48 protein-coding genes and 4 pseudogenes (2 of these 52 cut by a window edge) are annotated in these 56733 nt (G+C 70.9%); 24 read left to right on the forward strand and 28 right to left on the reverse strand.

All coding sequences use genetic code 11. The features are described 5' to 3' along the window. From ABD073_RS05380 to ABD073_RS05395, 4 genes are all read left to right on the forward strand, one after another. Positions 1 to 463: the 3' end of a LacI family DNA-binding transcriptional regulator gene (locus tag ABD073_RS05380; protein ID WP_343872894.1), read on the forward strand. The gene continues 533 nt to the left of window position 1, outside the view; only the last 463 of its 996 coding nucleotides appear in the window; its start codon lies off the left edge, out of view; it ends in the stop codon at positions 461 to 463. Positions 464 to 503: 40 nt separating this feature from the next. Further along, entirely contained in the window at positions 504 to 2294 is a 1791-nt protein-coding gene (locus ABD073_RS05385) for a metallophosphoesterase (RefSeq protein WP_343872895.1), read from the forward strand. Positions 2295 to 2416: 122 nt separating this feature from the next. After that, positions 2417 to 3316 (forward strand): ribokinase, encoded by a 900-nt coding sequence (locus ABD073_RS05390; RefSeq protein WP_343872896.1) that lies wholly within the window; start codon positions 2417 to 2419, stop codon positions 3314 to 3316. Between the two features lie 56 nt (positions 3317 to 3372). Next, positions 3373 to 3825 (forward strand): SRPBCC family protein, encoded by a 453-nt coding sequence (locus ABD073_RS05395; protein ID WP_343872897.1) that lies wholly within the window; start codon positions 3373 to 3375, stop codon positions 3823 to 3825. Here the strand turns inward: ABD073_RS05395 and ABD073_RS05400 are convergent. From ABD073_RS05400 to yczE, 3 genes are read right to left on the reverse strand one after another with little or no spacing between them, the layout of a single operon-like run. After that, the gene (locus tag ABD073_RS05400) at positions 3818 to 4042 is read right to left on the reverse strand and encodes a hypothetical protein (protein WP_343872898.1); all 225 of its coding nucleotides are present in this window, start codon (positions 4040 to 4042) and stop codon (positions 3818 to 3820) included. The two genes, ABD073_RS05395 and ABD073_RS05400, sit on opposite strands and share 8 nt — an antisense overlap. Further along, positions 4042 to 4449: an HTH domain-containing protein gene (locus ABD073_RS05405; protein WP_343872900.1), complete on the reverse strand. Its 408-nt coding sequence runs from the start codon at positions 4447 to 4449 to the stop codon at positions 4042 to 4044. The genes ABD073_RS05400 and ABD073_RS05405 overlap by 1 nt, the downstream gene beginning before the upstream one ends. A gap of 52 nt (positions 4450 to 4501) precedes the next feature. After that, positions 4502 to 5134, reverse strand: coding sequence for a membrane protein YczE (gene yczE / locus ABD073_RS05410; protein ID WP_343872901.1), 633 nt, complete (start codon positions 5132 to 5134; stop codon positions 4502 to 4504). Positions 5135 to 5206: 72 nt separating this feature from the next. On the opposite strand from yczE, the gene ABD073_RS05415 reads away from it, so the two are divergent. Both ABD073_RS05415 and ABD073_RS05420 read left to right on the forward strand, forming a co-directional pair. Further along, positions 5207 to 6151: an alpha/beta hydrolase gene (locus ABD073_RS05415; protein ID WP_343872903.1), complete on the forward strand. Its 945-nt coding sequence runs from the start codon at positions 5207 to 5209 to the stop codon at positions 6149 to 6151. A gap of 60 nt (positions 6152 to 6211) precedes the next feature. Next, complete coding sequence (locus ABD073_RS05420) at positions 6212 to 7288, forward strand: Gfo/Idh/MocA family protein (protein ID WP_343872904.1); 1077 nt, start codon at positions 6212 to 6214, stop codon at positions 7286 to 7288. Between the two features lie 76 nt (positions 7289 to 7364). Here the strand turns inward: ABD073_RS05420 and ABD073_RS05425 are convergent, their stop codons facing one another. The 3 genes from ABD073_RS05425 to ABD073_RS05435 all read right to left on the reverse strand — a co-directional run bounded on the left by ABD073_RS05425 (position 7365) and on the right by ABD073_RS05435 (position 10993). Beyond that, positions 7365 to 9575 (reverse strand): glycoside hydrolase family 3 C-terminal domain-containing protein, encoded by a 2211-nt coding sequence (locus tag ABD073_RS05425; protein ID WP_343872905.1) that lies wholly within the window; start codon positions 9573 to 9575, stop codon positions 7365 to 7367. A 103-nt stretch (positions 9576 to 9678) separates the two neighbouring features. Then, a complete protein-coding gene (locus tag ABD073_RS05430) occupies positions 9679 to 10422 on the reverse strand; it encodes an alpha/beta fold hydrolase (protein ID WP_343872907.1) in 744 nt (247 codons plus the stop codon). A gap of 10 nt (positions 10423 to 10432) precedes the next feature. After that, on the reverse strand, positions 10433 to 10993 hold the full coding sequence (locus tag ABD073_RS05435; protein WP_343872909.1) for a DUF2231 domain-containing protein: 561 nt from the start codon (positions 10991 to 10993) through the stop codon (positions 10433 to 10435). A 230-nt stretch (positions 10994 to 11223) separates the two neighbouring features. On the opposite strand from ABD073_RS05435, the pseudogene ppk2 reads away from it, so the two are divergent. After that, a pseudogene (gene ppk2, locus ABD073_RS05440) lies at positions 11224 to 11940 on the forward strand (polyphosphate kinase 2); the annotation flags it as partial. A 168-nt stretch (positions 11941 to 12108) separates the two neighbouring features. On the opposite strand, the gene ABD073_RS05445 reads toward ppk2, so the two are convergent. The 3 genes from ABD073_RS05445 to ABD073_RS05455 form a co-directional block, all read right to left on the reverse strand. Next, entirely contained in the window at positions 12109 to 13191 is a 1083-nt protein-coding gene (locus tag ABD073_RS05445) for an AbrB family transcriptional regulator (protein ID WP_343872911.1), read from the reverse strand. A 58-nt stretch (positions 13192 to 13249) separates the two neighbouring features. Then, positions 13250 to 14218 (reverse strand): acyl-CoA thioesterase, encoded by a 969-nt coding sequence (locus tag ABD073_RS05450; RefSeq protein WP_343872913.1) that lies wholly within the window; start codon positions 14216 to 14218, stop codon positions 13250 to 13252. Between the two features lie 335 nt (positions 14219 to 14553). Then, complete coding sequence (locus tag ABD073_RS05455; RefSeq protein WP_343872914.1) at positions 14554 to 14685, reverse strand: hypothetical protein; 132 nt, start codon at positions 14683 to 14685, stop codon at positions 14554 to 14556. Positions 14686 to 14728: 43 nt separating this feature from the next. Here ABD073_RS05455 and ABD073_RS05460 point away from each other — a divergent pair, with 43 nt between their 5' ends. Further along, positions 14729 to 14941, forward strand: coding sequence for an excalibur calcium-binding domain-containing protein (locus tag ABD073_RS05460; protein WP_343872915.1), 213 nt, complete (start codon positions 14729 to 14731; stop codon positions 14939 to 14941). A gap of 1 nt (position 14942) precedes the next feature. Here ABD073_RS05460 and ABD073_RS05465 read toward each other — a convergent pair whose 3' ends face one another. The 4 genes from ABD073_RS05465 to ABD073_RS05480 form a co-directional block, all read right to left on the reverse strand. After that, complete coding sequence (locus ABD073_RS05465) at positions 14943 to 15770, reverse strand: aldo/keto reductase (RefSeq protein ID WP_343872916.1); 828 nt, start codon at positions 15768 to 15770, stop codon at positions 14943 to 14945. Positions 15771 to 15813: 43 nt separating this feature from the next. After that, positions 15814 to 16251: a hypothetical protein gene (locus tag ABD073_RS05470; RefSeq protein ID WP_343872917.1), complete on the reverse strand. Its 438-nt coding sequence runs from the start codon at positions 16249 to 16251 to the stop codon at positions 15814 to 15816. After that, entirely contained in the window at positions 16244 to 17866 is a 1623-nt protein-coding gene (locus ABD073_RS05475; protein ID WP_343872918.1) for an ATP-dependent DNA ligase, read from the reverse strand. The genes ABD073_RS05470 and ABD073_RS05475 overlap by 8 nt, the downstream gene beginning before the upstream one ends. Before the next feature lie 88 nt (positions 17867 to 17954). Continuing rightward, positions 17955 to 20141 carry a sensor histidine kinase gene (locus ABD073_RS05480; RefSeq protein WP_343872919.1) on the reverse strand — a complete coding sequence of 729 codons (2187 nt, stop codon included), beginning with the start codon at positions 20139 to 20141 and terminating at the stop codon, positions 17955 to 17957. Positions 20142 to 20272: 131 nt separating this feature from the next. Here ABD073_RS05480 and ABD073_RS05485 point away from each other — a divergent pair, with 131 nt between their 5' ends. Beyond that, positions 20273 to 21376, forward strand: a complete 1104-nt coding sequence (locus tag ABD073_RS05485; RefSeq protein ID WP_343872920.1) for a hypothetical protein — start codon at positions 20273 to 20275, stop codon at positions 21374 to 21376. Positions 21377 to 21409: 33 nt separating this feature from the next. On the opposite strand, the gene ABD073_RS05490 is transcribed toward ABD073_RS05485, so the two are convergent. From ABD073_RS05490 to ABD073_RS05500, 3 genes are all read right to left on the reverse strand, one after another. Further along, a complete protein-coding gene (locus ABD073_RS05490; RefSeq protein WP_343872921.1) occupies positions 21410 to 22303 on the reverse strand; it encodes a TolB family protein in 894 nt (297 codons plus the stop codon). A gap of 14 nt (positions 22304 to 22317) precedes the next feature. Continuing rightward, positions 22318 to 24585: an ATP-binding protein gene (locus tag ABD073_RS05495; protein WP_343872922.1), complete on the reverse strand. Its 2268-nt coding sequence runs from the start codon at positions 24583 to 24585 to the stop codon at positions 22318 to 22320. Between the two features lie 137 nt (positions 24586 to 24722). Then, positions 24723 to 26192, reverse strand: a complete 1470-nt coding sequence (locus ABD073_RS05500) for an NAD-dependent succinate-semialdehyde dehydrogenase (RefSeq protein WP_343872925.1) — start codon at positions 26190 to 26192, stop codon at positions 24723 to 24725. Between the two features lie 159 nt (positions 26193 to 26351). Here ABD073_RS05500 and ABD073_RS05505 point away from each other — a divergent pair, with 159 nt between their 5' ends. From ABD073_RS05505 to ABD073_RS05530, 6 genes are all read left to right on the forward strand, one after another. After that, positions 26352 to 27881 carry a fumarylacetoacetate hydrolase family protein gene (locus tag ABD073_RS05505; protein WP_343872927.1) on the forward strand — a complete coding sequence of 510 codons (1530 nt, stop codon included), beginning with the start codon at positions 26352 to 26354 and terminating at the stop codon, positions 27879 to 27881. A 37-nt stretch (positions 27882 to 27918) separates the two neighbouring features. Beyond that, complete coding sequence (gene hpaE / locus ABD073_RS05510) at positions 27919 to 29427, forward strand: 5-carboxymethyl-2-hydroxymuconate semialdehyde dehydrogenase (RefSeq protein ID WP_343872929.1); 1509 nt, start codon at positions 27919 to 27921, stop codon at positions 29425 to 29427. A 33-nt stretch (positions 29428 to 29460) separates the two neighbouring features. Then, positions 29461 to 30642 carry a 3,4-dihydroxyphenylacetate 2,3-dioxygenase gene (hpaD, locus tag ABD073_RS05515; protein WP_343872930.1) on the forward strand — a complete coding sequence of 394 codons (1182 nt, stop codon included), beginning with the start codon at positions 29461 to 29463 and terminating at the stop codon, positions 30640 to 30642. Positions 30643 to 30730: 88 nt separating this feature from the next. Continuing rightward, a complete protein-coding gene (locus tag ABD073_RS05520) occupies positions 30731 to 32080 on the forward strand; it encodes an MFS transporter (protein ID WP_343872931.1) in 1350 nt (449 codons plus the stop codon). Positions 32081 to 32749: 669 nt separating this feature from the next. Further along, the gene (locus ABD073_RS05525; protein WP_343872933.1) at positions 32750 to 33457 is read left to right on the forward strand and encodes a GntR family transcriptional regulator; all 708 of its coding nucleotides are present in this window, start codon (positions 32750 to 32752) and stop codon (positions 33455 to 33457) included. Positions 33458 to 33566: 109 nt separating this feature from the next. Further along, positions 33567 to 34292 (forward strand): hypothetical protein, encoded by a 726-nt coding sequence (locus tag ABD073_RS05530; RefSeq protein ID WP_343872934.1) that lies wholly within the window; start codon positions 33567 to 33569, stop codon positions 34290 to 34292. A gap of 445 nt (positions 34293 to 34737) precedes the next feature. On the opposite strand, the gene ABD073_RS05535 is transcribed toward ABD073_RS05530, so the two are convergent. Continuing rightward, positions 34738 to 36621 carry an FAD-binding monooxygenase gene (locus ABD073_RS05535; protein ID WP_343872935.1) on the reverse strand — a complete coding sequence of 628 codons (1884 nt, stop codon included), beginning with the start codon at positions 36619 to 36621 and terminating at the stop codon, positions 34738 to 34740. 139 nt (positions 36622 to 36760) lie between these two features. Between ABD073_RS05535 and ABD073_RS05540 the strand changes: the two genes are divergently transcribed. Together ABD073_RS05540 and ABD073_RS05545 are read left to right on the forward strand one after the other, a co-directional pair. Then, the gene (locus tag ABD073_RS05540; protein ID WP_343872937.1) at positions 36761 to 37471 is read left to right on the forward strand and encodes an IclR family transcriptional regulator; all 711 of its coding nucleotides are present in this window, start codon (positions 36761 to 36763) and stop codon (positions 37469 to 37471) included. 117 nt (positions 37472 to 37588) lie between these two features. Beyond that, complete coding sequence (locus ABD073_RS05545) at positions 37589 to 38845, forward strand: hypothetical protein (protein WP_343872939.1); 1257 nt, start codon at positions 37589 to 37591, stop codon at positions 38843 to 38845. Positions 38846 to 38926: 81 nt separating this feature from the next. On the opposite strand, the gene ABD073_RS05550 is transcribed toward ABD073_RS05545, so the two are convergent. The 3 genes from ABD073_RS05550 to ABD073_RS05560 form a co-directional block, all read right to left on the reverse strand. Further along, a complete protein-coding gene (locus ABD073_RS05550; RefSeq protein WP_343872941.1) occupies positions 38927 to 39826 on the reverse strand; it encodes an SDR family oxidoreductase in 900 nt (299 codons plus the stop codon). A 102-nt stretch (positions 39827 to 39928) separates the two neighbouring features. Continuing rightward, entirely contained in the window at positions 39929 to 40879 is a 951-nt protein-coding gene (locus ABD073_RS05555; RefSeq protein ID WP_343872942.1) for a cation efflux transmembrane domain-containing protein, read from the reverse strand. Next, complete coding sequence (locus ABD073_RS05560; protein ID WP_343872943.1) at positions 40876 to 41355, reverse strand: transporter substrate-binding domain-containing protein; 480 nt, start codon at positions 41353 to 41355, stop codon at positions 40876 to 40878. Before ABD073_RS05560 ends, ABD073_RS05555 begins: the two co-directional genes overlap by 4 nt. 331 nt (positions 41356 to 41686) lie before the next feature. Between ABD073_RS05560 and ABD073_RS05565 the strand changes: the two genes are divergently transcribed. The 4 genes from ABD073_RS05565 to ABD073_RS05580 all read left to right on the forward strand — a co-directional run bounded on the left by ABD073_RS05565 (position 41687) and on the right by ABD073_RS05580 (position 46399). Further along, positions 41687 to 42499, forward strand: a complete 813-nt coding sequence (locus ABD073_RS05565) for an N-formylglutamate amidohydrolase (protein WP_343872944.1) — start codon at positions 41687 to 41689, stop codon at positions 42497 to 42499. Further along, on the forward strand, positions 42499 to 43707 hold the full coding sequence (locus ABD073_RS05570) for a tyrosine/phenylalanine carboxypeptidase domain-containing protein (protein ID WP_343872945.1): 1209 nt from the start codon (positions 42499 to 42501) through the stop codon (positions 43705 to 43707). Before ABD073_RS05565 ends, ABD073_RS05570 begins: the two co-directional genes overlap by 1 nt. 67 nt (positions 43708 to 43774) lie before the next feature. Next, positions 43775 to 44812 carry a glutathione synthetase gene (locus tag ABD073_RS05575; RefSeq protein ID WP_343872946.1) on the forward strand — a complete coding sequence of 346 codons (1038 nt, stop codon included), beginning with the start codon at positions 43775 to 43777 and terminating at the stop codon, positions 44810 to 44812. 186 nt (positions 44813 to 44998) lie between these two features. Further along, positions 44999 to 46399 (forward strand): Nramp family divalent metal transporter, encoded by a 1401-nt coding sequence (locus ABD073_RS05580; RefSeq protein WP_343872947.1) that lies wholly within the window; start codon positions 44999 to 45001, stop codon positions 46397 to 46399. Positions 46400 to 46498: 99 nt separating this feature from the next. On the opposite strand, the gene ABD073_RS05585 is transcribed toward ABD073_RS05580, so the two are convergent. The 7 genes from ABD073_RS05585 to ABD073_RS05615 form a co-directional block, all read right to left on the reverse strand. Then, a complete protein-coding gene (locus tag ABD073_RS05585; protein ID WP_343872948.1) occupies positions 46499 to 48622 on the reverse strand; it encodes a YhgE/Pip family protein in 2124 nt (707 codons plus the stop codon). Next, positions 48622 to 49602 carry an ATP-binding cassette domain-containing protein gene (locus tag ABD073_RS05590; protein WP_343872949.1) on the reverse strand — a complete coding sequence of 327 codons (981 nt, stop codon included), beginning with the start codon at positions 49600 to 49602 and terminating at the stop codon, positions 48622 to 48624. The genes ABD073_RS05585 and ABD073_RS05590 overlap by 1 nt, the downstream gene beginning before the upstream one ends. 225 nt (positions 49603 to 49827) lie before the next feature. Then, a complete protein-coding gene (locus ABD073_RS05595) occupies positions 49828 to 51441 on the reverse strand; it encodes a type 2 periplasmic-binding domain-containing protein (RefSeq protein ID WP_343872950.1) in 1614 nt (537 codons plus the stop codon). A 22-nt stretch (positions 51442 to 51463) separates the two neighbouring features. Further along, entirely contained in the window at positions 51464 to 52444 is a 981-nt protein-coding gene (locus tag ABD073_RS05600) for a carbohydrate ABC transporter permease (RefSeq protein ID WP_343872951.1), read from the reverse strand. Continuing rightward, positions 52441 to 53400, reverse strand: coding sequence for an ABC transporter permease (locus ABD073_RS05605; protein ID WP_343872952.1), 960 nt, complete (start codon positions 53398 to 53400; stop codon positions 52441 to 52443). Before ABD073_RS05605 ends, ABD073_RS05600 begins: the two co-directional genes overlap by 4 nt. A 125-nt stretch (positions 53401 to 53525) precedes the next feature. Beyond that, entirely contained in the window at positions 53526 to 54023 is a 498-nt protein-coding gene (locus ABD073_RS05610) for a DedA family protein (protein WP_343872953.1), read from the reverse strand. Next, positions 54020 to 54268 (reverse strand): RNA-binding protein, encoded by a 249-nt coding sequence (locus ABD073_RS05615; protein WP_343872954.1) that lies wholly within the window; start codon positions 54266 to 54268, stop codon positions 54020 to 54022. Before ABD073_RS05615 ends, ABD073_RS05610 begins: the two co-directional genes overlap by 4 nt. Here ABD073_RS05615 and ABD073_RS05620 point away from each other — a divergent pair. Beyond that, positions 54249 to 54461: pseudogene (locus tag ABD073_RS05620) on the forward strand (excisionase family DNA-binding protein); the annotation flags it as partial. The gene ABD073_RS05615 and the pseudogene ABD073_RS05620 sit on opposite strands and share 20 nt — an antisense overlap. A 172-nt stretch (positions 54462 to 54633) precedes the next feature. Beyond that, a pseudogene (locus ABD073_RS05625) lies at positions 54634 to 54882 on the forward strand (tyrosine-type recombinase/integrase); the annotation flags it as partial. Between the two features lie 12 nt (positions 54883 to 54894). On the opposite strand, the pseudogene ABD073_RS05630 reads toward ABD073_RS05625, so the two are convergent. Further along, positions 54895 to 55164, reverse strand: a pseudogene (locus ABD073_RS05630) (ISL3 family transposase); the annotation flags it as partial. 99 nt (positions 55165 to 55263) lie between these two features. Between ABD073_RS05630 and ABD073_RS05635 the strand changes: the two are divergent. Then, positions 55264 to 56733 carry the 5' portion of an excinuclease ABC subunit UvrA gene (locus ABD073_RS05635; protein ID WP_343872955.1) on the forward strand. Its footprint extends 1197 nt past the window's final position, so the window shows 1470 of its 2667 coding nt (coding positions 1-1470); it begins with the start codon at positions 55264 to 55266; its stop codon lies off the right edge, out of view.

The raw sequence follows: 56733 nt of genomic DNA on the forward strand, positions 1-56733 counted from the left end.
GGTGGCGGTGCTGGTGACCGACGCCGATGTTTCCTACCCCGAGTGGGTACGCGGCACGGCCATCGTCGAGACCCTGCGCGCCCTGGGCGTTGACGTGGACGAACTGGCAGTGCGGCGGCACTTCGAGGGCGCGACGGAGGTGTGTGATCTGGCCCGGCAGCGAAGGGTGAGCGCGGTGGCCTGTCCCTCGGACATGCGAGCCCTGCAGGTGCTGCGCGTGGCGCGGAGCCAAGGCTTGCGGGTGCCCGACGACCTGTCCGTCACCGGTTTCGACGGCATCCTTCCCGGCGCCGACCTGATCGGGCTGGCGACCTACCGCATCCCTGTCGAAGAGGTGGCAAGTGCTGCCATCCGAACGCTGCTCGAGGTGGTGAACGGCGCCGAAGGTGTCCACCAGCTGCAGATGTCTGGACGGTTCGTCGAGGCTCCTTCGCTCGACCGTCCCGTGCCTGCACCGACATGAACCGTTCTCAAACCCACGCCCTCCAGAACCAGGAGCTCCCGTGATCGTCGCTGAGCACCCCCGACCTGACCATCTGCTTGTCCACATCTCCGACACCCACTTCGTACCGCCAGGTGAGTCGCTCTACGGCGTCGCGGACGCTGCCGGGCACCTGCGCTCTTTCATGGAGCGTCTGGCCGGGACCGACCTGCGCCCCGAGGCGCTGGTGTTCACCGGTGACCTCGCCGACCGTGGGGAGGCTGCGGCCTACCGCAGCCTGCAGCAGGTGGTGGAGCCGTACGCGCGGGAGATGGGCGCCCAAGTGGTGTGGGTGATGGGCAATCATGACGACCGCGCCACCATGAAGTCGGTGCTGCTGGGGCGCGAACCCGACCTCGCACCGCACGACGAGGTGGTCTGGATCGGTGGGTTGCGCATCGTGGTGCTCGACAGCACTGTCCCCGGTTCCGCCCACGGCGCGCTACGGACGCACCAGCTGGACTGGCTGGCCGGCGAGCTGGCGCAGCGTGCCCCGGAAGGCACCATCGTGGCGATGCACCACCCGCCCGTTCCCTGTGTGCAGGACCTGGCCGTGACCGTCGAACTGCGTGACCAGCCGAAACTGGCCGAGGTGTTGCACCATGCCCCGCCCGGTGAGGTGCGCGGCATCATCGCGGGCCATTTCCACTACTCCTGCCATGCGACCTTCGCAGGAGTTCCGGTCAGCGTGGCTGCGGCGACCTGTTACACGCAGGACCTGTTCATGCCTGAGCGGGGCACGCGTGGACGCGACGCCGCCCAGGCAGTGAACCTGGTGAGCGTGTACGAGAACACCGTGCTGCACTCGGTCATGCCGATCGACGAGGGCAAGACCTGCGGTCGTCCGGTCAGCGGGGAGGAAACGACGCGGGTCCTCGCGCAGGAGGGGTTCGTGATTCCCGAGCGGCGGGTCGGCCCCTCGTACGCAGCCGCAGTGACCGGGAGAGCCGACGGGCGCCCTTCGGCCCGCCTGCGGCAGCGGCTGGCAGAGCGCGGGATGCTGGTAACAGCCCACCGGGGCACACCGATCGGCAGTGCCGCTCAGAACACTCCGCGGGCTGCGCTCGGCGCCCTGGCTTCTGGGGCAGACATGGTCGAGCTGGACGTTTCGGTGAGCACCGACGGGGTCAGTTACGCCTTCCATGATGGCTTGGAGCAGGCCGCCTTCGGTCGCGCGGAGAACCTCGAAGAGCTGGACTCCCGTGCCATCGCGGAGCTGCGGCACCGCACCAGCCATCCCGAGCGTCCGGCGCCCGTGCCTCGGCTGACCGAGGTGCTGCGCGAGGTGGACGCCGCAGGTGGGCTGGTGAATCTCGACCGCTCGTGGCGGCACTGGCCGCAGGTGTTGGACGAGTGTGCGTTGCTGGGCATGGACGAGGCGATCCTCGTGAAGTTCCCGGCGTCCCAGCCAGAGCGCCTGGAGCAGCTGCGGGGCTCTTCCGCGCGGATGCCGGTGATGGTGATCTGCACGTCTCCCGACGAGCTCGAGTGGACTTGCCGTCAGGCGCAGGAATTCCTGTCGGGCCGCTCTCAGGTGGACGTTTGCGCCGTGGAACTGATCGCGGACTCAGCCGAGAGTCCGATGGCGTCTGCGGAGTCCATCGCCAAGGCCCACGAGCTGGGACTCATGGTGTTCGTGAACTGCGAGGTTCTCGAGGAGGGCCCTCCACTGTTCGCCGGGTGGGACGACGAGATGGCCCATGCTGATCCTGACCAGCCGTGGCGCCGGCTCAGTGAACTGGGTGTGGACATCGTGCAGACCGACTGGCCATGGCTGGCTGATGCGTGGCGTGCGCGGCAGTTGCATCCCTAGGCTCGTGTGAGCCACTGCTCGTCCGTGCCGGAGGCCGTCTCCCCGGCCCGCTCAATCTGGGCGCGGTGGCTTGGCACGCCAGACCTATGGCGCCTGGCGCCCGGCAGTGGTGGGATCGGGGCATGGGAACCGTCGTGGTGGTTGGCTCGATCAATGCAGACCTGGGCATCCAGGTGGACCGCTTCCCCGGGCCGGGGGAGACCCTCAACGCCCGGGGAGGCACCTTCTCGCCCGGTGGCAAGGGGGCGAACCAGGCGCTGGCTGCCGCCCTGCACGGCGCGCAGGTGACGATGCTCGGTGCGGTTGGCGACGATGCCGCGGCTCAGGAGGCGCTGGGCCTGCTCCGCGAGGCCGGGGTGGACCTGGACCAGCTCGCGGTGCAGCAGGGCCCCACCGGTATCGCGGTGGTCTGCGTCGACGCCAGCGGTGAGAACCAGATCCTCGTCGTGCCCGGCGCCAATGCCGCCATGGGCGCGACGGCCGTGGAGGAGCGCGCCGACCTGGTGCGCTCGGCCGACGTGGTGGTGCTGCAAGGCGAGATCCCGCGCGACGGCATCGAGGCCGCCGCCCGCCTGGCCGAGGGCCGCGTGGTGCTCAACCTGGCGCCCGTCGTCGAGGTGGACCCCGAGGTGCTGCGCCTGGCCGACCCGCTGGTGGTCAACGAGCACGAGGCACGGCTGGTGCACGCCCAGCTGCAGAACAGCAAGGACCAGGGGCCGGAGGACGAGCAGGAGCTGGTGCGCGCGCTGTCGGACCAGGGCTGCCGCAGCGTGGTGATGACCCTGGGCGCTCGTGGCGCGCTGGTCTGCCGCGGACAGGAGGTGAGCTCCGTCGAGAGCCGTCGGGTCGAGGTGGTGGACACCACCGGTGCCGGCGACGCCTTCGTGGGGGTGCTGGCGGCCCGGCTCGCCGAGGGCAACGACCTGGTGGAGGCCTCCCGGCAGGCCGCGCTGGTGGCCGCCGACGTGGTGCAGCGCCCCGGCGCGCAGGCCTCCTACCGGCCGGCCTGGCCCTCGGCCTAGGCTGGATGGCAAGACCTCGGCCCAGCCGGGGTCGCACCCCGAGACCAGGAGTTGTGATGCAGACCGTCCGCACCGCCCAGCGCGTCGTGAAGGCCCCCGCGGCCGTCATCTTCGACCTGCTCGCCCACCCCGCCCGCCACCAGGAACTGGACGGCAGCGGCACCGTCGAGGACACCGCCTTCGGCCCGGAGCGCCTCAGTCTGGGCGACGACTTCGGCATGCACATGAACAAGGGCGCCCGCTACACCTCGCGCAGCACCGTGGTGGACTTCGAGGAGGGGCGTCGGATCGCCTGGCGCACCGCCACCAGCCTGGGCGGCCGCTTCCTGTTCGGCGGGCAGATCTGGCGCTACGAGCTCACCGACCGCGGCGACGGCACCACCCTGGTCAAGGAGAGCTTCGACCTGTCCAATGCCCGCCCCGCCACGCTGCTCGACGCCCTCGCCGGCAAGTCCGCGCAGAAGGGCATGATGTCCACCCTGGACAACCTCGCCCAGCGCTTCAGCTGAGGCGCCGCCAGGCCATCACCACGCCGATCGCGGCGTTCACCAGCCCCAGCCCGCCCAGGCCGGGGGAGTCGTCGGCCTGCCCGAAGGCCACCAGCATCAGGCCCACGGCCACCAGGAAGGTGGCGGCGAGCAGCGTGGCCCCGGTCCAGGCCACGGGATGCCGCTCCGAGATTCCGGGCCGCTCCCCGCGCAGGCCGGAGCCGCGACCGGTGAGCATCAGAAGAGCCGGGGGTCGGCCAGCTGGCTGCGCAGCAGGTCTCGGACCTGGCCCAGTGTCTCGGGCAGGTCTGCGTCGATCTCGTCGATCACCAGCAGCAGGGCCATCACCTGCTCGTCGGACAGCGACAGGCTGCTGCGCGCCCGCGTCACGTCCAGCCAGACGCCGCCACCGCTGCCACCGCGACCGCGCAGCGGCAGCCGGGCGCTGCGGATCCGTTCCAGGTCACGCTCCACGGTGCGCTCGCTGACCCCCACCCGCTTGGCGAGCACGTCGACGGCCAGCGGCTTGCCGCGCTGCTGCAGCAGCACGCGCAGCACGTCCTGCTGGCGGGCCAGCTGGCGGGTGGTGGCCCGTTGCTGCTGGCGGGCACCGCGGGTGGGGCGACGACGAGGGGAGCGGCTCACGCTGACAGTCTCCCGCGGTCATGGGCCCGACGGAAGGGTGATCCGGCAGGCGTCACAGTCGCACCATCACGCGCGGCAGGAAGAACTGCACGAGCGGACCGATGGCCAGCGCGTAGGCCACGGTGCCCAGCCCCACCGTGCCGCCCAGCAGCCAGCCGCTGGCCAGCACGGTGATCTCGATGGCGGTGCGCACCAGCCGCAGCGACCAGCCGGTGCGGTTCGCGATGCCGGTCATCAGTCCGTCGCGTGGGCCCGGGCCGAGCTGGCTGCCGATGTACAGGCCGCCCGCCAGACCGTTCAGCACGATCCCGCCCACCAGCAGCACCGTGCGCCAGGCCAGGGACTGCGGGTCATCGAAGATCGCGAGGGTGGCGTCCATGGCGATGCCGATCACGAAGACGTTGAGCACGGTGCCGAGCCCGGGCCACTGGCGCAGCGGGATCCACAGCAGCAGCACCAGCGCGCCCACCACGATGCTCACCACGCCGATGCTCATCGGCAGGTGGTGCCACAGGCCCTGGTGCAGCACGTCCCACGGGTCGAGACCCAGGTGGCTGCGCAGCAGCATGGCCATCGACGCGCCGTAGAGCCACAGCCCCACCAGCAGCTGCACCAACCGGCGCGGCATCCGCCCGGCGCGCAGCTGTTCGACAGGCGTGAGCTGGGCGAGACTGGGTGGAACCATGCGCTCCATCCAACACCAGCAGGGGCTGACCAGCGGCGACGTCCCAGGCGGCGGGCTGCCTAGACTCCAGTCATGGCATCCCTCCACCCGCAGATGCAGGCCCGGATCGATGCGCTGGGCCCCGAGCCCGACGCTCTGTCCGTGCGCATCGCCCTGCGCGAGCCCTACGGACCCGCCGAGCGGTGGGACCTCGAGGTGGACGATCTGACCGCACCCGGTCCGCGGGGCCCGGTGACGGTGCGCCGCTACGCTCCGCGCGGGCTGGGCAGCCTCGCGCCGGGGCTGGTCTGGCTGCACGGCGGCAGCTTCGACCACGGCGACCTGGACATGCCGGAGGGCGATGCGGTGGCTCGCGGTGTGGCGGGGCGCGGCGGTGCCGTGGTGCTCAGCGTGGACTACCGGCTGGCCCCGATGGCCGACGGGTCGGTTGGGCGCGGACGGCCCGAGTGGCGCTTCCCTGCTGGCCTCGACGACGTGGTGGCCGGCTTCACCCGGGCGGCGTCGCGGGCCGAGGAGATGGGCATCGACCCCGCCCGGCTGGCGATCGGCGGCGCCAGCGCCGGTGGCTGCCTGGCGGCCGGTGCCGTGCTGCGCCTGCAGCAGCAGGGGATCCGGCCCTGGCAACTGCTGATGGCCTATCCGGTGCTGCACCCGGTGCTGCCCGAGCCGTCGCCGGAACTGGCCGCGGCGCTGCGACGGATGCCGCCGTCGCTGGGCTTCCCGCCCGAGCTGGTGGCCTCGATGTGCCACAACTACCTCGGCGGGGCCGAACCGGTCCCCGAGGCCTTCCCGGGCCTGGCCCCCGACCTGTCCGGCTTCCCCGAGACCTATCTGGAGAATGCCGAGCTCGACGACCTGCGCAGCAGCGGCGAGCAGTTCGCCCAACAGCTGCGCGCCGCCGGCGTCGACGTCGAGCAGGTGACCTGCCCCGACGTGCCGCACGGCCACCTGAACCGGCTCGGGCTGGATGCGGCGTCGGCCACCATGGACCGGCTGGCAGCCCGACTCTCCCGCTGAGCCGGACCCTGTCGCAGCGTCCGCGCGGCTGGGAGGATGGGCCCGGACGAAGGAGTTCGGATGAGCATGGGAATCGGCGTGATCGGCGCCGGAGACATCAGCAGCGCCTACCTGGAGCACCTGACGCGCTGTCCCGACGTGACGGTGCTGATGGTGGGCAACCGCACCCTCGATAAGGCCCGCGGGGCCGCGGAGAAGTTCGGGGTGCCGCGCTGGGGCAGCGTCGAGGAGGTGCTGGCCGCCGAGGACGTCGAGCTGGTGGTCAACCTCACCATCCCCGCCGTCCACGCGCAGGTGACCCGCGCGGCGCTGGAGGCGGGCAAGCACGTCTGGAGCGAGAAGCCGCTGGCCACCAGCCTGGAGGAGTCCGCCGAGCTGGTGCGGCTGGCCGCCGACCGGGGACTGCGGCTCGGCTGCGCGCCCGACACCATGCTGGGTCCGGTGCTGCAGCAGGGACTGCGGGCCTTCGCCGAGCACGGGGGCAGCCCGCTGCGCGGCCGCGCCGACTTCGGCTACCGGGGCCCCGACGCCTGGCACCCCAACCCCGCCTTCCTGTTCGCCGACGGTGCCGGCCCCGTGCTCGACGTCGGCCCCTACTACGTGACGGCGCTGGTGCTGGCCCTGGGATCGGTCACCCGGGTCCGCGCCCTGGGGCAGACGCCACGCAGCGAGCGCGTCGTCGCGCAGGGACCGAAGGCGGGGGAGCGCTTCCCGGTGCAGGTGCCCACCACCGTCGACGCCCTGCTGGAGCACGAGGGCGGGGCCCAGTCCACCGCCTCGTTCAGCTTCGACCAGCCCTTCGCTCGCACCCAGGTGGAGTTCGCCGGCACCGAGGCCGCGGTGATGGGCATCGACCCCAACCAGGAGGGTGGCAGCTGGCAGCTCGCCCGCCCCGACCAGGAGCCGGAGCAGCACGAGCTCGACGCCGGTGACTTCGGCCGCGGCACCGGCGTGGTGGACATGGTGCGCAGCCTGCGCGACGGGGTGCCCCACCGGATGAGCGGCGAGCTGGCCCATCACGTGCTCGAGGTGATGCTGGCCATCGAGTCGGCCGCCCGCAGCGGTGAGGCGGTGGAGCCGGCCTCTCGCGCGCCCCGCGTCGAGCTGCTCCCCGAGGGCTGGGACCCGACCCGCTGACCCCACCCCACCAGACGACGAACCGGCCCGGCCCGCTGCTGCGGACCGGACCGGTGCTCGTCGCGCCCGGGAGCTGTCAGGCCTGGTTGGCGCGGTCCAGCAGCTGCTGGAAGTCGGCCGCGCTGCGTCCGGCCAGGCCGGCCAGTGCCATCAGGGGGATGTCACCCAGCATGCGCAGGGTGTCGGTGCCCAGCGGTCCGCCGTCCTCCTCCCCGCCGAAGGCCTGCTTCACCAGCGGCCCGCCCTCCTCGGCGAAGGCCGGCACCGCCATCGCCTGGTTCAGCGTGGACATCAGGGTCAGCTCGCGTCGCGGCATGGTGCCCGCCAGCTCGACGGTGGCGTTGCCGCGCAGGTCACGGCTGGAGGCACCCACCTCGAAGCGGTACTCGCCCGGCTCGACGGCCCAGACCTGGTCCAGCACCGACCAGAAGGCCAGCTCGTCCTGGCCCACGGTCACCCGCACCCGCTGCGAGGCGCCGGGCTCCAGCTCCACCACCTCGAAGCCGACCAGCTCGCGCGGCACGCGCACCACCTCGGAGACCAGCTTGGCGGCATAGACCTGCACCACCTCGCGCCCGGCCCGCTCGCCGGTATTGGTGACGCTCACCTCCACGACCACCTGGTCGCCCTCGGCCGTGGCCGCCACCTCGGAGTAGTCGAAGCTGGTGTAGGACAGCCCGTGCCCGAAGGGGAAGGCCACCTCGCGCTGTAGCGCGTCGTAGCCGCGGTAGCCCACGAACAGCCCCTCGCCGTAGCGCACCCCGGTCTCGTCGCCCGGGAAGTTCAGGTAGGCGGGCACATCGGTGATCTGCAGCGGGATGGTCTCGCTCAGGCGGCCCGACGGGTTCACCCGGCCGTAGAGCACGTCGGCCAGTGCCGGCCCACCGGCCTGGCCCAGCAGCCAGCCCTCCACCACGGCGCGCACCCGGTGGGCGAAGGGGATGGCCACCGAGCTGCCATTGCTGAGCACCACGACCACCTGCTGGTTCACCTCCAGCACCCGGTCCAGCAGCTCCAGCTGCTCGGCCGGCAGGTCGATGTCCTGGCGGTCGTAGCCCTCGGACTCGTGCTCCTCGCCGAGGCCCAGGAAGACCAGCACCAGCTCGGCCTCGCGGGCCACCGCCACCGCCTCGGCCACCGGGTCACCCTCCAGCACCTGGCCGGGAGCGGTGGTGAAGCCGGGCGCGAAGGGCACCTCGTGGCCCACGATCTGGTTGATGGCGTCCAGCGCATTGTCCAGCCGCGTCGGGTTCACGCGCGAGGAGCCGGCGCCCTGGTAGCGCGGGGTGCGGGCGAACTCGCCGACCACCGCCACCTTGGTGCTGGGATCCAGGGGCAGCGCGCCGTCATTGCTGAGCAGCACGATCGCCTGCTCCGCCGCGCGACGGGCCAGCTCGTGGTGGCCCTGCTCGTCGAAGCCCTGGGGGGCGTCCGCGACGGTTTCGGCGGCGCGACGCAGCACGCGCTCGATGCGCTGGTAGGCCACGTCGATGGTCTGCTCGTCGATCCGGCCGGCCTCCAGGGCGGTGACCACCTCGGCCTCGTGGCCGGCATGGGCCGGCATCTCCAGGTCGAGCCCGGCCTTGAGCGCCTCGGTGCGGTCCCAGACCGCGCCCCAGTCGCTGACCACCAGGCCCTCGAAGCCCCACTCGCCCCGCAGCACGTCGGTGAGCAGCCAGCGGTTCTCGCTCACCTGCACGCCGTTGAGCTTGTTGTAGGAGCACATCACGGTCCACGGCTGGGCCTGGCGCACCACCTTGGAGAAGCCGCGCAGGTAGATCTCGCGCAGCGGCCGCTCGTCCACCTGGGAGTCACGACGCATCCGGTCGGTCTCCTGGTTGTTGGCGGCGAAGTGCTTCAGCGAGGTGCCGACGCCCTGGCTCTGCACGCCCTCGACGTAGGCGGCGGCCAGCTCGCCGGTGAGGTAGGGGTCCTCGCTGAAGTACTCGAAGTTGCGCCCGCAGCGGGGATCACGCTTGATGTTCGCGCCGGGGCCGAGCAGCACCCCCACCTTCAGCGATCGGGCCTCCTCGCCCAGGGCACGGCCCACCTCGCGGGCCAGCTCGCGGTTCCAGGTGGAGGACAGGCCCACCGCCGGCGGGAAGCAGGTGGCCGGCTCCGACTCGGCCAGGCCGATGTGGTCGGTGCTGCCGGTCTGCAGCCGCACCCCGTGCGGGCCGTCGGTGAGGATGACGCGGGGCAGCCCCGCCTCCGCCACCGCGGTGCTCTGCCAGAAGTCGGAGCCCCCGGTGAGGGCGATCTTGCTGCGGACGGGGATCTGGACCATGACTCTTCCTTGAGGTGGTGGGGCGCCCGACGGGCCGTGCTCCCAGCATGCCGCGCCCGCCCCGGCCAGCGGAACACCGGGGCGGCCATTTCCTACAGGTCGGTCAGGAAATCCACCGCAGGAAGGGGTCCACCAGCCGGTGGTAGGCCTCCTGGTCGTCGCGACGCACGCAGTGGCCCACCCCGTCGAGCAACTCGAGGCGGACCAGCGGGTTCGTGATCCGCTCGGGGGCAGGGACGAGTTCGCTGTCGCGAGGTGCCACCACCAGGGCCGGCACCGTCAGGCCGTCGAGCAGGGCCACCGCGTCCATCGGGCCGAAGCTCGCTCCGCGCAGGAAGTCGCGGTCGCACTGCTGCTTGGCCAGCGCCCAGGGCTCCGACTCGGTCATGGTCCAGCCGGTGTGGGCGGCCTGTGCGGCCCGCCCCTGCGGACTGTCGAAGGCCTCCAGTCCCGCGGTGAAGTCGGGCCGGGCGCGCTCACCGGTGTCGTCGAAGACGGCGGGATCCTCCAGCACCAGGCCGCGCACCAGCTCCGGGCGACGGGCGGTGGCGGCCAGCGCCACCCGGCCACCGAGCGAATGGCCCACCAGCACCGCGGGCTGCGGGCACATCTCCTCCAGCACCTCGAGCAGGTCGTCCACCATGGTGGTCATCCGATCGGCCAGCTGCATCGGGGAGAAGCGCGGCGAGCTGCCGTGACCGCGCTGGTCCACCGCCAGGATGCGGAAGTCCTGCTCCCACCGCCCCACCGTGTCGGGCCAGCAGGATCCGGAGTCGGTGATCCCGTGCAGCAGCACCAAGGTGACTGCCTCGGGCCTGCCGTGGTGGGTGACGTCGAGTTCGGCCATGCGCGCGAGCCTATCCAGCGGCGGTCCGCTCGAAGGCGCGGTCCTTGCTGCCCACCTCACGGGCAACGGACAGGTGACCTCCCAGGTAGCCGCCCGCGCCGACGGCCGACAGCCCCGCGGCGGCCAGTAGCTTCGCGCGGGTGTCCTGGCCGGAGCGACGCGCCGCCCAGGAGGCCACCTGCAGGCCCAGGCCTACGACATTGGTGGCGGCGTGAACCAGCCCCACCCGCTTCTCCCGCGTGCCGGCCTCGGCCAGCTCGGCCAGCCCGGTGAGGGCCGACGGTACCGCCGTGAGCACCCCCAGGGCGGTCAGCAGCTCGGTGGAGCTCCCCTCCTGGTCGGTGCCGGCGGCGTCCAGCACCGAGGCGCTCAGCCAGCTGCCCAGCGGCACCATCACCATCAGCGGGTGCAGCGCGTGGCCAAGCCACCTGCCCTGGAGGGCATCGCGGACCGTCGGGTTCGCGGTCACGGCATCCATCAGGGGCTGGGCGGCGCGGACCCCGGGGTCCAGGGCCTGGGTGTTCTCCAGGCCCAGCATGGCCGAGCTGAGCGGACTGTCGGTGGCAGGCATGGCATCTCCTCGATCGTCGGACCTCCAGCCTCCGTCCCCCCGCAGAGCCCCGGCCACACCCGCAGGTGGGCCATCCTGCCGTGCTCGATGCCGCCAGCATGACCCGATTCCGCCAGGATGGTGCCGTCTCCGGCGGCTGGATCGATCCAACCAGCGAATCGTGGCGGATCCTGCGTGGTTGGCCCGCACAACCCCTCCCGCAGCAGGGCCCTGCGGGCGCAGGATGGACCATGGCGAAGAACAAGCTCGACGACGAGCTCTACGAGGCGGAGCTGAACCGGCTGCAGGCCGAGCTGGTGGAGATGCAGGAGTGGGTGCGCACCACCGGCGCCCGGGTGGTGGTGCTCTTCGAGGGACGCGACGCGGCCGGCAAGGGCGGTGCGATCAAGCGGATCACCGAATACCTCAACCCGCGCGTCTGTCGCGTGGTGGCGCTCCCGGCGCCGACCGAGCGGCAGAAGACCCAGTGGTACTTCCAGCGCTATGTGGAGCACCTGCCCGCGGCCGGCGAGATCCGGCTCTTCGACCGGTCCTGGTACAACCGGGCCGGCGTCGAGAAGGTGATGGGCTACTGCACCCCGGCCGAGCACCAGCGCTTCCTGCGCCAGGCACCGATCTTCGAGCGGATGCTGATGGAGGACGGGATCCTGCTGCGCAAGTACTGGTTCAGCGTCTCCGGCAAGGGGCAGGAGAAGCGCTTCAAGAGCCGGATGACCGACCCGATGCGCCGCTGGAAGCTCTCGCCCACGGACCTGGAGTCGCTGACCCGCTGGGAGGAGTACTCGCGCGCCAAGGACGAGATGTTCGTCCACACCGACCTGCCGGAGTGCCGCTGGAATGTGGTGGAGGCGGAGGACAAGAAGCGCGCCCGGATCAACATGATCAGCCACCTGCTCGACTCGATCCCCTATGAGCACGTGGAGCGACCGGCGATCGAGTTCCCGGACCGGCCCAAGGGTCACGGCTACGAGCGCACCGACCGGTCGCTGCAGAATGCGGTGCCGGACTACGCCTCCTCCCTGGTCAAGGGGTCGGTGCCACCGCGCTACGTCGACCCGGAGGACCAGGACGACCATGCCGGGCCGGGCAAGGGGAAGAAGGCGAAGAAGTAGCGCTCAGTCCACCTCGTCGTCCCAGGCGCCGGGGTGGCCCCGGAACCAAGAGGCGATCAGCGGGGCCGAGGCGAGCACCAGGATCAGGCGGATCACCTGCACCGCCAGCACGAAGGTGACGTCGGCGCCGCTGGAGGCGGCGGTGGCGAGCACCGCGTACAGTCCACCCGGCGTGGTGGCCAGGTAGCAGTCGAGCTGCGGCATGCCGGTCACGGCGGACAGCGCCATGCCCAGCCCGGCACAGCCCACCACCACCAGCAGGACGAAGACGACGGCCAGCGGCAGCAGCCGGCCCACCTGGCGCAGGCTGGCGCGCGTGAAGCGCAACCCCACCTGCAGGCCCACCAGTGCATAGCCCACCGCCACCACCGCGTCCGGCACGCCCGGGTGACCGATCCATCCGGTCAGCGAGATGCCGGCGGCGACGAAGAGCGGGCCGAGCAGGGCACCCGAGGGGAATCGCACCAGCCGCGCCAGCCAGACGCCCACCACGGCGGAGACCAGGGTGAAGAGCAGGCTGGTGGCCAGCGAGGACTCGTCGAGGCTGCTGGCGGGGGCAGCATCGGCGGTGGGGCGGAAGACGGCGGCGGTGACCAGCGGCATGCCCACCAGGATCATCACGACGCGCAGGTACTGCACCACCGAGGTGATCCGGTCGTCGGCGCCGAGTTCGCGGGCGATGGCGGTGATGCCGGAGGCACCGCCGGCGATCATGGCGAAGGTGCCGGTGGCCTGGCCGATCCGTCCGGCGCGGGCGAAGGCCTGGCCCAGCAGCAGGCTGAGCGCCAGGGTGGCGATGTTGACCAGGGCGATGGGGCCGGCGTGGCCGCCGAGGGCGCGCAGGGTGGCGAGGTTGAGCAGGGCGCCCATCGAGATGCCGATCAGCGCCTGGCCGGCCACCGAGCCCCAGCGGGGGAGCTGCACGTCGGGGCCGCGGCCGCTGACCGCGTAGACCATGCCCGCGAACAGGGCGCCGAAGAGCTGCGGCGAGGGCAGGCCCAGCAGGTCGAAACCCCAGCTGGCCAGCAGGGTGAGTGCCACGACGGCGGCCCAGGCGAGGGCGACGGGACGAGGTGGGGTTCTCACCCCGCCACCCTACGGCGTGCCGGGCGGTGCCCTTGGGTCGTGCCGGAGGGGGGTGCGGTCAGGCCGGGTAGCTGGGCACGGTGCGCGGGGCGACGCGAGCCAGGTCGCTGCGGATGTCGATCAGCCGCTTGGCGTGGGCCTGCAGGGCCAGGTCCTCGGGCAGCGTCGGATTCCAGGGCCGCACCCAGTGCTTGCGGGTGCCGGACTCGTCGAGCGCCACCAGCACCATCAGGCAGTGGGTGGTCAGCTCCATCTTGCCCTGCATCGGGTCGCCCGAGCGGACGTGGACGCTGACGTGCATGGAGCTGTGGCCGGTGTGGATCAACCGCGCCTCCACCTCCACCAGGTGCCCGATCTGGATCGGCCGGTAGAAGCGCACGCCGCCGGCGAAGACGGCGATGGCGGGGCCCTGGTGCCAGGTCTCGGCCACCAGGCCGGCGGCCTGGTCGATCCACTCCATGGCGATGCCGCCGTGCACCTTGCCGCCCCAGTTCACGTCGGTGGGCTTGGCCAGGAAACGCAGGGTGTGGCGGTGTGAGGCGGTCTGGTCGGTGTAGATCTGCTCGGCCATGTCCTGCTCGATGGCCTTGCGCCCCTCGATGCGACGGATGGCGGTCTGCTGCTGCTCGCGCTCCCAGTCGTCGGAGGGCTCGAAGGTGGGCACCTCCACCGATGTCCCGTTGCCGTCGGTGGCGACGAAGATCATCAGGCACTGGCAGGTGATGTCCAGCTCGCCGGTGCTCGGGTCGCCCGAGCTGACCGTGCACACGATGTGCATGGAGCTGCGGCCGGTGTGCACCACGTGGGCGTGCACCTCCACCAGCTCGCCCACCAGCACGGGACGCTTGAAGCGCACATTGCCCACATAGGCGGTGACGCAGTAGCGCCCGCTCCAGGCCACCGCCTCCGCGTAGCCGGCCTTGTCGATCCAGGCCAGCACGGTGCCGCCCTCCACGCGCCCCTTCTGGTTGCCCTCCATCGGCGCGGCGAGAAAGCGCAGGGTGGTCTGGCGTTGGCTTCCGGGCATGGCGGTCCTCCGGCGTCGCGAGCGGTCGGCTCAGTGATACCACGCGGGGTCGGTGGCTGTCCCGACGTGAAGCCTGACCGTGGATGAGCGGGCTGGGAGATCACGGATCCCTCCGTTATGCTGCGCATCATATGTCATCCAATGACGGGAGACGAAATGGCCCAGGGACCTGCGCACAAGCCCTCTTCAACGTGGACGCCGCCGCCTGGCTGGGGTGAGCAGCCAGTGCCGGTGCCATCGCCCAGGACCGGCTCCCGGTGGTACACCAGTCGTCCAGCCGTGGGGGCGGCGGGCCTGTTCGCCGGGCTCGCGCTGATGTCTGGCTCCGGCGGGGGTCAGGCCGCCTCGGAGGCAGTTCCCGCGCCCACTGTCACCGCGACGGCGACGGCCACGTCGACCACCACGTCCACGGCCACCACGACGGCAACGGCGACGGTGACCGCGACGCAGACGGCCACCTCGACCATCACGGCTACTGCGCCCGCAGCAACGGTCACCGCCACGCGGACGGTGGCAGCCGCGGCCCCCGCTGCCGCCCCGGAAACATCGCAGCGGAGCACGTCGAAGAGCACGTCTCAGGGACTGGTCGGTTCACGGAGCGGCTCGGGCTACTACAAGAACTGTGCTGCTGCCCGGGCCGCTGGCGTCGCGCCGCTGCACCGAGGCGATCCCGGTTATCGCGCCGGTCTGGACCGCGACGACGACGGTGTGGCCTGCGAGTAGCTCAGAACTCCTCGTAGGTCCTCGGGTCGGCGCCGATGGGGGCCGGCTCGAAGGCGTTGAGCACGGCGGTCTCCTCGTCGGTGAGCTCGAAGGAGAAGATGTCGAGGTTCTGCCGGCGGTGCTCCGGGCTGGAGGCCTTGGGGGCGCTCAGCACGCCCTTCTCCCACAGCCAGCGCAGGCCCACCTGGCCGGGGGAGACGTCGTGCGCCTCGGCGATCGAGACCAGACGCTCGTCGTCCAGCAGCCCGGTGCCGCGGCTGAGCGGGCTCCAGGCCTGCACGGCTACCCCGCGCTCGGCCATCTGGGCGCGCAGCTCGTCCTGGTTCCAGCCGATGTGCAGCTCCACCTGGTTGACCGCGGGCATCTCGCCGCACTCGTCGGCCAGTCGGTCGATGTACTCGGCGGTGAAGTTGGACACGCCCAGGGTGCGGATCAGGCCCTGGTCGCGCAGCTTCATCATCTTCTTGAAGGTCTTCACGTACAGGTCACGCTGCGGCAGCGGCCAATGGATCATGTAGACGTCCAAGTAGTCGAGCCCCAGGTTGGCCAGTGACGACTGCAGCGCCAGCCCGCACATGAAGCTGCCCTGGTCGCCGCCGCGGAGCTTCGAGGTCACCATCAGCTCCTCGCGGGCGATGCCGCTGCACCGGATGCCCTCACCCACTCCCACCTCGTTGTGGTAGCGCTGCGCCGTGTCGATCCAGCGGTAGCCGTCCTGGATCGCGCCGGCCACCGCCTCGGGCGCCTGCTTCTCGTCGAGCGCCCAGGTGCCGAAGGCCACCGCAGGAGCGAACTGGCCGGAGGACAGGGTCACGCCGTTCTCAGTCATGCCCTCCACCCTAGACATCGCGGGTGGCCCGGAACAGGGCCGATCACCGGCGGAGCAGTCCGCCCATCGCCTGCCACTGCTCGGCGTCCAACCAGCTGGGATTGGCGCCGGCGGGCATCCGCAGCACCTCCAGGCGATGCAGCAGCGGATGCGCCCGCAGCTCCTCCCGCGACACCAGGACGTGCTCGGCCACCGGCAGCCGCACCCCGACGGCCAGCTGCCCGGCCTCGTCCAGCCGTGCCGACGAGGTCACCTCGCCGACGCCCCAGATCCCCGGCGACGGGTCTGCTCCGGCGGGCCCCGACAGCCACAGCAGCACCACATCGCCCGGATGCATCAGCCCGGAGCGGTAGCCGGCGGTGACGCAGCGCTCCCGAAAGACCGGCCGGCCCTGCTCCACGGTCTGCGGCAGCCATCCCGGCCCGGGCCTCGCCTTGAGCAGCCAGGCCCCCAGCCGCTCCCGCGTCACCGACTCAGCCATCGGCGCTCCCGGGGTGCTCGTCGGCCGGGGCAGTGGCCTCGAAGAAGGCATCGTTCCCAGCGGCGTCGCGCGCTGCCTCGACGTCCACCCCGCCGGCGCGCCACAGGGAGCGCACCTGCTCGATGCTGGTGGCCTGCTCCGCCGTCTTGTCCGGCCGGTAGCGCACCACCCGCGCGAAGCGCAGCGCCACCCCGCCCGGGTAGCGGGTGGACTGCTGCACCCCGTCGACGGCCACCTCCACCACCACCTCCGGCCGGATGAAGACGGTGCTGCGCGTGCGTCGCACCTCCAGCTGGCCGAAGCGTTCGGTCTGCCAGCGCAACAGCTCGTCGGTGAGGCCCTTGAAGGTCTTGCCCACCATCACCAGGCGGTCACCGTCGCGGGCGGCCAGGTGCAGGTTGGACAGCCACCCGGTACGCCGGCCGTAGCCCCACTCGGCGCCCAGCACCACCAGGTCCAGGGTGTGGCGCGGCTTCACCTTCACCCACTTCGCGGCCCGGCGCCCCGCCTGCCAGGGCCCGTCCAGCGCCTTGACCACCACACCCTCGAAGCCGTCGGCGACCGCCCGCTCGAAGGCGGCCTGCGCCTGGTCGACGTCCTCGGCCAGCACGTGGTCCACCACCATCGAGGCCGGCAGCAGCTCCACCAACCGGGCCCGCCGCTGATGCAGCGGCCGGTCCATCCAGTCCTCGCCGTCCAGGTGCAGCAGGTCGAAGCAGAACAGCTGCAGCTCCACCGCCGGGTCCAGCTCCTCGGCCGGCGTCGACGCGGCCACCGCCGCGATCTGCTGGAAGGGGGCTGGCCGCCCGTCGGGGCCCAGGCCCAGCAGCTCGGCGTCCAGCACCAGCTGCTCGGCGGGCAGCGCCAGCACCTGGCGCACCACGCCCGGCAGCCGAGCGCTGATCTCGTCGAGGCTGCGGGTGAACAGCCAGACCCGGTCGCCCTCGCGGTGCACCTGCAACCGGATGCCGTCCAGCTTGTGGTCCACGACGGCCGGCAGGCCGGTGGTCGCCACCGCGGTGGCCACGTCGGGAGCCGGGGAGGCGAGCATGGGCTGCACGCCGATCCCCAGCCCCAGCCGCACCGCCTCCAGACCGTCCCGGCCCGCCGTCCCGGCCAGCTGCACCGCGGCCGGGGTGGAACCCAGCAGCATGGCGGAGCGACGCAGCGCCGCGGCGGGCACCCCGAAGGCCTCGGCCGCGCCGTCGGCCACCAGCGACTCCAGGGCACCCTGGCGCAGGTCACCGGTCACCAGCCGCGTGATGAAGTCGCGCTCGGGCGGTGTCGCGGCACGCCACAGGGTGCGCAGCAGCTCGGCCCGGACCGCCGTGGACCCGGCGCCGGAGGTGGTGGCCAGGGCCTCGAAGGCCTCGTCCACCTGCGCGATCGTGGCCCCGGGGCCGGCGGGCTCGTCGCCCGCCGCCCGCAGCGTGCTCCACCCGACGCCGAGCCGTCGCTGCCGTACCCCACCCGACAACCAGGCCGCCACCAGCGCCAGCTCGTCGGGCTCGGTGCCGCGCAGCAGGTCGGCGATCAGGGCACGCTTGGCGGTGCGCGAGCTGGTGGACGCGAGGTCCCGCGAGGTCTGGGCCACCGGGGCGAAGCTGCCTGTCATGCAGCGATTGTGGCAGCCTCCGGGGCGCCGCCGGCCACCCCCTCAGGGTGGGTCCGCGCGGACGGAGAGGGCAGCGCTGCCGTGCCGCTCAGGCGACGGGCAGGCGCAGCCGGGCGAAGGCCTCGTCCACCTCGGCCGTGCCGCCCAGCTCGGTCAGGGAGCCCTGCCAGGCCGAGCCCTGCCGCGGCGTGGGCTGCAGCACCACGGCAGCCATCCGGTTGCCGCTGGTGGTCAGCGTCACCGGTTGGCCCGGACGCTCCGGGCTGCCCAGCACCGCGAGCAGGCGTCGGGCCTGGGCCAGTGAGGCGGCCGGGTCGTCGGCGCTGAGCGTGCTGGTGAGCTGCCAGCCGTTGCGACGGGCAGCCCCCAGCGCCGCCACCAGGTCTGCATGGTGCGGGCCCAGCATCAGCTCGTCGCGCAGCGCCACCTCCAGCTGCTGCGCCCGCTCGCGCACCCCCGGATCGCCGGGCTGCAGGGCACCACGGGCGATGTCGTGCACCAGCGGCAGCGCCTCGTTGGTGACGCGTCGCGACCAGAACTGGTCCAGCTGGCTGGTCAGTTCCAGGCGGGCCACGGCGGCGCCCAGCTCGGCGCTCTGCTCCGCGGCCACGGCCTCCTGCGCGGCCAGTCGACGCATCGCCACCAGGGCCAGCAGCGTCACCAGCGACTCGCCGGCGCCGGCGGTCACCACGCTGCTGAGCCGCACCAGCTCCTCGGCACCGAAGCGATGCACCACGCCCGTCACCTGCACCGCCAGCCAGGCGGCCACCACCAGCGCCCCGGTCCGGCTGCGGGCCGACTGGATCAGCAGGTGGACCAGGGCCGACGACCCCCAGGCCATCCACAGCAGGTAGTCATGGGTGACCACCTCGGGCACGGCCAGCAGGTTGACCAGCCAGCCCGCCAGCGCGGCGAACCAGAGCACCACCAGGGAGAGGTGTCCCAGTGGGTGTCGCGCCAGCCGCACGGCGAAGAAGCAGCCCACCGCCAGCACCGCCAGGGCGGTGGCCATGGTGGCCACGGGATGGGCCAGCCGGGGACCCATCAAGAAGGTCATCACGATGCCGGTGAGCAGGCCCGGCCAGGCGGTGCGGGTGAAGACCCGGCGCACCAGCCGGTCGGGAGCCGCGGTCCAGTCCTCCACCGGCTTCTCGGCAGCCGCCGGCCAGCCCAGCGTCACCCTGGTTCCCCGGCCGGGCTGCGACCAGGTTTCGGCCTGCCCGCCGATGTCCTGCATCCGCTCGACGATGGAGCGGCCCATGCCCAGGCGGCCGGCGGGGAGTCGCGCGGGATCGAAGCCCGCACCGTCGTCCGCGACCTCCACGGCCAGCGTGCCCGCATGGTGGGCCAGGCGCACCGTGCAGCTGCTGGCGCCGGCATGGCGCACCACATTGGCCAGCGCCTCGTGCACGGCGGCCGCGATGCCCTCCGCCACGGCCCGCGGCACGGGTTCGCTGCGGCCCTCCAGCCGGGCGCCGGCCTGGGCCAGCGCCGGGTCGTCGCGCAGCAGGTCCTCCACCCGGCAGACCTCCACGGCGGAGCCGCTGCGGGTCACGGCCCCGTAGGCATTGCGGCAGGTGTCCACGGCCAGCTCGCGCGACTGGCTGCGGGCGAGCGCGTGCAGGGCGTGCAGCACATGGTCGTGCAGCATCCTGGCGGCCTCGCGACGGGCGTGCGCCTCGGCCTCGCGACGTGCCTGGCGCAGGGCTCCCTCGGCGCGACGGCGTCGGGCGGCGTCGCGGGCGGCGGCCATCATGATCACGGCGTCGCCGAAGAGCAGCACCTCGGCCAGCGGCTGCGCGATCCACACCAGGTCGCTGATCTGCACCGCATCGGGCGCCCAGCTGCCCCCGGTGACCACCGCGGCCACCAGCGCCAGCACACACACCACGGTGAAGCCGACATAGCCGGCCGCGCCCCGACGCGGCAGGCTGCGCAGGGCCGCCACCAGCAGCGGCAGCGCCCAGTAGCCCGGCACCAGGGTGTCCGGCGGCACCAGGCCGCCACGCTCCAGCAACCAGATGCCCGCCACCAGCAGGGCCAGCAGCAGCCAAGGCAGCGCGGCCAGGCGGCGTCGCAGGGCCAGGCCCAGCAGCGCCAGCACCTGGCTGAGCAGCACCAGCAGCAGGCCCGGCTGGCTGGCGGCCGGCCTCCCGGCCAGCGCCTGCACCAGCGGCCAGGTCTCGGTGATGCTGACCACCACCAGGGTGGACAGGCCGAGCACGCGCAGCGTCAGGTCGACGCCGCGAGCGGGCGAGGACGTGGTGCTGGTCATGGGAGCTGCTCTCTGTGGTGGGCCGCCTACCAGTCAAACATCCCAGAAGCAGGGTCAGTGACACAGCAGCCCAGCCACCCAGCAGGTCCACAGCTGACGGCCCGCTGGCCGCGCGCCCTACCATCGGCACCATGGATCCTGACCTGCGCCAGCTGCTCGACGACGCCACCGCCTGGGCCGAGGCGAAGGGACGCCTGCTGGACGCCGACCTGTTGCAGCAGGCGCTCGACCTGCGCCTGGTCCACGACGGCTTCGGCGACGCGGTCTGGCCGGCCGGTTCGGCGGCCCACCTGATGCGGGTGCGCTACCCCTCGCACGGTCCCGTGGACGGCCCCGAGCCGGCGGTGCTGGTGGCCACCCTGGACAGCTACTGGCGCTTCCTGCGCAGCACCGGCCGGATGAGCAGCGCCTCCGCCACCCCGGCCGACCTGCTCGACGAGGCACGTCGTTCCCGCGGCGCCATGGCCCGTGCCTGCGCGGACGAGGGCAACCGCCAGCGTCGCGCCGTGCTGGCCTCCCATCGGCAGGAGGAGGCCGGCCCGGTGCAGCCGCCGGAGGCGGCCGAGGTGGCGCCGCTGGTACGCGAGAGCCGGCTGTGGCGGCGCGTGGAGCTGCTGCTGGCCTGGCTCGGCGAGGGGATCGAGGTGGACCAGGAGGGGGCGCTGCCGCCCGACGAGGCGCGACGTGCCTGGGAGGCCCTGGGTGAATCGCTGGCCGGGCCGGGCGAGGAAGGTGTCGACCCGGCCGCCTGGCAGCAGGACTGGGCGGGGCTGGCCGACTGTCGTCCGCTGCACCGGTTGTGGTGGGTGGCCGTGGGCGCCGGGCTGGTGGAGCTCACCGACGCTCGCGCCCTCGTCGTGGCGCAGGAAGCCGCCGACGACGAGGCCTGGCTGGAAGTCGGCGACCGGCTGGTCTGGGCGCTGGCGCAGTGGGCCGACTGGGAGGCGCTGGTGGAGCCGGCGCAGACCGCCCTGCTGCTGCTCACCGGTCCACAGGCCCAGCCCCGCGACCTGGCCGAGCTGGCGGAGTTCTGGATCGCCACCGCCTCCGACCATGTGCTCGCCCTGCCCGAGGACCAGCGCGCCGGTGCCATGCGGGAGCTGGCCGGCCAGATGGAGGACGCCCTGGCCGTCTTCGACGACGCCGGGCTGTGGACGCGAGAGGGTGAGCAGCTCACCGGCACCGCGCTGGGCTGGCAGGCTGCGCTGGTGCTGGACCGCTTCCTGGACCGCTGAGGCGCGCGAGCGGGGCCGTGCTCGTCGGGCCCTTCAGTCGAAGGGGTAGGAGACCCAGGCCAGCCGACGCGAGTCCGGCGACCAGGAGTTCACGTTCAGCGTGCCCTGCCCGCCGGGCAGCTCGGCCAGGCAGCGGGCCCCGCGCCAGTCGTCGTCCTCCACCAGCATCAGCCGCACCACCAGGTCGGCCGGGTGGCCCTGGGTGCCGGGCGGGAAGCTGACATGGCTCCAGCGACTCCCGTCGGGCGAGCAGTGCGGGAACCAGTTGACCCGCTCGTCGAAGGTGAGCTGCTCCAGCTCGCTGCCGTCCGGGCGCACCCGGGCGATCTGGGCCTGGCCGGGAGAGAAGCGTTCGGTGTTGAAGTGGATCCACTGCCCGTCGGGGGTGAACTCCGGGCCGTCGTCGGGTCCCCAGCCGGGCAGCAGCTCCCGGTCATCGCTGCCGTCGCTGGCCACCAGGTGGATGTTCGCGCCCACCCCGAAACCCACCTGCGGGTCCAGGTTCACATAGGCCAGCGTGGCGCCGTCGGGGCTGATGCCGTGCAGGAAGTGCAGCAGCGGCTGGCCGTGCTCGCCCAGTCGTTCCCGGGTGGTTCGGGTGGCCCGGCCGCCGGCCAAGGGTGCGCGGTGGAGCTGCCCGTCGTTGCCGGAGACGTGCACGTGCACCCCGTCGGGGTCGAGCACGTGGTCATTGTTCAGCTCCGGCAGGCCCTGGTGGTGGATCACCCGCGGGGGCGCGGAGCCGTCGCTGGGCATCTGCCACAGCACTCCGTCGCCGTTGAGGACCAACCGGTCCTCGACGGTCCAGTTCGGCGCCTCGAGCAGCACCTCGGTGGTCTCGTGGACGATGCGGTCCTGCCCGGTCACGACATCGGTGACGTGCACCAGGCAGCGCTGGCCCGGGGCCAGGGTGCGCGCAAGGGTCATGGCTCCTCCTGGGGTCATTGTGCTGCCGTGCCCGCCGTGGCGGAAGGCCCGGTGCCGGCCCGCTGGCCCGGCACGGTGATCCGCACGAAGTCCGGGTCGACGGTGAGCCGGCCGCCCAGGGCGGCGATCCGCGGTGCCCAGGCCGTGGTCTGCTGCTCGCTGCACTCCAGGGTGACGGCCAGGGCCTGTCCGCCGCTGGAACTGAGGGTGAGGGGCTGTCCGGGGAAGGCGGCGGGCCCCAGTTCGCCCAGCAGCAAGCGGGCGTGTTCCAGCGCCGCCTCGGTGTCCTCCGGGGTCAGCGTCGAGACCAGCCGCCAGCCGTCGGCGCGGGCGCCGGCCAGGGCCCCGAGCAGGCCGGTCCGGCTGTGGCCCAGCACCAGTTCGTCGCGCAGCGCCACCTCCATCGCGCGGGCGGTACGCCGCACCTCGTCGTCGCTGACGTCCACCAGCCCCCGGGAGACGTCCAGCAGCAAGGGCAGCGCCTCGCCAGTGACCCGCGCCGACCAGTGCTCCTCGAGGTGCTCCGCGGCCTGCCGCCGGGCGGTGGCGGCCCGCACCTGCTCGGCCAGCTCGGCGTCGGCGGCGTCATGGTTGAGGATGCGCCGGGCCACCACCATGGCCAGCAGCGTGATGGCGACCTCGCCGGACCCGATGGTGACCAGCGAGGTCATCCGCCACAGGCCGGGATCGACGCCGTAGCGCAGCAGCAGTCCGACCACCTGCGTGGCGAACCAGCTCACCACCACGGCGACGCCGGCCCGGGTGCGGCCGGCGAGCACCACCAGGTGCGCGATGGCCGAGGTGCTCCAGGCCAACCACAGCGCATAGCTGGACTCGGGGCGCTGCGGCACCATCCACAGGTTCAGGGCCCAGACCAGCCCGGCGAAGGTCATCAGCGCGACGGCTCGGGCATGCCCCAGGTTGCGACGGGAGGCGGCCGAGGCGGCCAGGCAGCCCACCAGACAGGTGAGCAGGCCCAGTGCCACCGCCAGCCGCGGGTGCGGCAGGGTGGGGCCCATCAGGACCGTGAGCAGGAGCCCGTTCGCGAGCCCGGGCCAGGCGGTGCGGGTGAGCAGGCGACGGGCCAGACCCTCGGTGCTGTTGCCCCAGCCGCCGTCGTCGGCGCTGCCCTGGCGGGGCCAGCGCAGGCTGATCCGGGTGCCGTCCCCGGGCGTGGAGGTGACGGTGGCCTGGCCCCCGATGTCCTCCATCCGCTGCACCATCGAGCGCCGGATGCCGAGACGGGAGATCGGGACCCGGTGGGGGTCGAAGCCGCGGCCGTCGTCGCTGATGTCCACCTGGACGCCCTGCTCCAGCCGGGCCACGTGCACCAGGCAGGTGCGGGCGCGGGCGTGCCGGGTGACATTGCCCACCGCCTCCCGGGTGGCGGCGGCCAGGGCCGCGGCCACCACGGCCGGCACCGGGTGGCTGGCGCCCATGACCTGTGCCCCGGCGGCGGCCAGGGTGGGATCCTCGGCGAGCAGGTCCTCGACGGTGACCGAGCTGGAGGCCGGATGGGCGCGGGTGAGCGCCTCGTGGGCGACGCGGCACTCCTCCGCCACGTCGGCGATGCCCACCGTGGCGCGGTCCTGGGCGATGGCATTGAGCGCGTGCAGCACGTGGTCGTGCAGCAGCCGGGCAGCCTCCCGTCGGCTCTCCGCCCCCGCCTGCTCACGTCGCTGGCTGGCCAGGGCCAGCAGCCGGCGTTCGGCGCTGCGTCGACGGGCGCGGGAGATCATCAGCAGTGCGTCACCGAAGAGCAGCACCTCGACCAGCGGGAGGCAGACGAACAGGTTGTCGGCCAGGGTCCACGGGGTGGGCGTCCAGTCCGCCTGGACCATGCCCAGGGCGTCGACGGCGAGCATCGCCACCGTGCCGAGTGCGGCGAACAGGTGGTAGGCCCGTCGGCGCTGGCTGGCCAGCGAGAGCACCACCAGCGGCAGCGCCCAGTAGCCGGGGGCCCACAGGTCCGAGGGCTGCAGCTCGTAGCGGTGCTGCACGACGGGCAGCAGGGTCACGGTGAGACCGGCCAGCATCAACCAGGGCTGCCGGGGTCGGCGGTGACGAGGCCAGAGCAGCAGGGCCAGGCAGGTTGCCTGGTTCACCAGCAGGCCGATCCCGCCCGCCAGGGCGAGCGGGCCGAAGGTGCCCAGCTGCAGCACCATCGGGATGGTGGTGGTGGCGGCCGTGACGAGCAGCGTCAGGACGCCGACCAGCCGCAGGGCGGCGTCGGTGGGGTCGTGCTGCGGCACGGGGGTGCCGCTCGGTGCTGCGTGGGACACGGACCTCCTGAGCTCGGGGTGGCTCCAGTGTGGCAGCCAACCGAAACCCGCACAGGTGGCTCCGGCAGCAACGACGACGCGGTGTGGTGGGCGTACACCCCCACCACACCGCGTCACGGTCGTCAGCGGCCTCCCGCTCAGCCGCGGTAGGGGTCCGGCAGAGCCAGGTAGACCGTCTCCAGGTACTCCTCCAGACCCTCGTGGGAGCCCTCGCGCCCCAGGCCGGACTGCTTGACGCCGCCGAAGGGGGCGGCCGCATTGCTCAGCAGGCCCTGGTTGACGCCGATCATGCCCACCTCGAGCTGCTCGCCGACGCGCAGGATGCGGTCCATGTCGCGGGTGAAGACATAGCCGGCCAGGCCCACGGAGCAGGCATTGGCGCGCTCGATGGCCTCCTGCTCGCTGGTGAAGGTGGTGATCGGGGCCACCGGGCCGAAGATCTCCTCGTCCAGCAGGGCCGAGTTGGCCTTCACGTCGGCCAGCACGGTGGGCTGGTAGAACCAACCCTCGCCGTCCACCTTCTCGCCGCCGGTGAGCACCCTGGCGCCCTCGGCCACCGCGTCGCTCACCAGCTGGGCGACCCCCTCGCGGGCCTGCTCGGAGACCAGCGGGCCGATGTCGGTGCCCTCGGCCAGACCGTCGCCGACGGTCAGCGAGCCGAACTTCTCGGCCAGACGTCGGCCGAACTCCTCGGCGACATCGGCGTGCACGAACATCCGGTTGGCGGCGGTGCAGGCCTCGCCCATGTTGCGCAGCTTGGCCAGGTAGGCGCCCTGCACGGCCTCGTCGAGGTCGGCATCCTCGAAGACCAGCAGCGGGGCATTGCCGCCCAGCTCCATGGAGGTGCGCAGCACGTTCTCGCTGGCCTGCTTGAGCAGCGCCTTGCCCACGCCGGTGGAGCCGGTGAAGGAGAGCTTGCGCAGCCTGGGGTCGGCGATGATCGCGTCGGTGGTGTCGTGCTGGGTGGAGGTGATCACGTTGACCACACCGTCGGGCAGGCCGCACTCCTGCAGCACCTTGGCGAAGAGCAGGCTGGTCAGCGGGGTGAGCGCGGCCGGGCGCAGCACCACGGTGCAGCCGGCGGCCAGCGCGGGGGCCACCTTGCGGGTGGCCATCGCCAGCGGGAAGTTCCACGGCGTGATGAACAGGCAGGGGCCCACCGGGCGCCTGGTCACCAGCTGGCGGGCATTGCCCTCGGGGGAGGGGCGGTAGCGGCCGGCGATGCGCACCGTCTCCTCGCTGAACCAGCGCAGGAACTCGGCGCCGTAGGTGACCTCGCCGCGGGCCTCGGCCAGTGGCTTGCCCATCTCGAGGGTCATCAGGGTGGCGAACTCCTCGGCCCGCTCGGTGACGGCCTCGAAGGCGCGGCGCAGCAGCTCGGCGCGCTCCCGGGCGGGGGTGCGGGCCCAGGACTTCTGCGCGGCGGCGGCCGCGTCGAGGGCGGCGACGGCGTCGTCCACGCCGGCATCGGCGATCTCGACGAGCAGCTCGCCGGTGGCGGGGTTCTCGACCGGCAGCTTCCCGCGCGAGCCGTCGCGCCAGGTGCCGCCGATGAAGAGCTGGCGAGGCGTGGCCTCGGGAAGCTGGTGGGAGAGGGATTGCGTCATTGGTGTGCCTCTCGTGCGTTGTGGACCAAAGCGATCTGCGATGACCTCTTGCGGGTGATATACGAGATCGTATACGATCCGGTCAGAACCGACAACGACCACTGCGATCCATTCTGGTCCGCAGGGCGAGGGGCAAGGAAGCCCACGAAGGAGCAGCACGTGACCGCTGACGCCGCACGCCAGCTCATCGAGCAGGCCACCGGGACGGCCCCCGGCAAGATCATCGCCGTCCACCTCAACTACCCCTCGCGCTGCGCCGAGCGCGGCCGCACCCCCGCCGAGGCCTCCTACTTCCTCAAGCCCACCAGCTCGCTGGCCGGCTCGGGCGAGGTGGAGCGCCCGCAGGGCTTCGAGCTCCTGGCCTACGAGGGCGAGGTGGCCCTGGTGATCGGGCGCACCGCCCGTCGCGTGGCCCCGGAGCAGGCCTGGCAGCACGTCGCCTTCGTCACCGCCTCCAATGACCTGGGCCTGCAGGACCTGCGCGCCGCAGACAAGGGCAGCAATGTCCGCTCCAAGGGCGCCGACGGCTGCACCGCCCTGGGCCCGGAGCTCATCGACGCCACTCGCGTGCGCCCTGATGGCCTGCGGGTGCGCACCTGGCTGGACGGCGAGCTGGTGCAGGACGACACCACCGACACCCTGCTCTTCGGCTTCGACCACCTGATCGCCGACCTGACCCGCACCATCACCCTGGAGCCCGGCGACGTGATCCTCACCGGCACCCCCGCCGGCGCCTCGGTGGCGCTGCCGGGCCAGCGCATCGAGGTGGAGGTGAGCAGCGTCGACGACGAGCAGCTGACCAGCGGCCGGCTGGCCACCACCGTCGTCGAGGCCCCCGCCGTGGGGGAGTGGGGATCGCGCCCCGCCGCCACCGCGGCCGCCACCGCCGATGCCTGGGGCAGCCGGGAGGTTCGCTCCGGCACCGTCGCCGAGGACGAGGAGCCCGGCTTCGTGCTCACCGACGAGCTGCGTGAGCGGCTGGGCCAGGTGGCCGTGGCCACCATCAGCTCCCAGCTGCGCAAGCGCGGCTACGACACCGCCTTCGACGGGGTGCACCTGATCGATCCCGGCAAGAAGTTCGTGGGCACCGCCCGCACCCTGCGCTACGTGCCGCGCCGCCCGGACATCACCAAGCGGATCGGCGCCGGCTACAACGCCCAGAAGCGCGCCATCGACTCGGTCAACCCCGGCGAGGTGCTGGTGATGGAGGCCCGCGGCTTCACCCATGCCGGCACCATCGGCGACATCCTGGCCACCCGCGCCAAGGTGCGCGGCTGCGTCGGTGTCATCACCGACGGCGCCGTCCGCGACCACGAGGCCGTCAAGGCCACCGGGCTGCCGGTGCTGGCCCAGGCCGCCCATCCCGCCGTCCTCGGCCGGGTGCACGTGCCCTATGACATCGACGTCACCATCTCCTGCGGCGGCACCACCGTCGAGGTGGGCGACGTGATCGTCGCCGACGACGACGGCGCCCTGCTGATCCCGCCCTTCCTCGTCGAGGAGGTGCTGGCCGCCAGCGAGCAGCAGGAGCTGGAGGAGGTCTACGTCCTCGAGCGGGTCCAGGCCGGCGAGTCCGTCGACGGGCTCTACCCGCTCGGCCCCCGCACCCGTCCCGGCTACGAGCAGTGGCTGGCCGAACATCCCGAGCACGAGGCCCACCCGGGCCACCCGAAGCACCACCAGAACTGACCACCGCACCAGATCGCAGCAGACCCAGGAGACCATCGTGAGCGAGCGCCACATCCCCGCCAACCTGCCCGAGAAGATCCAGCACTACATCGACGGCGAGCACGTCGACTCGATCGAGGGCGAGACCTTCGACGTCCTCGACCCCGTCACCAACGAGAACTACATCAAGGCCGCGGCCGGCCAGGCCGCCGACATCGACCGCGCCGTCAAGGCCGCCCGCAAGGCCTTCGACGAGGGCCCCTGGCCCCGGATGACCAACCGCGAGCGCAACCGGGTGCTCAACAAGATCGCCGACGCCGTCGAGGAGCAGGAGCAGCGCCTGGCGGAGCTGGAGACCTATGACACCGGCCTGCCGATCACCCAGGCCAAGGGCCAGGCCCGTCGTGCCGCCGAGAACTTCCGCTTCTTCGCGGACCTGATCGTGGCCCAGAGCGACGACACCTACAAGGTGCCCGGCGCCCAGATGAACTACGTCAACCGCAAGCCGGTGGGCGTCGCAGGCCTGATCACCCCGTGGAACACCCCCTTCATGCTGGAGAGCTGGAAGCTCGCCCCGGCGCTGGCCTCGGGCTGCACCGTCGTGCTCAAGCCCGCCGAGTTCACCCCGCTCTCGGCCAGCCTGTGGGCCACCATCTTCGAGGAGGCCGGCCTGCCGCAGGGCGTCTTCAACCTGGTGGGCGGCCTGGGTGAGGCGGCCGGCGACGCGCTGGTCAAGCACCCCGACGTGAACTTGATCTCCTTCACCGGCGAGACCACCACCGGCCAGACCATCTTCCGCAACTGCGCCGAGCACCTGAAGGGCATGAGCATGGAGCTGGGCGGCAAGAGCCCGGCCGTCGTCTTCGCCGATGCCGACATCGAGAAGGCCCTGGACTCCACCCTGTTCGGCGTCTTCAGCCTGAACGGCGAGCGCTGCACCGCCGGCTCGCGCATCCTCGTCGAGCGCAGCATCTACGACGACTTCGTGCGCCGCTACGCCGAGCGCGCCGACAACATCGTGGTGGGCGACCCGCAGGACCCGAAGACCGAGGTGGGCGCCCTGGTGCACCCCGAGCACTTCAAGAAGGTCATGCACTACGTCGAGGCGGGCAAGAAGGAGGCCCGCCTGGTGGCCGGCGGCCACCAGCCCGAGGGCCTGGAGCAGGGCAACTACCTGCGTCCCACCGTCTTCGCCGACGTGACGCCGGAGGCCAGCATCTTCACCGACGAGATCTTCGGCCCGGTGGTGGGCATCACCCCCTTCGACACCGAGGAGGAGGCCATCGCGCTGGCCAACAACACCCGCTACGGCCTGGCCGCCTATGTCTGGACCAATGACCTGACCCGCGGCCACCGCGTCAGCCAGGCCATCGAGGCCGGCATGGTCTGGATGAACTCGCACAACGTTCGTGACCTGCGCAGCCCCTTCGGCGGCGTCAAGGCCTCCGGCCTGGGCCACGAGGGCGGCTACCGCTCGCTCGACTTCTACTCCGAGCAGCAGGCCGTCCACGTCACCCTCGGTGACGTCCACACCGCTCGATTCGGCCTGCCCACCGAGGGCTGCTGACCACCACCCGTACTTTCTCGAGGAGGAGAAGACATGAACGACATGAAGATCGTGGAGCGGGCCGACTACAACCCGGCCCTCGCCAGCTACAACTCCGAGCGCCCCGTCCCGGCCCCGAAGAACCCGGTCAAGCGCCCCGACCTGCCGGTGCCGAACATCCTGCGCTGCGCCTACATGGAGATCGTGGTCACCGACCTGGCCAAGTCGCGCGAGTTCTACGTCGACGTGCTGGGCCTGGTGGTGACCGAGGAGGACGAGAACACCGTCTACCTGCGCACCCTGGAGGAGTTCATCCACCACAACCTGGTGCTGCGCCAGGGCCCGGTAGCCGCGGTGGCCGCCTTCAGCTTCCGCGTGAACAGCCCGGAGGACGTGGACCTGGCCGAGGCCTACTACCAGGCCATCGGCTGCCGCACCGAGCGACGCAAGGACGGCTTCTGCAAGGGCATCGGCGACTCGGTGCGCGTCGAGGACCCGCTGGGCTTCCCCTACGAGTTCTTCTACGAGGTGGAGCACGTCGAGCGCCTGGCCTGGCACTACGAGCTCTACGGCGCCGGCGCGCTGGTGCGCCTGGACCACTTCAACCAGGTCACCCCCGACGTGCCACGCGGCGTCGACTACATGAAGAACCTGGGCTTCAAGGTCACCGAGGACATCCAGGACGACGAGGGCACCACCTACGCCGCCTGGGTGGCCCGCAAGGCCACCGTGCACGACACCGCGATGACCGGTGGCGACGGTCCGCGGATGCACCACATCGCCTTCGCCACCCATGAGAAGCACAACATCCTCTACATCTGCGACAAGATGGGCGCCCTGCGCATCAGCGACCAGATCGAGCGCGGCCCCGGCCGCCACGGCGTCTCCAACGCCTTCTACCTGTACCTGCGCGATCCCGACGGCCACCGCGTCGAGATCTACACCCAGGACTACTACACCGGTGACCCGGACAACCCGACGGTCACCTGGGACGTGCACGACAACCAGCGCCGTGACTGGTGGGGCACCCCCGTGGTCCCGAGCTGGTACACCGAGGCCTCGCTGGTGCTCGACCTGGACGGCAACCCCGTGCCGGTGGTGGCCCGCGAGGACAAGTCCGAGATGGCCGTGACCATCGGCGCCGACGGCTTCTCCTACACCCGCAAGAGCGAGTCGGAGGACTCCGAGGGCCAGGCCGACGAGGGCAAGGGCTTCAAGCTGGGCCACCAGCTCTGAGCTCCCCGCGCCGTCACCCTCCGGCGTACCCGGGCGGGCGCCCACGCTAGGCGCCCGCCCTCCCCAGAACCTGACGAGAGAGACGACGATGTCCACTTCCGCACAGACCCAGCACGACGACTTCCTCGTGCTGGACGAGCACCGGCCGCAGGACCGCCGGGTCGCGCTCGCCACCCTGGTCGGCACCTCCATCGAGTGGTACGACTACTTCATCTACGCCAACGCCGCGGCGCTGGTCTTCGCCCCCTACTTCTTCAGCGCCGTGCCCGAGAGCATGGCCCTGATCCTGTCCTTCGCCACCGTCGGCGTCAGCTTCCTGTTCCGCCCGCTCGGTGCGGCGGTGGCGGGACACTACGGAGACCGGGTGGGCCGCAAGGCCATGCTGGTGCTCACCCTGATGCTGATGGGCGGTGCCACCGCGCTGATCGGTCTGCTGCCCAGCGCCGCCACCATCGGCATCTGGGCGCCGATCCTGTTGGTCCTGCTGCGCATCGTGCAGGGCTTCTCCGCCGGCGGTGAGTGGGGTGGCGCGGCCCTGATGGCCGTCGAGCACGCTCCGGCCGACAAGCGCGGCAAGTTCGGCGCCTTCCCGCAGGTGGGTGTGCCGCTCGGCATGCTGCTGGCCACCGGCTTCCTGGCCATGCTCTCGGTGCTGCTGACCGAGGAGCAGTTCACCAGCTGGGGCTGGCGCGTGCCCTTCCTGTTCTCCATCGTGCTGATCGGCATCGGCATGTGGATCCGCCTGGGCGTCACCGAGTCCCCGGTCTTCCAGGAGATCAGCGAGCACCCCGACGAGGTGAAGATGCCGCTGGGCCAGGTCTTCACCAGGACCGGCAAGCAGGTGGCCCAGGCCGCCCTGCTCTACATGGGCAACGGCGTGGTGGGCTACATGGTCACCGGCGGCTTCATCCTGTCCTATGCCACCAAGGCGCTGCACATGCAGAAGGCCGACATCCTGAACCTGGTCACCCTGGCCTGCGCCACCTGGCTGGTCACCACCTGGTTCGCCGGCGTGCTCTCCGACCGGATCGGTCGCGTCCGCACCTACCAGATCGGCTTCGTGATCCAGCTGCTGTGGGTCTTCCCGCTGTTCATGCTGGTGGAGACCGCCAGCCTGCTGTGGGTGGGTGTGGCGATGGTGGTGCTCACCATCCCGCTCGGCCTGACCTACGGCCCGCAGGCGGCGCTCTTCGCCGAGATGTTCCCGGCGGCGATCCGCTACTCCGGCGCCTCGATCGGCTACGCGCTGGGCGCCATCCTGGGCGGCGCCTTCGCCCCGATGATCGCGCAGGCACTGGTGAACCACTTCCACACCACGCGGGCGGTCTCGGCCTACCTGTTCGTCTTCACGGCCATGGCCCTGCTGGCGACGTTCACCATCAAGGACCGCACCGGCAAGCGTCTCGACAAGGACGCCCCGGACCTGCCGCGGCTCTGACCTGGACCGCTCCGGCGGCGCGTGGGGGCACGGCCCGGTGGTCGTGCCCCCGCACACGTCCGGCCAGGTGTCCCTGGCCCCATGAGGACGTGGAGTGAGGCATCGACGGGGCTGAGTGGCTGACCCCGGGGTGCTCTCGGGTGCCCCGACCCATCGCCGGGCCGGAAGCTGAGGCCGGGCCCGCGCCCTGGGCTGATCACGGCTTCTGTGCTCCATCGCGGCAGCTCGGTCTTGCCCCTGGTGCAGCGCCCATCGCGTCCGATGCACGTCCATCGCGGCCGCTCAGTGGCCATCGCCCCTGGTGCAACAGGGGCGATGCGTGCCGATGGGCCGCGATCAGTATCGACGGGCCGCGATCAGTATCGACGGGCCGCGATCAGTATCGACGGGCCGCGATCAGTATCGACGGGCCGCAATCCCGAGCCGGACTCGTCATGCCTGTTGGGTGACCGTCGCCCCTGCTGCAACAGGGGCGATTCGTGCCGACGGGCCGCGTTCAGTCTCGACGGGCCAGGAGCACCCGACGAGGCCGTGAGCACCAGGCGTGGCAGGGCGCGCGCCAGAGAACGAACTGGGCCGCCGAGTCTGCACCTGAGCACCATCCGTAGCGGCCGCCCGGACGCGGTCCCGGCCGGATCGTCGGCCGGTATTCTTGGAGGAATTGCACCATTGAGCGGCCTGCACGCCATCACCGAGGGAGCCCCCGTGGAGTCGAAGTCCGAGCTGGTCTATCGCGACCTGCGCGAGCGGATCGTCGACGGCCAGTTCACCGCCGGCTACCGGCTGGTGCTGGCCCGGCTGGCCGACCACTACGACGTGAGCCCGGTGCCGGTGCGCGAGGCGCTGCGACGGTTGGAGGCCGAGGGCCTGGTGCGCTACACCCGCAACGTCGGCGCCGAGGTGGTGGGCGTCGACTCGTCGAGCTATGCCGAGACCATGGAGGTGCTCGCCGTGCTCGAGGGAGCTGCGACGGCGCTGGCCGCCCCGCACCTGGGCGAGGCCGAGATCGCCCAGGCCCGTGCCATCAATGCCGAGATGCGCGAGGTGCGCCAGGACCTCGACCCGGTGCGCTTCACCACCCTCAACCACCAGTTCCACGTGGTGGTCTGCGGGCCCTGCCCCAACGACCACCTGTCCGAGATGCTGCAGCGTGAGTGGGAGCGGATCTCCCAGGTGCGCCGCTCCTCGTTCACCTACGTGCCGGAGCGCTCGCTCACCTCGGTGGAGGAGCACGAGCGCATCCTGCAGCTGATCGTCGACGGAGCCCCCTTCCACGAGGTGGAGCAGGCCGCCCGCGAGCACAAGCTGCGCACCATGAACCAATTCCTCGAGGCCCGACGCTCCAACCGAGCCCCCCAGCAGCAGCAGGCCGGCTGAGTCCCGACCCCGGCTGGCGCGCCTCCGGCCCGGAGGATGGGCCGGGTTCCACGCCACGGCGGACTTTCGGCCACTACCCGGGAACTCACGCCGGTCCTAGCCTTGGTGCATGTCCGCCTCCGCCATCCAGGTCGCCGATCCTCGCCTCGACGGGTCGGTGGTCCCACGCGCATCGCGGTACTGGGGATGGGTGCGAGCTGCCAGCCTGGTGATGGCACTGGTGTCCGCGGTGGCGATGCTGCTGCTGGGCCAGCGGGTCACCGACTACTCACACCTGCAGCAGGCACTGGCTTCCGGCCGGGTGAACCAGGTACGCGTCGAGGGAGCCTTCGGACACACCACCGACCTGCCCGCCGAGGCGACGGGTACGACGCAGGTGCGCATCGTCTGGCGCGACGGCCTTCTGGAGCGCGTCACGGAGGTGCAGCAGTACCACCCCGGTGATGGGATGGGAGAGCCGGTTGAGGGCTACCCGTCGATCACCGGCGAGGTGGAGGACGCCCTGCGCGACATCGATCCGCAGGTGAGCATCACCTGGGCTGATCCGCGCAGCAGCTGGAGCAACCTGGCCGGCTTCCAGGGGCCTGTCTGGATCATCTCGCTCATCCTTCTGGCGGCCGCGGGGATCGTCACCCTCCTGCTGGGTGGCCCCGAGCCGCGCCTGGCCACCCGATGGGGCTGGATCTGGCTGCTGAGCAGCCCGTTGACTCTCGTGGTCGCGCTGGCCTTCCTGCTGGTCGGCTGCCGTGGCCACCAGCCTGGCCGGCGACGGCTCACCGGCGGTTGGGCCTTCGTCCTGAAGCTGCTGCTCGGCGGCCTTGGCCTGATCTTGTGACGGGCCCGCCGGGCGGACCTCTGCGCCCGTCACCCGTCCGGCACACGGTTCGTCCTGCCCACCACCCAGCAATGCCCCGTCCAGCACAGTTCGCCGTTCCCTGCAGTGACGTTGCGCCTGGTGAGCTCACGTTGCGCCTGGTGATCTCACGTTGCGCCTCGCAGGAAACGTTGCGCGCGTAGTGCCGCGCGCGACGTTGCTCCTGAGGCGCGAGGTCACGTTGGGGGCGCGAGGTGAGGTCGAGGCGCGGGGGCGCCTCCCTGGGTGCGATCTCGCATCCCAGGGCCTGTTGCGTGGACCCCGGCCCCCGGCCCCCGGCCCGCGGCCCGTGGCCCCGCGGCCCGCTGGACACGCCTTTCGCCAGGCGGCCGCTCGTCGCCTGGAGCACCCATCACACGACGAGGGGCCAGCCGGAGCAGCGCCCCGGCCGGCCCCTCGTGCGGGCTCAGCGACCCAGGATCGGGTCGAAGAAGTTGGCCAGCTCCTGCGTCGCGTCGAGCGGCAGGATGTGCGCCACGTACATGTCGGGGCGCACCACGACGATGGCGCCGTCGCGGCTGATGCCACGGGCCTCGAAGATGTCGCCGTCCGGGCCGGAGCCGTAGACCTTGTTGGTGTCGGTGAGCTTGAACGGACCCACCGTCGGCTTGAAGGCGACGGGCACGGCATTGATGTCCACGTCCAGGTGGGGCTGCTGGTAGACCACCTTCACGTCGAACCAGGCATCGGTGTCACCGTCGGCGGGCTGGGCCGCCAGCGGGGAGGCCGGGTCATTGCTCAGCCAGTCGCCGAGCTTGTCGCTGGCCGAGCCCGTACCCGGCGCCGCCTGGTCGGAGAAGACGTAGATCCGCCAGCGGCCGTCGGCCAGGTGCTGGTGGCCCAGGTGGATCGGGTTGCCGTCGTTGACCCGCTCCACCAGCGTCGACTTGAAGCGCTTGCCCAGCGGGAAGCCGGGGGCCAGCTCCTGGCGTGCATCGCTGCCGACCAGCAGCGAGGCCGGGTACTCGGTCATGAAGCCCGCCGGGAACTCGGCGGTGCGCATGTAGAAGTCCTCCACCTCGTCGGGGCTGGACAGCGCATCGGACTTCTTGGCCATCAGCGTGGACCACTGCTTGTCGAAGTCGATCAGGTTCTGTGCCACCACCTGGCGCTCGGCCGAGTAGGTGCGCAGCAGCTTCTCCGGGGCACGCCCGGTGAGCACGTGGGCCAGCTTCCAGCCCAGGTTGAAGCCGTCCTGCATCGAGACGTTCATGCCCTGGCCGGCCTTGGCCGAGTGGGTGTGGCAGGCGTCGCCGGTGAGGAAGACGCGCGGGATGCGGCCCTCCTCGGTGCGCTCGCCGCGCAGGTTGTCGAAGTGGTCGGTGACCCGGTGGCCCACCTCGTAGACGCTCCACCAGGCGACGTCCTTCACGTCCAGCTCGTAGGGGTGGATGATGGCCTGCGCGCCCTTGATGATCTCCTCGATCGGGGTCTGGCGCACCGCACCGTTGCCGTCGGCGGGCTGCTCGCCCAGGTCCACGTACATCCGGAACAGGTGGCCGCCCTCGCGGGGGATGTGCAGCATGGAGCCGGCCGCGGAATGGATGATGCTCTTGGCGCGGATGTCGGGGAAGGTGGTGGTGGCCACCACGTCCATCACGCCCCAGGCGTGGTTGGCGGCATCGCCCTTCATGGTGCAGCCGATGGACTTGCGCACCTTGGACCGGGCGCCGTCGCAGCCCACCACGTACTTGGCCCGCACGGTGCGGGTGCTGCCCGCATCCGGCCCGGCGGTGCGCTCCAGGGTGACGGCCACCGGGTACTCGGCGGACTCGTCGATCTCCAGGCCCTGGAAGTCCCAGCCGTAGTCGGGCTTCATCCGGGTGGGGGCCCACTGCATGAAGCGGGCGAAGTAGTCCAGCACCCGGGCCTGGTTCACGATCAGGTGGGGGAACTCGCTGATGTTCTGCGGGTCGTCGGGGGTGACGGCCCCGCGCACGATGTTCTCCGGGTTGGCCGGGTCCTGCTTCCAGAAGCGGGTCTCGGTGATCCGGTAGGCCTCGGCGGTGATCTCCTCGGCGAAGCCGAAGGCCTGGAAGGTCTCGACGCTGCGCTGCTGCACGCCGTCGGCCTGGCCGATCACCAGCCGGCCCTCACGACGCTCGATGATGCGGGTGTTGATGCTGGGGAACTGCGAGAGCTGGGCCGCCAGCAGCATGCCGGCCGGGCCGCTGCCCACGATCAGCACGTCCATCTGGTCGGGGAGCTCCTCGGGACGGTCGACGCCGGTGCCCAGGGCGGGCTGCTGGCGGGGGTCTCCCGAGACGTAGCCATGGTGGTGGAACTGCACGTTTGCCTCACTTCGTCGTGACGGACCTGTAGTGTTCTCATATCGAACACTGAGTTCGGAATGCGAGATTTGATACGATTTTGCCATTCCGGACAGCGGCTTGGCAATGGGTCAGCCGAAATTGGACGGGAGAGACGCGATGGGCGACGACCTGATGGCGCTGCCACCGCGCATCGCGGAGGCCGACGAGGGGGTGGCCTCGCAGACCCTCTCGCGCGGGCTGTGGGCGCTGCGCTACCTGTGCGCCCAGCACGGCCCGGTGCGCGTCGACGAGGTGGCCGCCGCTCTGGAGGTGCACCGCTCCATCGCCTGGCGCCTGCTACGAACCCTGGAGCACCACCACCTGGTGCGGCGCACCCCCTCGGGCAGCTATGCGCCGGGCTCCGGCCTGGCGGTGCTGGCGCGGCAGGGCTCGCAGGGCCTGCTGGCCAGTTCCCAGCCGGTGCTCGACGAGCTGGCCGAGAGCTCCGGGCTGACCGCCTTCGTCGCCGTGGCCAATGCCGGTTCCTGCGTGACCGTGGCCTCGGCCACCGCGCCCAGTCAGGGCGCCAGCATCGTGCAGCAGCCCGGCACCTCCCATCCGCTCACTCAGGGCGCTCCCGGCCTGGTGCTGCTGGCCATGCAGCCGCCGGGCGCTGCCGGGGAGCGGGAGGCGGACGTGCAGAAGGTGCGCGAGCGTGGCTATGCCACCAGCTCCGACGAGGTGATCCCGGGGGTCCGCTCGGTGGCGGTGCCCATCCCGCTGCCGGATCGTCGGGCCGCGTTGGCCGTGCTGGGACTGGGTGACCTGGACCTGGTGGACGTCGTCGGCCAGCTCCGACGCGCGGCGGGGCGGATCACCGAGTCCTGAACGTCTCTGAACGCCCCAGTGGGAGCCCAATTTGCGCTCTGGGCGTACGGGTTGCGGGCTTGAACGGGTGACTGTATAGCCTCCCGTGGTACGCCCGTGACCTTGAGGAGTTCTTCCGTGGCCATCAACATCGCCCTGCAGGCGCGACGCGACGTCGACCCCGACAACCAGCCCATCCCGCGACGCTTCGTCGGCTACGACCCGAAGCTCGGCGACGAGCAGCTGTGGAATGCCAACCGTGGCGCCTACGACCTGGACGACTTCGCCGCCACCGAGCAGTTCGCCACCTTCAGCTATGACGGCACGATCCGCTTGGTGGCCGAGCTCGAGGGCATCGAGAACGTCGACGACGAGGGGACCCCGCGCAAGGCCCTGCTGGGTCGCCTGCTGCGCCGCGGGGACCCGGTGCGCGATGCCCTGGTGGGACGCCAGGTGGACACCGACCGGGAGGTCAGCCACATCGACACCACCGAGCAGGACGAGATCACGGCTGCGGAGCGCTATGCCACCCCGGAGCGCGCTCGCCGCACCTTCCTGCTCACCATCGACCCCGAGATGTGGTTCTGGACCCCCGAGGACGAGCAGGAGGTGATCACCCGCACCGCCGCCGGCGCCCCCGTCCGCGAGGTCTGGTACGCCGGAGGACGCCGCCAGGGCATCGAGCCGGGGGACCGGGTCTTCCTGCTGCAGCACGGCCGCGGGGACCGTGGCGTGCGCGGCCACGGCGTGGTCTCCAGCCGCGTCTACCAGGGCGAGCACTGGGACGACCCGAGCCGCATGGCCAACTACATCGACGTCGACTGGCACCTGGTGGTGCCGGCCGAGCAGATGGTGGCGGCGCAGCGTCTGGTGGTCGAGGTGCCCGGCTACGGCTGGAACCCGCAGAAGGGCGGCGTCGAGCTGCACCAGCCGATGGCTGACCAGCTCGAGGAGCTGTGGGCCGGCCACGTCGGCCGCACCCCGGAGCCCAGCGCGCCGCAGCCCGTCGTGCAGCACGGCTGGGAACTGGACGACTCGCGGCGTCGCGCCGCCAGCATCGAGGCCCGCGACCAGATGATGCAGCTCTTCGCCGAGGACGGCTGGGAGGTCGTGGAGACCAACCACGAGATGCCGTACTGCGCCGTCGCCTACCGCGGCGAGGAGTCTCGCTTCCTGTTCGCCAAGGGGGTCGAGACCGTCGGTCGCCCCGTCCTGCTGACCGCCGAGGAGGTGCAGCACGCGCAGGAGCACCCCGGCGAGTGCCTGCTGGGCCAGCTCGGCGACGCCGACTTCCAGGGCAGCTCGGTGGTGCCGGGCAGCGGCGTGCTCACCGTCACCCCGCTCGACCTGGAGGCCCACCCGGTGGAGCCGGTGCTCTTCCGCTACGAGGCCTGAGCGCCGGGGGGTCTGCCCCCATCGCAGCCGGACATGGACGGGGCCGCAGCCAAGGCTGCGGCCCCGTCGTCCGTGCCGGTGTCACGGGGTGGGCATGCCACCGTTCACGTTGAGCGTCTCGCCCACCACATAGCTGGACTCCGGAGAGGCCAGGAAGACATAGGCGGGGGCCAGCTCCACCGGGTGGCCGGCGCGGCCCATCGCGGTCTTCTTGCCGAAGTCGGGCAGCTCGTCGGTCTGCTGGCCGCCCTGCACCTGCAGCGGGGTCCAGATCGGCCCGGGCGCCACGGCATTGACCCGGATGCCCTTGGGGGCCAGCTGCTCGGCCATGCCCTTGGTGAAGTTGTTGATGGCCGCCTTGGTGGAGGCGTAGTCCACCTTGTCGGGCGAGGGGGAGTAGGCCTGGATCGAGGTGGTGTTGATGATGCTGGCCCCCGACTCCAGGTGCGCCAGGGCCGCCTTGGTGATGCGGAACATGGCGATGATGTTGGTGTCGAAGGTCTCCACCAGCTGCTCGTCGGAGAGATCCTCGAGCTTCTCCACCGACTTCTGGTGCCCGGCATTGTTCACCAGGATGTCCAGCCCGCCGAGCTGCTCGACGGCCTGCTCCACCAGCGTGCGGCAGGCGGCCTCGTCGGTGATGTCGTAGGGCAGCTTCACGGCCTTGCGGCCGGCCTGCTCCACCAGCTCGGCCACCTTCTGGGCGTCCTCCTCCTCGGCGGGGAGGTAGCCGAAGGCCACGTCGGCGCCCTCGCGCGCGAAGGCGATCACCACGGCGGCGCCGATGCCGGAGTCGCCACCGGTGACCAGCGCCTTGCGGCCCTCGAGCCGGCCGGTGCCGCGGTAGGTCTGCTCGCCGCGATCGGGCTTGGGCACCAGGTCCGCGTCGAGGCCCGGCTCGGGCTGGCCCTGCTCGGGGATCTCCAGGTCCTCGTAGCGGGTGACGGGGTTGGCGAAGGTCAGCTGGTCCTGCTCTGCCATGGGGGTGCTTCCTCTCGGATTCGGGTGTCACCTCCGACGCTAGGCAGGCGCGCGCCGTCTTTCACCACCCCGAGGGCGGTTCTGCCTTCACCCACCGCGAAATCAGGCCGGCAGCTCGCTGACCGGTACCACCTGGAGGTCCTGCAGCTTCCAGTCCAGCTCCCGCGCCCGGTCCCGTGCGGTCTCCAGCGTCTGCAGCGACGGCTCGCCCACCGGCACCACGAAGACCTCGGTGTGGAAGACGTGGCCCTCGTCGCGCATCCGCACCGCCACCTCGTCCACCCAGGGCAGGCCTGCAAAGAAGCGTCGCACCTGGTCGATGGCGGGGTGGTCCTCGGAGTCGTCATAGGTGCGGGCCTGGCGGTCCAGCAGCCCGGAGAGAGCATTGGAGATGTTGGTCCAGCCGTCCTTCACGATGGAGGCGGCGATGAAGGTGGCCACCACGGAGTCGGCCCACCACAGCCCCAACCCGATCCCCAGGATGCCGAGCATGGCGCCACCGGCGGTGGACCAGTCGGCCTTGTTCATGTCCGCGTCGGCGTAGAGCACCTTGTCGTGCAGCTGCTCGGCGAGCTTGAGCTTCATCCGCCCCAGGATCACCGGCGGGAAGCCGGTGTAGACCAGCGCGCCCATCATCACCCAGCCCAGCCAGACGGTGTGGCCGAACAGGTCAATGGTGCTGATGGTGGGGTGCTCCTGGCGCACCAGGGTCATCATGCTGTCCACCACCATGAAGCCGCCCAGCGCCAGCAGGGCCACCGAGGCGGCCAGGTGCGCGGCGCCCACCGCGCGGTGGTAGCCGTAGGGGTGCTCGTGGTCGGGCTCGCGTCGCACCTTGCGCACCGCGAGCAGGAAGGCCAGCGGTGGCAGGAAGCTGAGGCAGTCCTCGATCCAGGCCGCCTTCATGGCCTGCGAGGAGCCCATCACGGCCGCCACCAGGCTGACGGCGGTGGCCAGGTAGACCAGTGAGATCACCTGCAGCCGCTTAGCCTTCTTCAGGGCGCGGTGCTGCTCGCGGGGCAGCCGGGTGCTGCCGAAGGTGGCGGTGCTCACGGCCGGCCCTGGTCGAACCAGGTCTCCAGGGCGCTGACCATGGCATTCTCGCCCAGCGGCACGGCCACCACGTGCTTGACGGTGTCGCCGTGGTCGTCGACGTCGGTGGCATAGGCGCGGGTCAGACCGACCTTGCTCTTGAAGGGCGACTTGCTGGTGAGCCCGCCCACCATCAGGTCGATCTGGCCGTCCTCCAGCTGCTTGACCAATTCCTCCTGACCGGCCACCACCCAGGTGATGGTGGCGCCGCGGGTGCGCGCGAAGCCCTTGGCCAGCTCGGCCTCGGGGCCCGAGGGCATGCCATTGCTGACCTCCACCAGTGGCGGGGCGGGGGCGACGCCCACCAGGATCTCGCCCTCCTGGTCGATCCGCTGCAAGGTGTTGTCGGGGTCCTTGGGAATGCCGCAGCCCGCGAGCAGCAGCAGGCCCAGCAGGGCGGCGACTGCCTGTCGCGGTCGTCGGTGGGTGCCCGTCACAACACTTCTCCTCCTGGTCACGGGCGCTCGGGGGGTGCGCCGCGGAGCAAGGTTAGGGCGCTGGCAACCGGTGATGGAATCGCCTGCAGGGGTGGGATGTGATCCTCCTGGGCCGGACTCCGCGCCGAGGATCGACCAGGATCCGCCACGGTCTGGCGGGAATGGTCCCGTCGGGGGCTGTGGTGCGCGCATCGTGGCGACAGCGGGCCGGTGGCCGCCGGAGCCGGCGGGAGGACTGCCTTGTCAGCGCCCCGCTGTGGGGCGCTCGGCCCTGTTCGCTGTGAGCTTGGTCACTGTCGAAGGCCCGCATCGTCCGATTAGCGTGGCGGGCATGGACCAGAACCTCGCCCATTTCGAGTTCCTCGGCACCTGGGACAGCCCGGTGGTGGCCACCTCGATCCACGCCGGCCACGAGCTGCGCCCGGAGGTGGCCGAGCTGATGCAGCTGGACGAGGCCGACCGTCTCCGCGAGGAGGACCCGTACACCAACCTGATCGCGCAGCTGATCGGGCCGCGCGTGATGGTGAACCGTTCCCGCTTCGAGGTGGACCTGAACCGCTCGCGCGACAAGGCGGTCTATCGCACCCCCGCCGACTGCTGGGACCTGGTGGTCTGGCGCGACGAGGTGCTGCCCGACGACGCGGTGGAGCGCTCCCGCGAGGAGCACGACGCCTTCTACGCCGCCCTCGGCGAGCGGCTCGACGAGTTGGCCGAGCGTGGTCCCTTCGTGCTCTTCGACGTCCACTCCTACAACCACCGTCGCGACGGTGCCGACGCACCGGCCTCGCCGCAGGAGGATAACCCCGAGGTCAACCTCGGCACCGGCACCATGGACCGCGAGAAGTGGGCCGACGTGGTGGATGCCTTCACCGACTCGCTGCGTGGCGCCGAGGTGAGCTGGGGCCGGCTCGACGTGCGCGAGAACGTCCGCTTCAAGGGCGCGAACCTGTGCCAGTGGGTGCATGAGCGCTACCCGGACAAGGGCTGCGCGCTGGCACTGGAGTTCAAGAAGACCTTCATGGACGAGTGGACCGGCGAGCCGGATGCCGAGCACATCGCCGAGCTGTCGCGGGCGCTGGCCGGCACCGTGGAGCCGATCCGTGCGGCCCTGGAGGCCAACCACGGGCTGGAGCCGCGTCGCTGATGAGCATCCGCACGCCGCTCGACGAGCAGACGTTGGCGGTCGACGAGGAGCTGGCCCAGCTCTCGGAGACCTTCCGCTTCCTGCTGGACCTGACCCCGGTGGATGCCGCGGATCGGCGTCGCGCCTGGCTGGACGGCGACCATGCCGAACCGGACTTCAGCTACCGCCCGCTGTCCACCGATCCCGACGTGGCGCTGGCCACGCTCGAGCACATCGAGCTGGACCGGGTCCAGGACCCCACCGTGCGCCAGCTGCTGGCCAACAAGCACCGTGAGTTGCGGCTGCAGGCGGAGATGTTGCGGGCCCGCAACAGTGCCGACTTCCTGCCGCTCTCCGTGGAGCTCTACGGCGGCGTCACCCAGGAGCTGCGCGAGCTGGCCAAGCAGGTGCTGGAGGCCGTCCCCGCAGACGCCGCCCCCGCCCCGGCCGTCGACGCCCATGCCTTCCACGAGCTGGCCCAGGCCGAGATCGCCTGGTACCGCGCGCAGGACCCCGACGTGGTGATGCATGCCGAGGTGCGCGAGGACGTCAACGGCGTGATGGTCAGCGGTGACACCCTGCTGATCGGTGCTGACTCCAAGGTGCAGTCCACCCGCGCCAATGCCCTGCTGCAGCACGAGATCGGCACCCACCTGGTGACCCAGGTGAACGGCGGGGCGCAGCAGGTGCGTTGCCTGGGCACCGGCCTGGCCGGCTACGACGAGACCCAGGAGGGGCTGGCCGTGATGGGTGAGATCGCCTGCGGCGAGCTCACCGCCACCCGCCTGCGCCAGCTGGCCGGGCGCGTGCTCACCGTCGACGCCATGGTGAACGGCGCCGGCTTCTTCGACTGCTGGCAGCAGCTGGTCAGCCGCGGCTTCAAGCGCGGCAGCGCCTTCACCACCGTGATGCGGATCCACCGCTCCGGCGGCTTCACCAAGGACGCCTGCTACCTGCGCGGCCTGGTGGACCTGCTGGGTCACCTGCGCGACGGTGGCCGCCTCGACCTGTTCTACCTGGGCAAGTTCGCGCTGGCGGACCTGCCGCTGGTGGAGCAGCTGGATGCCGACGGCAGGCTGGCGCCGGCCCGGATCCAGCCCCACTACCTGGCCGACCCGCAGGCCGTCGACCGGCTGGCGCGGGCCGCGGTGGAGCCGCTGTCGAGCAGCGTCGCCCACCCCACGCAGGAGGGTGCGGCGCCGCCGGACCCCGAGGCCAATGACCTGTGAACGCCACTGACCACCCCTGCACCACCACCCAGCACGACCGACCACGCAGGACCGAGCAAGGAGCAGCATGAAGATCGGATTCGTCGTCAACGACGTGGCCACCGAGAAGGCCGGCTACACCACCACCCGGCTGGCGCTGACCGCCAGCCAGCTCGGCCACGAGGCCGGCATCATCGGGCTGGGGGACTTCAACTACCTGCCCGACGGCTCGCTCGGCGCGCTGGTGCACTCCGCCTCCGGCAAGAACTACCGCTCGCACGACCGCTTCCTGGCCGACCTGCAGAAGAGCGAGGGCGAGCAGACCGTGCTCAGCGACTTCGACGTGCTGATGCTGCGCTCCGACCCCGCCAGCGATCCCGACCGCCCGTGGGCCAGCACCGCCGGGATCGCCTTCGGCCAGCTGCTGGCGGCCTCCGGTGTGCTCGTCGTCAACGACCCCGAGACGCTGGCCACGGCCATGAGCAAGGCCTACTTCCAGCACTTCCCGGAGCGCGTGCGCCCCAAGACGCTGATCAGCCGCGATGCCGAGCAGCTCAACGACTTCGTCAACGACCTGGGCGGCAAGGCGGTGCTCAAGCCGCTGCAGGGCTCCGGCGGCAGCGGCGTCTTCCTGGTCAACGACGAGGAGTCGCCCAACCTGAACCAGATCATCGAGGCGATCGCCCGTGACGGCTATGTGGTGGCGCAGGAGTACCTGCCGGCTGCGGCCGAGGGCGACACCCGACTGTTCGTGATGAACGGCGAGCCGCTCAAGGTGGACGGCGCCCATGCCGCCTTCCGTCGCGTCAACGAGAGCAAGGACATGCGTTCCAATGTCTCGGCCGGCGGCAAGATCCAGGAGGCCACCATCACCGACGAGATGCTGGAGATGGTCGACGTGATCCGCCCCAAGCTGGTCAGCGACGGCATGTTCCTGGTGGGCCTGGACATCGTCGGCGACAAGCTGATGGAGGTCAACGTCTTCACCCCCGGTGGCCTGGGCTCCTCGCAGAACATCTACAAGGTGGACTTCACCCCGCGCATCATCGAGGACCTGGAGCGCAAGGTGAAGATGCGCTCCCACTACCCGCAAGGCCTGCCCAACAAGGCGCTCGCCGCCATGTGAGGCACCACGCCCTGCACGGACCCGCAGCCGTCGAGGCCGCGGGTCCTTCGCGTCACCGCCCGGTCTGGGGGCCAGGACGGTGACCGGAGCCGTGGGCAACTCCTGGACCTCGGTTGTCAGGCGGGGTTCGCTTCCCTAACGTGGCAACGTTCCGCACACGGACGTGCCACCCCCCCAGGAGATGTGATGACCCACGACGCAGTGGTCGACCAGGCCGAGAAGCAGGGCGACCCGTACGACCTCGATCCGGCCAAGATCCAGCAGCCGCCCCATGGGTGGGGCCCCAGCATGCGCTTCCTGGGCCCGGGCATGATCACCTCCGCGGCGGTGGTGGGTTCCGGCGAGCTGATCACGGCCACCACACTGGGCGCCAAGGTGGGCTTCCTGCTGCTCTGGCTGGTCTTCGTCTCCACCTTCGTGAAGGTTGCGGTGCAGATCGAGCTGGCCCGCTGGTCCATCTCCACCGGCAAGCCGGGCACCTTCGGCTACGACGACGTCCCGCCCCGGATCGGGCGTCGCGGCTGGATCAGCTACCTGGCGGTGCTGATGTTCGTGCAGTTCCTCACCAGCCAGGCGGGCGTGCTGAGCGCGGCCGGTCTGGCGATGTCCATGCTGGTCCCGATCGGCGGCGATCCCACCAGCATGCTGTCGATCGGTTTCTGGGTGGCGCTGATGGTGGTGATCGCCATTGCCATCCACTTCTCGAACCGCTACGGCATCGTCGAGAACGTCTCCACCGTCCTGGTGGTGCTGGTCACCGCCGTCGTGGTGGCGCTGGTGCTGGGCATCCAGTTCACGCCCTTCAGCTGGAGCGCGGCGGACCTGGCCGGTGGCATGCAGTTCAAGATCGCGGCGGGGACGATGGGCATCGCGCTGAGCATGTTCGGCCTGACCGGCATCGGCGCCGGCGAGATCAGCTCCTACTCCTTCTGGTGCGTGGAGAAGGGTTATGCCGCCTGGACCGGCCCCAACGACGGTTCACAGGCCTGGGCCGAGCGGGCCCGCGGCTGGATCAGCGTGATGAAGAAGGACGCCTGGCTGAGCTGGGTGGTCTACACCCTGTCCACCGCCGCCTTCTACATCCTGGGCGCCGCGGTGCTGCACCCGCAGGGCCTCGCGCCCAAGGGCAATGACGTGCTCAAGGTGCTCTCGCGGATCTTCTCCGACACCATGGGCGGCTGGGCCGGCGTCGGCTTCCTGGTCTTCGCCGCCATCGCCCTGTTCAAGACCATCCTGGCCAATGTGCCCTCGCTGAGCCGCCAGACCGCCGCGGCGCTCAGCATCTTCGGCGCCTTCGACTGGAAGGACATGGCCGCCCGCGACCGGATGATGCGCTTCCTGATGATCTTTCTGCCGATCATCTGGGGCCTGCTGGGAGTCGTGGTCTCCTCCCCGCTGCAGATGGTGATCCTGGGCGGCATCCTGAACGCCCTGTACCTGATGGCGGTCTCGGTGGCGACGCTCTACCTCTCCCGCACCCAGACCGACCCGCGGATCAAGGACGGCAAGGCCTTCATGGTCTACCTGGTGATCTCGGCCATCGCCGTGTTCGCGGTGGGTCTGATCTCCCTGGTGGACATGCTCTGACCAGCAGCGACGCCTTGGTGGGCCGCCGGCTCCGGGGTGCCCGGTGTTCGCCTGTGATGCGATGAGCCCCGGGCGCCAGTGGTGCCCGGGGCTCGTGCGTCAGTGCTGCAGCGGCGGGTGCAGGTCGTTCATGGTGAAGCGTTGGCGTCGGCCGACGGCCAGCACGTCGAGAGCCAGGGCGCCCAGGCCGATGCAGACCAGCACGGCCACGTCGCGCCAGAAGTGGCTCCACAACCCGCCCGAGATCACCACCCGGAAGGCGTCGATGGAGTAGGTGATCGGCATGAACGGGTTGATCCAGCCGAAGAAGGGCGGCAGCACCGCGGCCGGATAGGTGCCACCCGTGGAGGCCAGCTGAAGGATCAGCCAGACCAGCAGGATCGCCGAGCCGGGCAGCCCCAGCGACATCCGCAACAGGTGCGCGATCATCGCGAAGACCAGGGCCACCAGCAGGGTCAGCCCCACGGTGGCCAGCCCGTGCACCGGATCCAGGCCGAGGGCCGCCCAGACGGTGCCGAGCATCAGCGCGGCGCCCACCGCCGCCACCGTTCCGAACGGGATGAAGGCGCTCAGCGTCAGGCGCAGCGGGTTCATCCGGCCGGCCAGCAGGCGCCCGGAGATGGGCCGCATCACCAGGAAGCCGGAGATGCCGAAGACCCACATGGCGATCGAGAAGAAGAGCGGCGCCAGACCCCGGCCGTAGACGTGGGCGGGATTCTCCACCAGCGTGTTCACGCGCGCGGGTGAGGAGAGCACCTGCGCGGCCCCGTTGGCTTGGTCCTCGGTGAGCGCGGGGATCTGCTTCACGCCGTCGGTCAGGCCCTTGGTGAGCTGCTGCGAGCCGGTGAGCAGCTTGCCGATGCCGGTGTCCAGCTTGGTCATGTTGGTGGACAGCGTGGCGATGCCGGTGTCCAGCTGCGCGGCGCCGCTGCTGAGCTGGCCGGCACCGCCGGCCGCCTTCGCGATGCCGGTCTCCAGCTGCGAGGAGCCGGACTGCGCCTGGTTGATGCCGGCGTGCAGCTCCTTGGCGCCGCCGGCCACCTGGTGGGCGCCGTTGTTCAGCTTGGTCAGCTTGGCCGAGGCGTCCTTCAGGTCACCGGCGACGGCCGATTCCTGCACCCGGCTGTTCAGCGTCGACGAGCGGGTCGAGGCGCGGGCGGCGGCCTCGGCGACGGCCTGGTTGCGCTGCTGCGCCAGCCCCAGCCGAGCCTGGGCATTCTTGTAGGCCTGCGAGTCGGCGACGCCCGGGATGGCGGCCAGCTCGCCCAGCGAGGCCTGCAGGTCGGTCAGTCGGGTGTCCACCGAGCTGGTGGTGCCGCTGACCTGGCCGGTGAGCTTCTGGATGTCGGAGTTGATGGCGGCCGAATCGGTCTTCACCTGGCCCTGCACCTCGGCGGCGCGGTCCAGCACCGGGACGACGGTGTCGGCCAGCTGCTGGGTGCCGCCGGCCACCTGGGTGGCGCCGTCGTAGAGCTCCAGCGAGCCGCTGCTCAGCTTGCCCAGCCCGGCGGTCAGCTGGCTGGCGCCGGTGGAGAGCTGCCCCATGCCGGCGTTCAGCTCGGCGGCGCCGGTGGCCAGCTGGTGGGTGGAGGTGCTGGCCGTCCTGGCGCCGGTGGCCAGCTGCGAGGAGCCTGACTTCGCGTCGGTGAGCCCCTTGGTGAGCTGGGCGGAGCCGTCGCGAGCCTGTACCATGCCCTCGCGGATCTTCTTGAGGTTGGCGAAGACCGCCTCGAAGTAGGACTCGACGGCGGTCTGGTTCACCGCCTCGGTGATCTTGTTCTGCGCCTGGCCGGTGACCGAGCCGATCACGAAGCCGTTGGCGTCGTTGCGGTGCAGGGTGATCTCGGCGCGCCTGGGGTCGTCGGTGGAGCCGCTGACCAGGTTGGAGGAGAAGTTCGACGGCACCCGCACCGTCAGGTAGTAGCGCCCCTCGCGCAGCCCGTCCTCGGCCTCGGCGGCGTCGGTGATGTGCCAGTCGAACTCGTGGCCGGCCAGCAGGTTGTCGGTGAAGTCCTTGCCGGCATGCACGTCCTTGCCGTTGTACTTCACCGCCTTGTCCTCGTTCACGACGGCCACCGGCAGGTGTTCGAGGCGGCCGTAGGGGTCCCAGTTGGCCGCCAGGTAGATGGCGCCGTAGAGCACCGGCACCAGCGCGGCGAAGATCAGCGCCAGCTTGGGCAGCAGGCCGCGGAAGCGGCGCAGTTCGAAGCGGGAGAGGAACATCAGACGTCCTTGCGGGTCGCCAGGTGGCGACGGATGGGGTGGTTGGGCAGGAAGTCGGCGTCGCGGGAGGGAGGCGGCACCAGGTGGACGACGCGGGCGTCGTCGGGCAGCGGGCTCTCGTCCAGCATGCTGACGAAGAAGTGGTTGCCGTCCTCGCGCAGCACGGCGATGCCGTCGTGGATCCAGCGCAGCTGGGCATCGGTCAGCGAGTCGTCCAGGTCGTCGCAGACCACCAGGCTGGCGGGCTTGAGGCAGCCGAGTACCAGCACCAGCAGGGTCTTCTCGACGGCGGGCAGGCGGTCCACCCACTGGTCGAGCTGGAAGCGGTGGTCCAGCAGGTCCTCCAGGTGACGGAAGCGCTCCCGGCCACGACGGGTGCCGATGCCCTCGGCGATGGCGCGCTCGTCGCGGGACTCACCGACGGTGAGGTTGGGTTCCAGCTCGGCGAAGTCGGTGATCCGGGCCAGCGAGACCTGCTTGCGCAGCGCGCGCGGGTGGGCGATCCCGTCGATGTCGCCGACGATGAGGCTGCCCTGGACGCCCTTGAGACGTCCGGCGAGCGCCAGCAGCAGGGCGGAGCGGCCGGAGCCCTGCTGGCCGGTGACCACGCCCACCTGGTCGGGGCGCAGCTCCAGGTCGAGCGGGCCGAAGACCATGTTCTGGCGTCCGGCCAGCTCCAGGCCGCGCGCCTGCAGCAGGGCTGCGCGGGTGTCTTCGGTGGCCTCTGCTTGGGGCAGGGTGTCGGGCGAGGGCTCGCGGAACATGTCGTCGGCCAGCGGGCCGGCGCCGTGGCGGGGGAGGTCGACGGTCGGCTCGGGCTCGTCGCCGGGCAGCGCGTGGCTGGGGGCGTGGGCCGCGGAGGGGGAGACTTCGTCCTCGCCCAGGGCGTGCTCGGGGGCGTGCGGCTTTGGAGGTGCGTCGACGTCGGCGGTCTCGACGTGGCGCGGGGCCTCGGAGATCTCGCCGTGCTGCTCGTCCATGGAACACCTTTCGAAGAAGCGACCCGTCAAATATATTCGTACCAATGGGTTCAGAAAAGTTGTCTCAGGTGGACCACAGCCGAGGCCGACCACGCTGACAGCCCATCATCTCCCCCCCCAGACTAGGGATTGCTGTCCGCCGATGGGGAGCCCATTCCGCGGACGTCCCCGCCACCGGGAGGGTGACGGGGACGTGACGGATGGTGGGAGGCCGCGGGTGGTGGCTCAGCTGCGGCCGGCGTCCTGGTAGGCCTGGGCCAGCTCCTCGGCCATCTTCTGGCCATGGTCCTTCCACCAGGCGTCCGCGGCGGGACGCCAGGCAGAGACCGGCTTGCGGCCCTGCACGATGTCGTTCTCGAGTGCCTCGAAGCTGGTGTTGGCCGTCTGGAAGTTCTTCTCGTACTCCTTGCTGAACAGGTAGACGGCGTCATTGCGGTAGGCATCCGGCACCAGTCGGCGGATGGCGGCGTCCAGCTTCTTGGCCGCCTCGTCGTGCCCAGGCAGGTAGTTGGCGATGCGGGAGTCGACGATGTACTTCACGCCCAGCGCCGTGTTTCCGCCACCGGCCGGGGTGGGAACCGGATCGGTGCCCTTCAGCGTGTAGTCGGCGCCCTGCTTGCCGTACTTCACGGCGAGGTACTCCTTGCTGCCGAAGGGGGCGGCCAGGTAGTCGGCCACCTTCAGCAGGGTCTCGACGCGGTCGCCGGCCTTCTTGTTGATCGCCGAGCGTCCGAAGGAGGGGAAGCTCATCCACAGGTGGCCCTTGCCCTGGCCGTCGAAGGCCGGGATGTCACAGACGTCGATGTCGAAGCCGCTGGGCGCATCGGTCATGTACTGCGCCCAGGCGGTGAAGGAGTCGGGGTTGAAGTAGGCCTTGCCGGTGGTGAACCAGTTCTTCTGGTTGGGGCGGGCGAAGGCGTCGGGGTTCATCAGCCCGGCCTTGGCCCACTTGCGCTCGGCCTCCAGCGCCTGCTCCATCTTCTCGTCGGTCCACCAGCTCTTCATGGTGCCGTCCTCGTGGCGCCAGAAGTTCGGCAGGCCCAGCATGTTCTTGATGTACTGCTTGGGCACCACGGTGGTGGCCCAACGACCGCCGCGCGGGTCGTTGACCTCGGTGGCCAGCTCGTAGAACTCCTGGAAGTTCTTCCATTCCGGATTGATCCCCTTGCTGGCCAGCAGGTCGTCGCGACGGAAGAGCACGCCGGAGGACATCGCGCCGCGGGGCGTGGGCAGGCCGTAGAGCCGACCGTTGAAGCGGCCCACCTCCCAGGCCTCCGAGGGGATCGCGGCCAGGTTCGGGTACTTCTTGATGGCATCCCCGGCCAGGTGGTCGGACAGGTCGAGGCAGGTGGCCTCCACCATCGCCGGCATGTCGGCCACCTCGGCGATGAAGAACATGTCCGGCAGCTGTCCGCCGGCCAGGGTGGTGGAGAACTTGTTGATGTACTCCGCCTGCGGGATCTGCTGGATCTCCAGGTCGGAGCCGAGCTGCTCGTTCAGGTGGGCCCAGGCGGTGTTGGTCGGCGGCTGCGGCGTGACCGGGGAGTAGGTCTGGGTGAGGATCGAGATCGGCTTGCCGTCGCCGGGCTTGGCGGTGACGGTCTGGACCGGGTCGGCGGGGTAGTGGAAGAAGGTGTCGGGGATGTTCGCGTCGCCGACGATGTCCGGCTTGGGACCGGTCGCGGCCTGGTAGGCGGGCGTGGCGGCGGCCTCGCCGGCCTTGGCGCCACCGGAGGAGGACTCGCCGCCCCCGCAGCCGGCCAGCAGTGGCCCTCCCAGGGCGACGGCGCTCAGGCCGGCTCCGGTGCCCAGCAGGGTGCGACGGCTCAACTCGGTCATGGTGATCTCCTCGGTGGGTGGGTCAGCCCTTCACCGCGCCGGTCAGCATGCCGGTGGTGAAGTGCTTCTGCAGGAAGGGGTAGACGAACAGGATCGGGGCGACGGCGATCAGCAGCATCGCCATCTGCAGCGCGGGCTGCGGCGGCAGCGCGTCGACGCCCGCGCCCAGGTCGGCCGTCGACAGCTGTTGGTTGTCGACGAGGTAGGTGCGCAGGATCAGGGTGAGCGGCCACTTGCCCTGGTCCGACAGGTAGATCAGAGCGCCGAAGAAGGCATTCCAGTAGCCGACGGCGTAGAACAGCCCGATGACGGCCAGCACCGCCTTGGACAGCGGCAGCACCAACCGGGTGAAGATCGACCAGTCCGAGGCCCCGTCGATGCGGGCCGACTCGAACAGCTCCTGCGGGATGTTCATGAAGAAGGAGCGCAGCACGATGATGTTGAAGGCGCTCACCAGGCCCGGCAGGATCAGCGCCCAGTAGCTGTCCAGCAGGCCCACCTGCTTCACGGTCAGGTAGGAGGGGATCAGGCCGGGGCTGAAGAGCAGGCTGAACAGCACCACCATCAGGATCGGCTTGTGGCCCAGGCTGCCGGGCCGGCTCAGACCGAAGGCCATCATGGCGCTGGCGACCAGCGAGAGGATGGTGCCCACCACGGTGACGCCGATGCTCACCATCAGGGCCCTGGTGACCACGCCACCGGCGAAGACCGAGCGGTAGGCGCTCAGGTCGATCCCGTCGGGCCACAGCACGAAGCCGCCCATCCGGTTCACGTGCTCGGCGCTGGAGATGGACGTGGAGATGACGGCCAGGAAGGGGACGGCGACCGCCAGGCAGCAGGCCAGCAGCACCACCGCGGTGAGCAGCCGCTCGCCGCCGCCGGGAGCCTGCTGGCCGTTCTCGAGGCGGCCTCGACGACGGTTGCGGCGCGCCCGGGGCTGATCGTGCTCGGGGACCCGGCTGGCCTCCAGCGCGGGATGGGGCTTGGGTGTCGCCTCGGTCATGACTGGTAGACCCCCTGCTCGCCGAAGATGTGGGCCAGCTTGTTGGCGCCCAGCACCAGGATGGTTCCGATCACGCCCTTGACCAGGCCCACGGCTGTCGCCTCGCCCCAGCCGCCGCCGGCGATGCCGTGGTTGAAGACATAGGTGTCGATCACCTCGCTGGCGTCGAGTCCGACGGCCTTCTGCTGCAGGATGATCTGCTCGAAGCCGACGCTGAGCGAGTCGCCCAGGCGCAGGATCAGCAGCAGGATGATGATGCCGCGCAGCCCCGGCAGGGTGACGTGCCACAGCTGGCGCAGCCGGGAGGCACCGTCCACCTGGCTGGCCTCGTAGAGCGAGGAGTCGATGCCAGCCAGCGCGGCCAGGAAGAGGATGGTGGCCCAGCCGGTGTCCTTCCACATCACCTGGCTGGTCAGCAGCGGGATGAACAGGTCCGGGTTGCCGATGATGTCCAGGGTCTGCCAGCCGTGCTGGCGCAGGAAGGTGTTGATCAGGCCGCCGCCGCCGAGCACCTGCTGGAAGATCGCGACCACCACCACCCAGCTGAGGAAGTGGGGCAGGTAGAGCACGCTCTGCACCACCCGCTTGATCCGCGGCGACATCACGCTGTTCAGCAGCAGGGCCAGCACGATCGGCGCCGGGAAGACCAGCACGGTCTGCACCAGGGTGAGCACCAGGGTGTTGCGCACGGCGCGCAGGAAGGCCGGGTCACCGCTGGTCAGCACCTCGAAGTTCTCCCAGCCCACCCAGTCGGAGCCGGTGATGCCGATGTAGGGCTTGTAGTCCTTCCAGGCGATCACGTTGCCGGCCAGTGCGGCGTAGTGGAAGACCAGCAGCACCAGCAGCCCCGGCAGACACATCAGCAGCAGGGTGCGGTCTCGGCGCAGGCGTTGGCCCAGACTGGCGCGCCGACGGACGACGGGGGCCTCGGACGACGTCCTTCGACCGAGCTTCACCCTTGACCTCCTTCACCGTGGCTGTGTGAGCGGAAAGCTATCGGTGCTGGTCAGCCCGAGGTCACACCCCTGTGGATGGCCCCCGACGGGTGGGGGTGCGGTTGGATGCGCTCCGCCCCCGCGAGTCAGTCGGTGGGCGGCTGGGGTGCGGCGAGGCGCTGGCTGCGCCAGAAGAGCACCAGGCCGCTGACCACCAGCAGACCCAGGCCCCAGGCCAGGGCGGGGTGCACCTGGTAGAGCCGCACCGCGGCGGAGATGCCGATGAAGCCGGCCGTCGCGTAGATGCAGGCCCAGGCGATGCAGCCCACCACCAGGGCCGGGAGGTAGCGCTGCAGTGGCATCCGGGTGAAACCGGCCGCCAGGTTGACCATGGTCTGCAGGCCCACGGTGAGGAAGCTGAGGCTCACGGCCGGCGCGCCCCAGCGGTTCAGCCGCTCGGTGGCGTGGACGAAACCGGGGCGGTGCATCAGCTGGGCGCCGCGGCTGTGCTCGCCGCCGCGACGCAGCAGGCGACCGATGGCGTAGGTGGCCCCGGCGCGCAGGGTGACGATGACGAACAGGGCGCCGGCGACGGCGGCGAAGGGTGCCTCCCAGCTCATCGGGTTCCACCACTGCTCGCTCACCCTGACAGCCTACGGGGCCGGGCCAAGCTGGCCGTCCGGGCCGGCCTGGCTGTATCGGCCCCTCTGGGCCTGCCGGGGTCGTCCGGGCCGGCCCAGCGGGCGCCGGTGTAGTAGGCCTTCGAGGCGTCCATGGTGCCCAGCAGTTCCGGCACGGTGACCAGGGTGTAGCCCTTGGCCTGCAGCTGGGTGACGATCTCCTCGACGGCGCGGGCGGTGGAGCGGTGGATGTCCGTTCTCCCAACCATTCCCCCTCTGGAAGGAACCCGTCATGACCGCCACCGCCATTGCCCCGATCGCCTGCTGCTCAAGGTTGAGGAGGTTGCCGACCGACTCAACGTCGGCCGATCCACCGCCTACCACCTCGTCCTCATGGGCGAGATCGAGTCCGTCATGGTCGGCCGTCTGCGCCGCGTGCCCGTGCAGGCCGTCGCCGACTACATCGAGCGTCTCCGGGCCGATGTCGAGCGCCTGCGCACCGCCGATGACGTCGCGTGGTCCCAACCGCGCGTCGTCCATCTACCACGGGCAAGGACGGCTACTGTCACGTCCGGATCACCGCCCCATCACCGTCGGATACAAGGACGACGGGACCCTGGACCGCCGCCACGTCATGAGCAAGGACCGCGCCAAGGTGACGCGCAAGGTCCGCGAGCTGGAGAAGGACCGCGCCAAGGGTGCCGTTGCTCAGCCGGGACGGAAGTGGAGCGTCGCGTCCTGGCTGAAGCACTGGCTCGACGTGATCGCCGCGCCGAACCTGCGGCCGTCCAGCCTTGCGGCCTATCGCACGGCCGTCGAGAAGCACCTGATCCCGAACCTGGGCAAAGAGAAGTTGGACCGGCTGCAGCCGGAGCACCTCGAGCGGCTCTACCGGAAGGTCGGCTCCGGTGTGGAGTGTTCGCCGGTTCTGGTGGAGGGGATGGTGCTTGCGGCCCCGGCCGCCATGCAGCTCGAGCTGGACCCTGCGTCGGCAGACGTCGAGTGCATCGCCTGCGAGGCGGATCACGTGGAACGGGTCCATCACCGTCGTGGCTGTGGGGAGTTCTTCGGTGGTAGCGGTCTTGAAGCCGGTGAAGCCGTCCATCGCGACGATCTGGATGCCGTCGCGCCAGGCCTGGGGCTGCTGTGACAGCCAGGTCTTGAGGCCATCCTCATCTGTGAAGAGCCGGTAAACAGCCGCACCATCTTGCCTCCCCGGTCGATGAACCTGCTTACCAGGAGGCCCGCTTGGTACAGTTCCTAAATGGGCCACCTTTCCTCAGCGTCCACCCACGTCCAGCCCGATGTCCGGGTGCGTGGTGCCCGCGAACACAACCTCAAGGACGTCGACCTCACGGTTCCGCGTGACGCCATGGTTGTGTTCACGGGCGTGTCCGGGTCCGGGAAGTCCTCCTTGGCTTTCGGCACGTTGTACGCGGAGTCGCAGCGGCGCTACTTGGAGTCAGTTGCCCCGTACGCGCGGCGACTGATCGACCAGGCGGGTGTCCCCGACGTCGACTCCATCACCGGGATGCCGCCCGCAGTCGCCTTGCAGCAGCAGCGCGGAGGGCGCAGCGCGCGCTCCTCTGTAGGCAGCATCACCACGCTGTCGAGTGTGGTTCGGATGCTCTACTCGCGAGCCGGTGAATACCCAGACGGTCAGCCGATGCTCTACGCCGAGGACTTCTCCGCGAACACCGTGCAGGGCGCGTGCCCCGAGTGCCACGGCATCGGCAGAGTGTACGCGGTGACCGAGGAGCGGATGGTGCCCGATCCCTCACTCACCATCCGGGAGCGCGCCATCGCATCGTGGCCGACCGCCTGGCACGGCCACCAGTTGCGGGACGTGCTCGTCGCGCTCGGCTACGACGTCGACGTGCCGTGGAAGGATCTGCCGAAGAAGGATCGGGACTGGATCCTCTATACCGACGAGACCCCCTTCGTTCCCGTCCACTCTCGACTCACACTCGCCGAGGCGCGCCGGGCAATCCGAGCAGGAATCGAACCGAGCTACTCGGGCACCTTCGTTGGCGCGCGGCGGTACGTGCTCGACACTTTCGCGAACACGAAGAGCGCGTCGATGAAGCGCCGCGTAGCCCAGTTCATGAGCGCGGCGGTCTGCCCGGTGTGCCATGGGAAGCGGCTCAAACCCGAAGCGCTGACGGTGACGTTCGAAGGACTCGATATCGCGGACTTCTCAGCCTTGCCACTGCGTGAATTGGCTGAGCTCCTCGAGTCCGTCGTCGCCGAGTCTGACCGCGAGGGCGAGACCTCCGGCGACGTGGTAGATGTCGCGACTAGACGTGAAGCCGTCGAGCAGCGCGTGGCTGCTGGCGGCTCCGCGCACTCCGCTGCGCCGGATGTCCGTCGCACACCGAATCAGTCTGTCGAGAAGCGCGCCGCGGCAGCCCGCCTGGGCGCAGAATTGCTGGACCGCCTGCGCCCCATCATCGATCTCGGACTCGGTTACCTCTCGCTAGGTCGCACTACGCCGACACTGTCCGGAGGGGAGCTACAACGACTTCGACTCGCCACGCAGCTCACGTCGGAACTGTTCGGTGTTGTCTACGTCCTCGACGAACCGTCAGCCGGTCTCCATCCGCACGACGTCACCGCGCTGCTGGGTATCCTCGACGCGCTGAAGCAGCGCGGCAACAGCCTCTTCGTCGTGGAGCATTCCGTCGACGTCATGCGGCACGCGGACTGGCTGGTCGACATCGGCCCCGGAGCCGGG

This window comes from Luteococcus peritonei (genome assembly GCF_039526385.1).
GTDB classification, from domain to species: domain Bacteria; phylum Actinomycetota; class Actinomycetes; order Propionibacteriales; family Propionibacteriaceae; genus Luteococcus; species Luteococcus peritonei.

Excerpts from the sequence above, each read along its gene's own strand:
- ABD073_RS05615 (WP_343872954.1), bottom strand. The coding sequence starts at position 54,268 with ATGGTTGGGAGAACGGACATCCACCGCTCCACCGCCCGCGCCGTCGAG.
- ABD073_RS05540 (WP_343872937.1), top strand. The coding sequence starts at position 36,761 with ATGGGCGACGACCTGATGGCGCTGCCACCGCGCATCGCGGAGGCCGAC.
- ABD073_RS05575 (WP_343872946.1), top strand. The coding sequence starts at position 43,775 with ATGAAGATCGGATTCGTCGTCAACGACGTGGCCACCGAGAAGGCCGGC.
- ABD073_RS05565 (WP_343872944.1), top strand. The coding sequence starts at position 41,687 with ATGGACCAGAACCTCGCCCATTTCGAGTTCCTCGGCACCTGGGACAGC.
- ABD073_RS05500 (WP_343872925.1), bottom strand. The coding sequence starts at position 26,192 with ATGACGCAATCCCTCTCCCACCAGCTTCCCGAGGCCACGCCTCGCCAG.
- hpaD (WP_343872930.1), top strand. The coding sequence starts at position 29,461 with ATGAACGACATGAAGATCGTGGAGCGGGCCGACTACAACCCGGCCCTC.
- ABD073_RS05570 (WP_343872945.1), top strand. The coding sequence starts at position 42,499 with ATGAGCATCCGCACGCCGCTCGACGAGCAGACGTTGGCGGTCGACGAG.
- ABD073_RS05590 (WP_343872949.1), bottom strand. The coding sequence starts at position 49,602 with ATGGACGAGCAGCACGGCGAGATCTCCGAGGCCCCGCGCCACGTCGAG.
- ABD073_RS05420 (WP_343872904.1), top strand. The coding sequence starts at position 6,212 with ATGAGCATGGGAATCGGCGTGATCGGCGCCGGAGACATCAGCAGCGCC.
- ABD073_RS05580 (WP_343872947.1), top strand. The coding sequence starts at position 44,999 with ATGACCCACGACGCAGTGGTCGACCAGGCCGAGAAGCAGGGCGACCCG.
- ABD073_RS05475 (WP_343872918.1), bottom strand. The coding sequence starts at position 17,866 with ATGACAGGCAGCTTCGCCCCGGTGGCCCAGACCTCGCGGGACCTCGCG.
- ABD073_RS05470 (WP_343872917.1), bottom strand. The coding sequence starts at position 16,251 with ATGGCTGAGTCGGTGACGCGGGAGCGGCTGGGGGCCTGGCTGCTCAAG.
- ABD073_RS05430 (WP_343872907.1), bottom strand. The coding sequence starts at position 10,422 with ATGGCCGAACTCGACGTCACCCACCACGGCAGGCCCGAGGCAGTCACC.
- ABD073_RS05520 (WP_343872931.1), top strand. The coding sequence starts at position 30,731 with ATGTCCACTTCCGCACAGACCCAGCACGACGACTTCCTCGTGCTGGAC.
- ABD073_RS05485 (WP_343872920.1), top strand. The coding sequence starts at position 20,273 with ATGGATCCTGACCTGCGCCAGCTGCTCGACGACGCCACCGCCTGGGCC.
- ABD073_RS05600 (WP_343872951.1), bottom strand. The coding sequence starts at position 52,444 with ATGACCGAGGCGACACCCAAGCCCCATCCCGCGCTGGAGGCCAGCCGG.
- ABD073_RS05435 (WP_343872909.1), bottom strand. The coding sequence starts at position 10,993 with ATGCCTGCCACCGACAGTCCGCTCAGCTCGGCCATGCTGGGCCTGGAG.
- ABD073_RS05480 (WP_343872919.1), bottom strand. The coding sequence starts at position 20,141 with ATGACCAGCACCACGTCCTCGCCCGCTCGCGGCGTCGACCTGACGCTG.
- ABD073_RS05490 (WP_343872921.1), bottom strand. The coding sequence starts at position 22,303 with ATGACCCTTGCGCGCACCCTGGCCCCGGGCCAGCGCTGCCTGGTGCAC.
- ABD073_RS05595 (WP_343872950.1), bottom strand. The coding sequence starts at position 51,441 with ATGACCGAGTTGAGCCGTCGCACCCTGCTGGGCACCGGAGCCGGCCTG.
- ABD073_RS05530 (WP_343872934.1), top strand. The coding sequence starts at position 33,567 with ATGTCCGCCTCCGCCATCCAGGTCGCCGATCCTCGCCTCGACGGGTCG.
- ABD073_RS05550 (WP_343872941.1), bottom strand. The coding sequence starts at position 39,826 with ATGGCAGAGCAGGACCAGCTGACCTTCGCCAACCCCGTCACCCGCTAC.
- ABD073_RS05395 (WP_343872897.1), top strand. The coding sequence starts at position 3,373 with ATGCAGACCGTCCGCACCGCCCAGCGCGTCGTGAAGGCCCCCGCGGCC.
- ABD073_RS05415 (WP_343872903.1), top strand. The coding sequence starts at position 5,207 with ATGGCATCCCTCCACCCGCAGATGCAGGCCCGGATCGATGCGCTGGGC.
- ABD073_RS05585 (WP_343872948.1), bottom strand. The coding sequence starts at position 48,622 with ATGTTCCTCTCCCGCTTCGAACTGCGCCGCTTCCGCGGCCTGCTGCCC.
- ABD073_RS05400 (WP_343872898.1), bottom strand. The coding sequence starts at position 4,042 with ATGCTCACCGGTCGCGGCTCCGGCCTGCGCGGGGAGCGGCCCGGAATC.
- ABD073_RS05450 (WP_343872913.1), bottom strand. The coding sequence starts at position 14,218 with ATGCCCGGAAGCCAACGCCAGACCACCCTGCGCTTTCTCGCCGCGCCG.
- ABD073_RS05455 (WP_343872914.1), bottom strand. The coding sequence starts at position 14,685 with ATGGTCGAGGTGGCCGTCTGCGTCGCGGTCACCGTCGCCGTTGCCGTC.
- yczE (WP_343872901.1), bottom strand. The coding sequence starts at position 5,134 with ATGGTTCCACCCAGTCTCGCCCAGCTCACGCCTGTCGAACAGCTGCGC.
- ABD073_RS05425 (WP_343872905.1), bottom strand. The coding sequence starts at position 9,575 with ATGGTCCAGATCCCCGTCCGCAGCAAGATCGCCCTCACCGGGGGCTCC.
- ABD073_RS05390 (WP_343872896.1), top strand. The coding sequence starts at position 2,417 with ATGGGAACCGTCGTGGTGGTTGGCTCGATCAATGCAGACCTGGGCATC.
- ABD073_RS05465 (WP_343872916.1), bottom strand. The coding sequence starts at position 15,770 with ATGACTGAGAACGGCGTGACCCTGTCCTCCGGCCAGTTCGCTCCTGCG.